Here is a 57,671-nt window from a genome sequence, read left to right as displayed (position 1 = left end):
GAAACGATTAGTGGGTTGAACAAGAATCAACGTACATACGAGAAGAACGACCCTGATGATTTCCCTTGGTAAGTAGGTTGAGATACAAGAATTTATTGTAAGGAGGAAAGAAAAAGCAGCAAACCATCTGTGTGGTTGCTGCTTTTTCTCTTTGTCTATCCCTTTGCGTTTTCACGTTAGATTGCCGTGCAACTCGTGATACCGAGCGTGGTGGCCAATGCAGTGAGTACGCTGATCGCGATTTGCAGAATTGTTTTCCAAGTTTCTTTCTTCATAGTGGTAAAAGTTTTAAAGGGTTAATATTTTAGGGTTAAGAGAGTTCAGGCGCTACTTAAGTTCATAGTCTCCATCAGAACCGCCTCCATCAGAGCCTTCTGTGCCAGTCTGGGAACCGCCTGAAGGGTTATCGCCCTTAGAGTCGCCACCTGTAGTGCTGCCTGTGCCCTGAGAATCACTGCCTGTGCCCTGAGATGGAGAATCAGGGTCGCCGTCGGTCTCCTCGGTAGTGCCGTAGGTGCCATACTCCTGCAACTTGCATTTCTTGCTGAGCTCAGAGTTGCTCCAGGAGCGGGTGTTTCTGAGGATGAGATGTACGCCCAGGATGCTCTGTGCCGTCACATCATTGCGGGTATTTTCCGCCTTTGAGGTCATGCCCATGGAGAAGAGACCGAGCTCTCCAAGTCGGACGCTCTTGCCGTCGAGTACCAGTTCCTGAAGGTGGTCGAGGGCATCCATCAGCACGCCGTGGATGCAGCCACGGGAGTAAGGGGAGCCGTGGTCGGAGATGTGACTTACAAAGTCCTCGAACGACATCTCCCGGTCGGTCACTGCGGTGGCGTACCACTTCTTCTTGCCAGCGTTCTCGCCAGTCTGAGGGGTGCGCTGAATCTTTCTGTACTTCAAAGTTCCTTTAGTGTTAGTTGCCATAATTTTAAGTGTTTAATGGTTAATGTTTAGTGTTTACTTAGTGGGGTGTTCCTTTATCGGGGAGGCCTCCCCTTGTGGTTAATTTAGCCTTAGCGGCATGGTGTCCATAAGAGCGATGCATCTTTCTCTGAATCACGATGCAAAGGTACAACAATTTTCCGACACCACCAAATTTCGACATGTGATAAGGGACGATTTTCAGCACTTCCGCCGAAATGCGTCGCTGAGGGTAGGGGAGGCACGACTTTCGGGCAGAGAAACATAGTTTTGTCGAGGAAGAAACATAGAGTTCTCATCAAGCAAGAATCAAGCAGGAGCATCTTTACCAAGTAAGGGCATCTTCATAAAGCAAGAAAGCTCCTTTTACCTTTTTACTTTTTACCTTTTTACCTTTGAAACTTTGGTGACGGTGACAGTGACAGTCCGATTTTCCGCACCCCTCCCTTCTGCGCACCCTTCGCCTTGGAGGACGAAGAGAAAAGTAAAGAATTGTTAATGTTAAATTTTTATATTTATATATAAATATAAACTTTCTCTTTCACCCTTTTTCCACTCAGAGGGGAGTTGCGGAATTTTGGACTGTCACTGTCACCTGTCACCAAGTTTCAGTCTTTTTTGACAACTATCAGAATATTCTTTCGAAAACATTTGGCGATTACAAATAAAATCTTATCTTTGCCCAATAAAAATTGCAATAACGCTATGGGAGTTGACAAAGTTACATATTGGAAAGAGTTGGCGGATTACGACGTTGACACGGCGGAAGTCATGTACAACGGCGGTCGGTGGCTGTACGTCGGCTTTATGTGTTGATGCCAATGAACATAGAGGCAAAGTATCCTTCTTACAAGGACGAGCTGGTCAAGAAACTAACGCCAGAATATTGCAGGGTATTAATAGACAAAACCAAAGAACTGAAATTAAGGATAGAGAGTCTGCTTTGATAAAAGTGCGTAGCTACAAGGAGGCAATACTTCCGTTGCTTTCCGATGCCAAGGTGTACCTGTATGGTTCTTGCAGTCGCAATGAGGCTCACAAGGACAGTGACATTGACGTGGCGGTCGTTATCCCGAAGCTTCAGGGAGATTGGCTTGCCACCACATCCTCGCTTTGGCTTGCTACCCTGGGCGTGGACACTTCGATAGAGCCTGTGGTGATAGACGAGAGCCACCCTTCTCCTCTTTACGAGGATGTCATGCGTAGTGGCATTGCGGTGTGAAAGCTAATAAAACTGTTAAAATAACTCGTGTCGCATCAAAAAACATTTGGAATATTTTGCCGTAAGCGAAAAAATACTTAATTTTGCAGCAGAGTTCATCCATCATTTGACGGAAGGAAATCAAAGGACGTTAGGCCAAGATGCTTTGCGTCCTTTGTTGTTTTTGATTGGACATAAAAAACGAATTCCGGCAAAGGCATGCCATCGGAACTCGCTGTTATCTTTTTTAGAGTGCTGGCAGGCGCATCGGGGCATCCTGCAAACACTTTCTTTTCTTGGTTGCAAAGGTAAGAAGTTTTTCTCGAATATGCAAGAGATTTCATAAGTTTTCTCCAATAACATTTGGCAATTCAAAGATAATATAGTATCTTTGCAGTACTAGAACCCGCCAAGCCTCTCCCTGATGCTCAAATGTGCGGGTTGTTTTTATATTATGGAAATATGAATAAAAAACAAACAGAGGAATATGAAGAGCAAAAGCATAAATGACATCACATTGTTTCGATACTTGTTTAATCTCGACAAAAGAGGTTTGCCGCAAAGTATTCTTAATTGGTGTAATAACCATGGTAGTGGTATCGACTCAGACAGAGAGAACGCAATAAGAGAACTCTCTGTTCTAAGGGGTAACTGTCGCAATTTGGTGGTATTCTCGAAAACTTTTGTTGACACAATGGATAAATCCTATATGAAGTTTACCCAGTTTCACATGGATATTCTCGAAGAGCTTGATAATGAGAATGGGATTGTTCGCAGTCCATATTTTATGTCAGGGTGTTATGTCGTGTATAGCATAAAGAATGGCTGTCTCACATTGTGGGTGTTTCAAGATAATCTCGACAAATATTTGTCTATACCAACATACTACATCTGTGTCTCACCAAAGGATAAGATTAAGGGAAATGGGCATCAGTTGGACTGTATGGTTTTACCACTTATAGATGGTTGTACTGAGTTAAATATCAGAGATTATATAGATATGGTCTTGGACTATTTGTGTCTAAGACAATGGGCAGAAGTTCAATTAGGCAAAGTGTCAACCACAATAAGAAAAGAGGTAAAAAAGAACAAGAAAACTCAGACTATAGTAGAGGCAGGACTTGACTACTACCGTTTTGATAGCAAGTGGTATACAGAAATATGCAATGACGAGTCTTTCAAGGTAAGTGGGCATTTCAGATTGCAACCTTATGGTGATGGCACAAGAAGGCTTATTTGGATAAATGAGTTTACAAAAAATGATTATCATAGAAAAGCCACTATTGACAAGGTTAAGGATGGAGAAGTTATTCTTACTTAGATACTTTCCAAAACGCACATGACAAAAATAATGGAAGAGATGAAAATGATTTCGTTCGATGACTTCCAAGATAAGTACACCAGTAAGATAGGCACGCTCAAGCGTGATGCCTTCGAGAAAGAGGTGGAGGAAGCTGTGCAAGCCTACAAGGTGGGCGAGGCGCACAAGCAAGCTCGTAAGACGAAATGCCAAGTGCAGGATGAAAACGGAAATGTGATTGCAGAATATGAAAGGAAGATAAGTTCTCGTCCTAGCTCGGGATTGGCACAAGTGAAGTACATGAAACTCAATGGACCTGCGCCGAAGCCGAGAGTGCTGTCGTGGGCTGAGGTGTTTGGAAATGAGTATGAACCAACAAACAGAGGAATATGAAGAAATCAAATACAGGGTCATTTCGTGTCAACGACCCGATTATTATCAAGAGTGATTCACCCAAGGCGGCAGAATGGGTGAAGAGGCTGAAGGCGCATAAGCAAATGGTGCTTGAAGATATGCACGAGAGAATACGTAAAGGCGAACTCAAAGAAATCGAGATTGAATTTTGAACGCTTGTAACTTAAAGCGGTATAATGGAGGATGGGCTATGATTTAGCTCGGCTTTTTTCGTTTTATGATGCCGTTGCTGCATGAAATCCGTTGTCTGTCCGAATCTAAAAGAACCATATTGGGATGATGATTGCTACCAATATTTTCGAGAGAATATATTGCCACAAATAGGCGAAATATGATATTTTCAGAAAATTTCTGCAAGAAAATTTGGAGGTTACAGAAAAACATCGTATCTTTGCATCGACAAATCCCGCTCGCTTCCCATAAGAACAGCGTACCCAGCGGGACATTTTTATTTTATGAGGGTATGAAATATACAAAGCAAGCCATAACTACAGCGGAACAAATCAGCATTCTCAGACAACGAGGACTGATTGTCGAAGATGAGAGTCAGGCAAGAGAAGCCTTGGATGTCATCAGCTATTTTCGCTTGGCTGATTATTGGCGATATATGGAAGCTGACCATACCACACACCAGTTCAAGGAGAATTGTCATTTCTCCGAGATTTTGGATTATTATTACTTTGACAAGGAACTCAAAGCCTTGTTGTTTTCCGCCATCCAAACCATTGAGGTTGCCATCCGCACGAAAATCATCAAGCACTTCACGCCGACCTTTGGGGCATTTTGGTTTATGGATGAAAGCCTTGCCGGCAATCCCGACTTCTTCCACTCTAACTTGGAACATATCCGTACCGAGGTGAAGCGTTCTCGTGAAGAGTTCATTACAGAGCATTTCCTGAAATATGCAGAGCCAGACCTACCTCCTGTATGGAAGACTTTGGAGGTTGTCTCGTTTGGCACGCTTTCCAAGCTGTTCGGCAATTTCAGGGATGCCACTGCCAAGCACCAAGTAGCTCGTGAGTTTGGTCTGAACCACCATAAGTTTCTGAAGAGTTGGATGGAGACATTGGTGGCGTTGCGCAATTATTGCGCCCATCACTCCAGAGTTTGGAACCGGCGATTCCCTGTCAAGCCTCAGACTCCAAGGAGAATGCCACAAGATTGGATTTCCGATTTCTCCTTTCGCCAAGAGACCATCTATCCCCAACTGTGTTGTATTACTTATTGGCTGAATAGCATCTATCCCAAGAATACCTTTGTAGCTGATTTCAAGGCTATGCTTGAAAAGCATCCTTCCGTCAGCACTCGACTGATGGGCTTTCCTGCCCATTGGGAGGAAGAGCCGCTGTGGAAGTAAGTTTTCTCCGAAAACATTTGGCGATTACTAATAAAACGTTAAAATAAAACAAGATATTTGGAGATACGGAAAGAAAAGCGTATCTTTGTCATCCAATATAGACTAAACGTTTTAACAACGAAGACTATGGATACAAACGAAAGAACAAAGCAAACCACGGAGACATACAATGCCTCCGAGAAGCAGCATAGCAAGACATGGCTCGCCATGCAGAAATACAGAGGCACCGTAACGGTATATGACAAAAGCTTGTTCTACTAAGAGAAGATGAGATATTTGATAGATACCTGCGTGGTCATGAACATGATAGCAGAGCCAGACAGACTTTGCCCCGATGTCGAGGCACTGATAGATGATTACGACAATATCCTCTGCATCAGTGCAGAGACATTGCGTGAGATGATTGTGGCGTTCAACAACAAGGTTTTGGCTTCCAAGTGCTGGAAGACGGCAAGTGATATGATTCAGTCCTTGGTCGACGAGTACAACTTGACGGTCTTGCCCTTGAAGACCGAGCACATGAAGACTTACGCCCATCTACAGCTAAACGAGGCAATGGGACACAAAGACCCATCAGACCACGTTATCATCAGCCAAGCCATCACCGAGCACTTGCCTTTGGTATCGAGCGATACTCGCTTCCCATTCTACAGGGAGCAAGGCTTGGATTTGATAGAGAATAGATAAAGTCTCTCTCTCTCGCAAGTCGATTCTTGCAAGAAGAAAATGTATAACGAATAAATCTTCAGACAAATGGCAGAGATTGAAAACTTGGAATACTTGGAGCCCAACCCTGGGGCGATGGTGGAAAGCCTTCGCTCGATAGGCTACACGCTCGAAACTGCCGTTGCCGACTTGATAGACAACAGCATCACCGCCAAGGCTTCTCGCATAGACATCGACAGCCCATTCCAAGGCTCTGACACGAAGATTTACATACTCGACAACGGCGAGGGAATGAGCGAGGTGCGACTTGTGGAGGCAATGCGACTGGGCAGCTTCTCCCCCTCGCTAAAGAGAAAGAGAAAAGACTTGGGACGATTCGGGCTTGGACTGAAGACCGCCACTTTCTCGCAGTGCAAGCGACTATCGGTCATCACGAAGCATGAAGGCAAGATTTCCGCAAGGTGCTGGGACTTGGACTTTATCATCAAGCACAACAAGTGGTGCCTGCTCAAAGATGCACCACAAGCCTATATCGACAAAGTTTCCACATTACCATCAGGTACACTTGTGGTTTGGGAGAAACTGGACAGAATCATTTCCGACAAAGACGCAAAAGCCGAGAAAAACTTCAACAACAAGAAAGGCATTCTTCGCCGTCATCTCTCCTTAGTATTCCATCGTTTCATCGAAGACGGTCGTTTGGAAATTCACATCGGCGGCGTGCCAGTAGAGCCTTGGAATCCCTTCCTACCACACATGAACAGTTCGTTAAAGAAAGAGTTGCCACCTACATCGTTGTATGGTGGCAATGTCGTAATCAAGGGATGGGTGATGCCACACCGCAACTACTTCACCGATGCCGAATACAAGGAAGCTGGTTTCAGAAGAGGATGGACGCAGATGCAAGGTTTCTACATCTATCGGGAAGACCGATTGCTGACAGCAGGAGGTTGGCTTGGGTTAAAGCCCGACGGCACAGCCATGCTCCAAGAACACCACTACGACTTGGGGCGTATCTGCGTGGACTTGACGAACAACTACGACTTCGACTGGGACATTGACATCAAAAAGTCCAAAGCCACACCGCCCGACTACTTGCGTGAGACCTTGGGGCAGATAGCCAAGAAGATACGCCGAATGGCATACGAGACCTACAGCTACCGAGGTACAAAACAGAAATTCCAACCCAAGAAAGGCAAGGCGTACATACCGCTTTGGAACAGCGTAAGCGAACGGAATGGCAAGCAATATTACTCCATCAATGAGAACTATCCCTATGTGAAGGAATTGCTCGGCGAATTGGACAAGTCGAAAGCCTCCAAGTTGAGAAAACTCCTAAAGTTGCTTGCGGAAACCATACCAGCCGAGAGCATTAGCTTCGAGGCTTCCAAGAGCGAAAGCAAGAAAATATCACCGCCTTATGAGGACACTCCCGATGAGCTGACCGCCATCAGGCAAGAACTCGTCGAGAGCTTCATGAGAAAAGGCATGAACCGTGAAGAGGCCGAAGAACAGGCTGAGTTCACACTGAATTTATAACAATGGCAGAAGAAATCGCAAACAAAATAAGTGCAATAGCCGAGCATTTATTACCCGAGCAGCCCACATACCAAGACATGGAGGATGTGGCAGAAAAATTATTGCCTCTATTCCCCGATATGCAGAAGGTGGAGATTGTAGCCATCATTTCTGCTGACCGAAAGATTTACCAGCTCCCCTCCACCATCATGCAGGACGAGGAGGAAGGTGCCGACTGGCTGACGGAGTTCCGAGCCAGAAGCGGATGTCCATTCCGCTTTTGGAACGACTACAAGAAAAGCCTGACCTTGCCAGCTCCTGCCATCTTGGAAATAGACCGTACGACCGACATCATGCTCAACAAGCTCGCCAACCCAAGTATGGAAGGCAACTGGTATCGTGCAGGATTGGTCGTGGGACACGTGCAGTCTGGTAAGACTGGCAATTTCGTGGGATTGGCTAACAAGGCTATGGACGTAGGCTACAAGATAATCTTGGTGTTGACAGGTATGTACAATGACCTCAGAAGCCAAACGCAATCACGCCTCGACAAGGGAGCTATCGGTCGTATCACCGATGTAGATGACCCAAACTTGCGAAAAGCCATCGGCGTGGGCAAGTACAAGAATCACCCCAACGTCATCAACTTGACTTCAAGCAAGCTGAAAGGCGATTTCGGTTCGCAGAAGATTAACATAGGCGGTGTACTAACCTCGCAAGACCCTACCATCATGGTCTGCAAGAAGAACTCCTCCATATTGAGCAGCATCCTTCGTATGTTCTCGCAGCATGGCGTGCCTGCCGACGATGGTTATCCTATCATACAAAACATACCGCTGTTTATCATCGACGATGAGGCAGACAGTGCCTCCATCAACACCGAATACAGCAAGGAAGACATATCCAAAATCAACTCGAAGATAAGAGCCATCCTCTCACTCTTCGAGCGTCGTTGTTATGTAGGCTATACCGCCACACCGTATGCCAACATCTTCATTGACCCAGAGTCTCCGCAGTTCAAGGAGTGCATTGAGGAAAGCGATGGGGCGAAATACCGTATCTGCCAAGACGACCTGTTCCCGAAGAATTTCATCATCAACCTCACAGCACCGAGCAACTATATCGGTCCTAACGTGTTGTTTGGCATACCTTCGTCGGTTGACGAGGAAGAAAAGCCAGAGTTGCCTATCATCGAGTACATCAAGGAGGGTGACTATTTGGAGGAGAACGTAAAAGGAAGAAAGAAGAAACTGTTGAAAGACTTGCCTCCATCGTTGATAGAAGCTATTAAGCACTTCTTCGTGAGTACTGCCTTGCGCAGGGCGAGAGGTCAGAAGGTGGCGCACAGCTCGATGCTCATCAACACCTCGCAGTACATCAAGAAGCAAGATGACGTATATCGCCTCGTCAACATCAAGGTGAATGAATATTGCGACTGCATCAGTGCCTTGGGCGACAACCCTTCTTTCGTGGCTGAACTGAAAAAGATATACACCGACAAGATAACTCCAAGCAACAAGACCATCTGCAAGGAATATCCCGACTGGGCATCAAGGCTCAAAATGGTGTCTTGGGAAGCAGTCAAGGCAGAGCTACCTACCGTGGCGGCAAAGGTGCGCAATGAGGTGAGAGTGATTCACTCCACTACCGACGAGGATGAGGACAAGAACACCACTCGCCTCGACTATGCCAAGTATGAGAACCACAAGCAAGAGATTTCCAATGGTCTCTACGTGATAGCCATCGGCGGAAACACGATGGCACGTGGAATCACTTTGGAGGGACTGGTTGTGAGCTATTTCTTCCGCACCAGCAATACCTTCGACACGTTGATGCAGATGGGCAGATGGTTTGGCTATCGTGATGGATACATAGATGCTTGTCGCCTATATATCGAGCGAGAGACGGCTGTCAACTTTCGTAATATCGCCGTAGCTACACAGCACATGCGTGATGATTTCGACGATATGAACTACCAAGGCATTAAGCCTAAGCAATACGGCATGAAGGTGATGCGATTTCCTGGAGTGCTGGAAGCCACGGCAAGAAACAAGTTTGGTGCAACGGTGCGTGGCTGGCTCTCGCTGAACAAAACCACCCTACAGGCTTACAAGTTGAAGAAAGACCCAAAGGTGGTGGAAGCCAACAAGCAAGCGTTGCTCGACTTCTTGGGAAGCCTTGGACATTCCGAGTTTTGCAAGCGTTTCGGTGTGCCATCCCATCACTACTCTTGGAAATGCACAGGCGAGCAAGTGGTAAATTTCATCAATGCATTCAAGACCTCTACCGAGCAGTTGAAGCCAGACTTGGTGACAGCCTACATGCAACGCCAGATGGCAAAGGGAAACTTGACGAACTGGACGGTGGTTTTGGCGAGTGTAAGCAGAGCCAACGCTAAATGGGCATTCGACACTGGGGTGGAAAGCTTGTTGGTAGGAGCGTCCACTCGTGGAAACAATGCCGACTCTGAGTATTACATCGCCAACAATGCTGCGGTCTCCGGTCCTACCTACGAATCGCTCGACCTGACGGACGAGGAATATCAAAAGGCATTGCAAATGTCGATAGAGAAGTGGGAAAAGGACAATGCAGAAGGAAAGACAAAGCGAAAGAAGCCTACACAACCTTACGCCAACTGCGCCAAGGCTGTGAGAAAGAGCACCAACGGCTTGCTTCTACTCTTCAACATGGACTTCAACGACAAAAAGAGTGACGTGTTCACCTATGTACTCAGTCTGCCACAAATCAAGGATGCCGACGAAGAAGCCATCCGCTATGAGTACAGAGGCAATTATAACGCTTTCAAATTAATCGAGGATGAAAAAGAATGAACTTATCAAACATATAGAACTCATTTGGGAGAACCTGAAGGATGAGGGTGTATCCACCATGATGAAGATGGATGAGAGCAAGGCTCCCATCTATCTGCGTGCCAATGACCAAACGGTTTCATTTCTATTAGCTGTAAGCATGGAGCGTGAGCTGGACATCAAGCAAAAGAAATACTACAACGTAAACATCGCCGTGGAGAAACTTTCGAGCGAGACCAAGGGGATTGTTGTCACATTGCTGAACCAAAGATTTCTCGACACTTTCTCCAAGATTGCAGCCGATGTCATCTCTGCCACCATGCCGATGGAGGCAGAATCGGAGGCTGTTTCCATCTTCACGTTGAAAATCAATAGTTGGCGCAACATCTTTAGCCGTGGACCTGTGCAGACACTCAGCACCGAGGAACAAGTGGGCCTATACGGTGAACTGGAGTTCATTAAGACCCTCCTAAACGAAAATTTCCCCACAAGCGAGGTGATTGACGCTTGGAAAGGAGCGGATGCGGAAGACAAGGATTTCCAATTCCAAAATATCGGCATCGAGGTGAAAAGTTCGCACAAGCAAGACAAACTGGTGAAGATTTCCAATATTCGCCAACTCGATGATGCTGGGTATGCGGAACTTTACTTGTACTACTATTCGTTTGCCAAGTCGAACGGAGAAACGAACACGCTACCTATGCAGATAGACGAGATTCGCTCCTTGTTGGTCGGCTCTCCCTATCTGGAGGAATTTGAGTCGAAGCTGCTCAATGTAGGATACAACGATTCAGACAAGGATTCCTACAAGGCAAGTTACGCCATGACCTACGAAGAGGCATACAAGATTGAGGACAAGTTTCCTAAGATTACGTCCATCAATGTGATGCAAGGCGTGCTTGATGCAAGCTATGTGGTGGATTTGAATATCTGCGACGATTCAGTAGTCACATATAATGATTTGATACAGAAAATAAAACTGATATAGAGAGTTTATGGCAGATTCTATAAAAAACTATTCCAAAGAGATAGCAGAAGAGGTATCGGAGCTGATGGATGAAATGGGTTCTCTACCACAGGCTTTCACTCGATACGTCATCGAAAAGATGAGCGAAAAGGCGAATCTTGGCGAGGGCGAGGCTTGCTATGCCGCCATTAGAAATGACAACAACAATAACGTGTTGGGAGAAATCAATGGTTACTCAGTCAGCCTGAGTGGTGAGACTGTGACTTTGTTTTACGCCATCTACGAACCACAAGACGATGAAATCTATGCAGTTTCAGCCGACCAATACAAGAAAGCCATCAATCGCTTGCAAGGTTATTACAACGCTGCCGTGGCAGGACGCTGCAACGAGATGGAACCATCCGCTGATGATTACAAGATTTGCAAGTATATCTACGAGAACGAAGAGGACATCACCAATGTGCGCCTTTTCGTCTTGACCAACGGCTCCATCAAACGTGGTCTCAAAACTCCAGGGCAAAGAATCAGCGACAAGCTCGTTACCTTTGACAGCTGGGACATCAACTTGCTATGTAGCAACATGCACTCGGCTATAGACCACATGTCGGTAGATATAGACCTGCTTGATGATGGAGATTTCAAATATAGCATCCCATTCATAGAGTACCAAACACCTACGGAAAACTACAAGACATACATAGCCATGCTGCCAGGCGAGTTTCTGTATCGCTTGTACGAGCGATATAATACAGACCTGTTGCAAGCCAATGTGCGTTTCTTCAAGGGGAAGAAAGGTTGCAACAAGGGCATCTTTGAGACCTTGAAGGAGTGTCCGCATCGCTTCCTTGCCTACAACAATGGATTGACAGCCACGGCAAAGGAGGTATTGACTGAGTATAACGAGGACAAAAAGACAGGCGTACTGAAATACATAGAGAACTTCCAAATACTCAATGGTGGTCAAACGACTGCCAGCATCTATTATGCCAAGAAGGAAAATCCTTCTGTAGATTTGAGCGAGGTGTATGTGCAGATGAAGCTCGTCGTTTTGCAAGACAACATTGAGGAATTTCATCCCCTCATCACCAAGTACTCAAACACGCAGACCAAGGTGACAGCCTCCGACTATGGCTCAAACAATCCTTTCAACCATAGGTTACAAGAGTTGTCTCGCACCACGAAAGCTCCTGATGCCACCCACAGCGGAAAGATTTCCTACTGGTATTACGAGCGAGTGACAGGACAGTACGACCAAGACCTCAGCCGACAAGCTACCAAGGCAGACAAGGACAAGTTCAAGATAGAAAATCCTATCCAACAGAAGTTTGACAAATGCGTGTTGGGCAAGGTTTATACGGCATGGAAGCAACGCCCTGACATCTCCATCAATGGACCTCAGAAGTGCTACCAATCCTTCATCAAGGAGAACAAGGACATACTGCCAGACAACATCTTCTTTGAGGATTTCGTGGCGATGCTCATCATCTACCGATTCATGGAGAAAAAGAACCCTGTGTTCTTGGCTTATCACCAAGTGAAGGCACAGCTCACCATCTATACATTGGCGATGCTCTACTATGTGACCAATGGCAAATTGAGCCTCTATAAGATTTGGAAGAACCAAGGATTGTCTGACAATCTGAAAAACTTCATCAACAATCTTAGTCAACAGCTCTATGCCAAGTTGAGCGAAGCCCAACCTAACGGTACTACTTTCAGGGATTATTGCAAGTCTCAGAAAACTTGGGAAGCGACCAAGAAGTTTGTGCTGACACTCGACTTAAAGTCTATCGCCAATGATATGAAGAAAGAGGGGGAGGACGAAAAACGCAAACAGGTGTCTTCCGAAAGCAAACTGGAGAGCATTGAGCAACCTTCACGAAAGGCTCAAAGCGCACTGAGCAAGGAGAAAAATTCCGCAGCCCTCTTCAAGCGCATCCAAAACATAAATGATGAAGACTGGCACAAAATCAAGTTGCTGGTGAATCGTATATGCGACAAGGAAGAGGCAAATGCCGTCAAGAAGGTTGCTATGCAGAAAGACAAGAGCAAGCTGCCATACAAAAAACTTGTCGTAGTGTGCAATGTACTCGACAGGATAAACGAAAAATTTAAGGAAACAATAGGGAGGGAATTTTAGACATGACTAAGAGAAACAAGATGTGGACGCAAAGAGAGTTCTCTCATCCTGATTGTACCATCAGACTGGGCAGTCTGTTTAGTGGCATTGGAGCCATCGAGCACGCCTTGAAGCGTCTAGGCATCAAGACACAAATACAGTTTGCAAGCGACATCGAGCCAAACTGCAAGAAAAGTTATTTTGCCAATTACGACATCACGGAAGACCGTTGGTGTTCGGATGTTCACCTATTGGATGCAAGACCTTATCGCTACCAAGTCGATTTACTCGTGGGTGGTGCTCCTTGCCAGGCTTTCTCGCTTGTGGGTAAGCGACTGGGATTCGATGACACACGAGGTACATTGTTTCGTGAGTTCGCTCGCATCGTAAAAGAGTGCAAGCCCAAAGTGTTCATCTTCGAAAACGTGAGGGGAATGCTCAACCACAACAAGGGTATCACTTGGCAGGTCATCAAGAACACCTTCGAGGAAGACTTGAAGTATGATATTCACTTTCAAGTGCTCAACAGCCGTGACTATGGCATACCACAGAACCGTGAGCGACTGTTCTGCATCGGCTTCCGTAGAAAGACAGAGTTTGATTTCCCGAAGCCTATCGAACTGAAATACAAAATGTACGACTTCTTGCAAGACACCATCGACTCCGACTATTTCCTTGGTGACAAAGGCATCAAGTTCGTCACCTCGCACAAGAACCGCCAGAAGCGATACACGCAAATCAATGGCGAGATAGCCCTCTGCCAAAAGCGAAACCAAGAGTTCAACTGGCATGGTGACTTCGTATATCACCCATTGGCGCAAGGCGATGAGGCATACGACGAGTTTATCTTTGACGTGGATGATGTCGAGGAAAAATATTATCTCTCTGACAAGGTGAAGCAATACGTATTGTCAACAGGTACGAAGAACTTCCATACCAAGGTGGAGACCGACTTGGAGGTGGCTCGTCCATTGTTGCAGTCGATGCACAAGATGCACAGGGCTGGCATAGACAACTACGTAACCCACAAGGGGCGCATCAGAAAGCTCACCCCAAGGGAATGCCTTCGCCTAATGGGATTCAAGGATTGGTTTAAAATCGTCGTGCCAGACACGGCGATGTATATGCAAGCAGGCAATAGCATCGTGGTAGATGTACTTATCGCACTTCTCAAACAATTAGACATCACGAAGTATGGAATCGAAGAAAATCAATGAGCTGATGGCAAGTCGTGGCTACACGAAGCCGATAGGTGCCATCTTTTCCGACTGGGAATTTGTCAAGGACGAAATCCTGCTGCCGAATCGAAAGAGTGGTTCGGGTAACGGAACCGTGCATGTATATCTGATGGAAGACAATATGAACATCTTCCAAGAGTGCTTTCCTGAATACATACAAGCCGTTGGGAGTGGCAAGCCTGAGGCAAAAGACTTGTGTCCTCGCATCAAGCACTTTGTACTGACTGCCAATGTGCTTACTGTGGCTGGCATGGCATACGACCATTACCAACTTGATGACAGTTTGTTTGACTATCCTAACTACGTAAACGCCTTGTTGTCGCACGATGACAAGGGGATGATAACATTCGAGTCTCTCTTCAAGCTGTCCACCGACAACAGACCATACTTCAAGCAATTTGACAGAGAGGTGTTTGGCAAAATCATCCGCTATGTATTTGTACCCAAGAAGACTGCCTACAAGCTCTATCTCTTTGGAGATACGGCATACAGTAACTTCGCAGCATTTTGGGTGATAGGTCAGATACCTGATGATTCCTTTATCGTAGATATGGGCAGCTCTTCGAAAGTTTCCTTCAAGCCTCTCGGCATGGCTACTGAGACCAATACCAGCAAGCAAGAGGTATCTTCCAAGGACTTCACTCTTACCCAAGAGGAAGAGGCGCAGAAGAATGCCTACATGGGCTATTTGCGCAAGAAAGGAAAGTCGGAGAACACGGTTACGACTTATACCAATACACTTTGGAAGAAGTTGAGCAACTTGATTAGAGACTATTACAAATCAAACTTCCGCAACATCTTTGCCGTCAAAGATTGCTCTACGCTATTGAAGGTAGAGAATGACATTTGGAAGATTACCGAGATAAATGAGGCTGACAAGAAATCAAAGGGCAAGATGAAGATGGCTTTCTCTGAATATTCAGCCTTCGTACAGAGTGAACTGAGTGACGAAGAGTTGGTCAAGTCCCTCTTCGGTGGTAATGATACAGAGAATGCGTCCTTGATAATAGAACAAGTAGGTAAGAAACAGCAATATACCTCGCACATACCAGTCTATTCACTTCGTGCCGCTTGCGGAAGGTTTGAGGACGAGGAAAATGCCGAAATTGAGGGATGGATAGACGCAGAGAAAATCAATGTCAAGGCAAGTAAGGACTTGTTTGTTATCCATGCCAAGGGAGACTCTATGGAGCCTGAGATTCATGATGGCGACTTATGTGTCTTTCGTTGGTATGATGGGGGAAATCGACAAAACAGCATCGTGCTGACACAGCTTGCCTCCATCGACCCTGATTATGACGGTCTCTATACCATCAAGAAATATCATTGCGAGAACTCGTTCAACCCATACGGTCGTTCGCAAAATGCCAAGGTGGAGTTGCGCTCCTTGAATCCCAAGTACAAGACCATCACCCTGACGGCAGCCGACGAAAACGAGTCGAAGACAATAGGAATATTCCTCAAAACCCTATAACAAAAACAAAATTGGAAAGAGAACTCTTATACACAGAAAAGACATCTCTTCAAGATTTTCTCAAAGGAAATGCACTAAATCTTGAACTGCATCATCTTTACAAGCATTACTTGGCAAACAACAAGAAAGCCAGTATGTGTAAATGCACCGAGATAAAAGTGCTAAATGAAGTCTATAGACAATATGCCCTGTTGCACGGCTCCAAACCACGTACTTACACCACGCTCAAAATGGATATGTCGTACGTGAGGTATTGGTATGCTCGTTTGCAAAAGGAATTACAGAATGACGATGCCACGGAGTTCGTGGCGTGCCTATTGATGGGCATACTTTCCGTAGTGCCGACACTCTCCTCATTTGAGCGAGTTTTCTTGCGCTCTTTGCGTGAACATATCAAAGGTTGCCACTATTACGAGAAAGTACATTCAGCTATGATGGAGTTCAAGAAATGCTATGGTACTTTTGACATTAATGCTGACACAGCTACACAAGTTACGCCAAATGCAGAACATCTTGTTTCTTCTCAAAAGGCACAAGAGCAGCATCGCCCATCAATGGTGGCAAAATCTTCTGGTACTAACTCCATCCCTCTTGATGTGATAGCCGAAAGAATACTCTCATTGCCAAGCAAGGAACGTGGACAGATGTTCAAGGATTTGAACACTTTACTCGTGGGTACAGCTTGGGATGCCAAGGCTAAAGAGGTGCTGCGCCAAATCGCAAAGGAAGAAAAGGCGCACGAGGCAGAGCAAAGACGGCAACCAGTCATTCACCAGACAAGCATCGAGCATTTCACCAACCAATCAGGAGCTTCATACCTCGACTTCTCCGACAGCAACATTGACAGCCAAGCCTTGGCGGAGGTTATCGCCAAGCAGGGACTTTCTACATCCAAACTTGCTCCAAAACTTGAACATACAAATATTCAATAAGTCATGGCACAAATCAATCAATTCACGAATGAACAGGGAGCGCAGTTTATCGACAACTCTCACTCAATTATCACCGTCAGCCCTGAGGGAACCAAGATTAGCCAAACCTTTCATAGCGAAGAAAAGAAGAAAGGCGGTGCATCAGATACTTTCACTGGGAAGCCTTTTGGTGAGGATGCTCTTGATTCGGAAAGCGAAGGTGCGAACGCTGGCCAGCTTTCCAACCGCCAGGTGGTCATCATGATGGCAGGATTGCTCGACATCTCGCTCTCGCCCGATTTCACCAACCAGAAGCAGCTTGCTCAGTTTCTGAGCCGCCTCACGGGGCGCAGCAAGGAGAGCATCCGACAGACCATCATGCAGCTCGCCAAGGACGGCATCGAGACACCTCAGGCAAGAAAGGACTCCATCGTTGCCGCCGACGTGCTGGAGCCAGTGTGCAAGAGAGTGGCTGGCAGGTTGAGGAATGATGCGGAGGAATGAATGCCAATAGCGACTAAAGCAATGATAAAGTTGAAATATTATGGAAAATATTTTGATATTCCAACTAATTAGTGTAATTTTGCAGCGCAAACAATAATAAAATGAAGAAAGAAGATGAAGTCTCGCTATTCTTGAAGCGTTTTAAGGACAAGGCCAAGGTCTTCGGCGTAGTGTTCCGTGACGACAGAGGCAAGAACCAGCAAGCCCTCTTGGACTTGGAAATCACCGCCCTCAAGCGACTGGAAATCGTCATGAACCTGGAGGTGGGGGATTTCGTGGAAGGTCCCTTGGAAGACACGCTCAACAAGGTGGCAGACATGTGGGTGTTTGGAAAGAAAGTGAAATCGCAAGATGTGTATATCAAGATTTCGATGGGGTTCACTGGCAGCAGTGCCGTGTGCATCTCTTTCCATATCGCCGAGTACAAACTAACATATCAATTCAAGTAAACAATGATGAGAAGTCCATTTACAGGAGGAGAGGCAAGGCTGCACTCCGAGAGAAGAACCGCAGTCTTCAGAAAAGAGAAGTTCGAATATACTTTTCTCAGCTATCAGTGTGTAGATACAGGCGAATTGTTTACTACCACCGAGATGGATACCGCCAATACGATGCAGGTGTACAACCAGTATCGCACCAAGTATGGCATCCCTTTCGCCGACGAAATCAGAGGCATACGCAAGAAGTACGGACTGTCCGCCACCAAGATGTCGCAGATACTTGGTTTCGGCGAGAACCAGTATCGCCTGTACGAGAACGGCGACATGCCGAGCCTCACCAACGGCAGGATATTGAAGACCATTCAGGTGCCTACGGTGTTCGCCACCTTCGTGGAGGCTACCAAGAACGTGCTGAGTACGGAGGAATACGACAAGATTATGCTGTGCGTGGAGGAAGCCGAGGAGGAGTCCGCTACCGATAAGATTATCAGGCAACTGGTGTTCACCACTGACGGTAGAACCCGATGGAACGGTTACGCCTTGCCTTCGATGAGCAAACTGAAGAATGCGATGCTCTTCTTCATCGAGAAGTTTGGCGGCGTGTTCGTCACCCAGATGAACAAGTTGCTCTTCTACGCCGACTTCCTTTCTTACCGCCGCAGGGGGATGGGCTTGACAGGCTTGGTGTTCAAGGCTGCACCATACGGACCTGTGCCTGAGCGTTGGGACAGGGTATATAGTCTGGTAGATGACATCGAGCAAGTGCCTATCGAAAGCAAGAACGGCAACAGCGGCAGCAAGTTGGTATCAACGTTGGAGTTTGACACGGCAAGCCTCAGCGAGGAAGAGCAGGGCTGTCTTGAAGCGGTGTATGAGGCTTTCAAGAACGACACGCCAAGCACCATCTCGGAAATCAGCCACAAGGAGTCGGCTTGGCTCGACAACATCGCAAGCCACGCTCGTATAGATTACGACTATGCTTTCTCGCTGAAAGCCTTGTAACCCTCTTTCGGGACTTTCGTGCCGTAATCAAAACTTTTCTACCTGTACGGTTGAAATTACCCAATACGCCCTGAAAGGGCAGAAGCTCCTAGCCCAGGGCATCACCCTGGGTAATCATGAACGAAAACCTGTCGCCCTGTAAGGGCAAAAGCTTTAAAGATCCAAACTATAACAAAGCTTTTGCCCTTACAGGGCGTATTACTGATTGCTATTATACCCAGGGCGATGCCCTGGGCTAGGAGCTTTTGGGCTTTCAGCCCGTTTCAACCGTACAGATAGAAACTTTTTGAAAATATTTCTCGGTGTAGGCCTACACACCCCCTACACCCCTTATACCTTTGCACTCGAAATCAGAAACCATCTGTGGAATGATGGTTCTTGGTTTCGGGTGCTTTTTTTGTTTTGGTGCCTAAGGAAGTTCTCTTTCCTCTATATATTTCAGCGCGCAGAGAGGGAGAAAGGAATTAGACTCCATTTTACACAGAGAGCATCCTATGAGAATGACGAAAGTCGAGGCGAGGAATCGCCAAAGGCTTTTCGGGAAAGTAAAGTTGAACAACATTTTTAATTCATAGGATTATGACAACAAAGGATTTTAAGATTCAAGTGTTCAAGCATCCTCAGTTCGGCGAAATCCGAGTGACGGGGACGAGTGATGAACCTCTCTTCTGCCTCGTGGACATCTGCAAGGTTTTGAAACTCAACAACACGAGCATGGCGAAGAGAAAGCTGAAAGCAACGGGCATCAAAATTTTTGAGGTACGTTCAGAACTCACCAACAAACATGGCAAGACCATAGCTTTCATGGACAACCTCACCTTCATCTCCGAGCAAAACCTCTATCGCTTGATTATGCGCTCCACCAAACCGATGGCTGAGCCATTCCAAGACTGGGTATGTGGAGAGGTGCTTCCTTCCATCCGCAAGCATGGTGGATACATCCTCACCCACGAGGGAGACACCGACGAGGACATCCGCCGCCGTGCCGAGGAAGTGCTGAAAGCGACCTTGGAGCAGAAGGACAAGCTCATCCGTGAGCAGAATATGCTCTTAGGACAAAAGAACAAGCAACTTGCCGAGCAAGAGACGGAAATCGACCGCCTGCTGCCGAAGGCTCTCTACGCCGACAATGTGCTGGACAGTATATCCTGCTACACCACCACGCAGATAGCCAAGGAGCTGGGCATGACGGCGCAGGAACTGAACCGACTGCTCTGCGCAGAGCGTGTGCAGTACTACCAGAGTGGACAGTACATGCTGTATGCGGAGTATGCTCACCGTGGGCTGGCGAAGAGCCGCACGCACTTCGACTTGTTTGTCGGAAGGGATACCGTCTGTACGAGGATGTATCTCGTGTGGACGGAGAAGGGGCGCAAGTTCATTCACCAAAAGGTAAAAAGGTAAAAAACATTCTGCCTTATTTTTATCCATAAGCAGTAAACACTTAACATTACTCATTTAACATTAACGAAAGATGGAAACAAAAATCATGAGAGTAGTGAAGCAGGGAGAGACCTTCCTTGTTGATTCACAGAAGAGCGAGGGCGGAAAGCTCGCTAAGTGCAACATCGTGTTGCAGGAGTTCGGAGGCAAGTATGAGAACCAGTTTGCGGCAGCGATGCTCGGCAACAACGCACAGATTAAGCTCTATGCCGATGAGTTGGTTATCGTGAAGCTCCGCTTTCAGACCCACGAGTATCAAGGACAGGTGTTCCAAGACATCTTGGTGCAGGACATTAGAAAGGTAAAAGGGTAAAAAAATAAAAAGGTAAAAGAACTTTTTAATCGAAAATACATTGAAAATGTTTGGAATATCACAGAGCGTAAGAAGCCGAGGGGTGCAGGTCTGCACCCCCGAGCTTTTCCACCAAGCTATCCAGAGTAGCCGGGTGAAGGACGTTTGCGCGCAGATTGAGGACGCACTCGAACGCAAGCGCCGTGGCGAAATCTGCCAGGAGGACTATGATGCGATGAAGACTCAGCTGAAGAGCCAGCTCCCTATCCTCACGCCCCACGCCACATTCAAGAATGGTCGCCGCCTCAACGCTGACGCCATACCGAGCGGACTGAGCATCTATGACAAAGACCATATCCCAAATCCCAAGGGATATTGGGAAGTGAAGAGTGAAGAACTAAGAGTGAAGAATCCAAGTGCTTTGGAGAGAATCCTCTTGGTGCATGTAACGCCATCCTTGGAGGGCTTGCGCCTCGTCTTCACGATTCCCGATGGCATGGACTTGGCTCAGGCGCAGAAGTGGATGTCGGAGCAACTGGAGGATGCGGACTATGACGTTTGCGTAAAGGACTTGGCGAGACCTTCCTTTATCGTGCCAGAGGAGTATATCCTCTACATCAACGAAGGCGAGCTATTCAAAGAACACAATTCATCAATCAACAATCAAAACAACAATCAAATCAACACCCAAATCAACAATGACACTAACGACAAAGACAATCGACTTTCGGGCAACAATGGCAATCCTGCTGTTTCTCTTGGCTCTCCTGCTGAGCATGCCCAACCTGCTGATACTAATCATTCTGATGATAATCATATCGGCGATAATGGAGGGAATCAAGGCAATGGCGGAATGGAGACCGAGAAAAACTTCCCGATGGAATACGACGGAATCCCATATTCGTCGATAACCTCGAAGCTGGTTGAGCTATTGGGAGGCGAGCCTCAGCATGGCTCACGCAACAGCTTCATCTTCACGCTGTCGTGTTACTTGCGCTACCTCTGCGATGACAATCGAGACTGGATAAAGGCTATCCTCCCGACCTTCGGCGAGGAGCAGCAGAGAGCCTACGCTACGGTAGATAGTGCCTGCAACCGCAAGCAAAGCCACCGAATGCCGAGCATCGTTCGCAAGGCAATCTCCCTCTGCCAGGACGAGCAAGCACGAGGCAGAGCCGCCAACTACGACACGGACGATTTCGGCGACATCGGCAACCCCGAAAGCTATTTCTATCGCATCCACGAAATGCCAAGCAAATTGCCGAAGCTGATAAAGCTGTTGGTGAGCAGAACCCCGACCATTTACCAGCCAGCCGTATCGCAAGCCGTGTTTCCAAGCCTTGCCGCCCACCTCTGCGACACACGCTTCCGCTACATCGGCAACGTGGAGCATGAGGCGACCTTAATGAGCATCCTTTGCGCACCGACTGGAAGCGGAAAGGAATCCATCACCCAGCCGATAAATCATATCATGGCTGATATAAGAGCGAGAGATGCCGAGCAACGAGAGCGTGAACGAGCTTGGAAGGACGAATGCAACCGTAAAGGCTCGAACAAGGACAAGCGAGAGCGTCCCGAAGGCTTGGTTATCCAAGAGGTGAACATCGACATGACGAACCCTGCTTTTGTATTGCGCATGAAAGAGGCGGAGAACCATTTTCTTTATGCGAAGATAAACGAGCTGAACCTCTTCGATGCCCTCAAAGGCAAGACCAACCAGCACTTCCGCATCATGGAGCTTGCCTTCGACATCGGCAATTACGGTCAAGACCGTGTGGGCGTGCAATCAGTGACCGAAACGGTAAAGGTTCGCTTCAACTGGAACGCCTGTTGCACCCCGAAGAAATGCCGTGACTACTTCCGCAGAGTGGTGACGGATGGTCCCATCTCTCGCATCAGCTTCGCCACCATCGAGCGCAGACCGTGCGGTTCGGCGATGCCCATTTATGGCACGTACGATGCCGCCTTCGACGAGGAATTGAAGCCCTACATCGACAACCTCCTAAAGGCTCGTGGATTGGTGGATTGCCCTCAGGCTATGAAACTCGCCAAGAAACTGGTGGAGGAAAACGCCGAGTTCGCAAGGCTCTCCCAGAACTACGTCTTTGAAAATCTTAGCTTCCGAGCCAATGTCATTGCCTACCTAAAGGCGTGCGTCCTCTACGTGGCTAATGGCATGAAATGGGAGAAGAGCATCGAGGACTTCATCCGCTGGAGCGAGCGTTACGACCTATGGTGCAAGCTGAAACTCTTCGGGCAGATGATATACGATGCCGACGGCGAGCAAGACAAGGTTTCTCGCACGGCCCCTAATGGCCCGAAGAACCTGCTCACCCTCTTGCCCGACAGCTTCACCGAGGACGACTACGTGAAGGTGCGCCGTTCGCAAGGCTTCGACAACGACGACCGCAAGCGCATCAAGGATGCCTTGAAGCAATGGGTGCATCGTGGGTATGTGGCAAGGATGGAAAGTGGTGACGGTGACAGTGACAGTCCGATTTTCCGCAAGTTGAAATTTTTAAAACAATAAACGACAATGGAAATCATTTTGAAACGAATAGCAAAGAAGAACACCTATACCATCGGAAGACTCTTTATAGTGAAGAGTGAAGAGGGAAGAGTGAAGAATTCATGTGCTAAGGGAGCTGATAGCAAGCCAGTGGTGCAACGAGAAATCCTCCCAGGCAAACGCTTGGGCGACAAGCGAATCATCCACTATGAGGTGGACGAGAGCCAACTCACCAAGGAGTATTACTTCTGCGACACCTTGGAGCCGACTTGGCGCAACCTTCTCGGCATCGACTTGAAGCCCGAAGAGGTGGATGCCCGATACAGCCGACAATCGGGCAAGAAGGCTCGCAAGATACCAGGCAAGACGGCTATCCCCGAAGGCTCTTACCCAGTGGTCATCACGAAGTCGCCCCGATTCAAGACGTGGCTTCCCCTCGTGCAAGGCGTGCCAAACTTCGAGGGCATCCGCATCCACGCTGGCAACTATCCCGACGACACGCAGGGCTGCATCCTCGTGGGGGAGAACAAATACAAGGGCATGGTGGTGAACTCCCGACAGTGGCTGAAACGCCTCATCGACCGCATTACTGAGGCGAGGGAGAGAGACGAGGCAATCTGGCTCACCGTCATCTAATATCTAAGGAATAAATAAAAACGGAGCGTGATTTCACAAGCACGCTCCGCTCAAACTTAAACAACCTATGTTTGCTTGAAATTTTATAATATTGTAATGTGTTAAAAATCAAGTATTATGTAGGAAATAGGTATCGCTTCTAAAGGTAAAGGAAAAAGTGGTGGTGAAGGGTGAGAACTTGATTTCTGCAGTCAAGCGTCCGTAGAGTCCTCCTTTGCTTCTTGATAGATTACTGAGAATCCAGGAAGTAGCACTACCGCAAACCACAAGCATGATATTGTCCCTACCACTACACCAGCCATTTCTGAAGTTCTCGAAGGCTGGGAGAAATCCAGAACGAGGGGTATCCATCCATGGAAGTTCGTCAATGAATATGACTTGCCGTTCGCCCTTGTCTTGGCCTTGTAGCAACTGTTCAAGCAAGAAGAACGCTTCCATCCAGGACTTTGGCATCTTATAACCTTCCAGTTTATATTCTGCCGCAATTATGCTTTTTAATACTTTATCGGCAAGATATAGACTATTAATTCTCTTTGCGAAGATTTTTTGGCAATATTGCCACATTTTTTTCGCAGCATACGAAATTTGTGGTTATTTATAGCAGCTCTCTTGCTATCCAGGCACAGGCTTCGGCATCTGCCAAGGCGTTGTGGTGCATGGTGAGGTCGTAACCGCAATAGGCGGCTACGGTCTGGAGCTGATGGTTGGGTAGGAGAGAGCCCAGCTTTCTTCGGGAGGCACGGCAGGTGCAATGGAATTCATAGCCGGGGTATTCCATCTGATACGTCTGGAATACGGCCTTCAGGCAGCCTTCGTCGAAGGAGGCATTGTGGGCTACCAGGGGCAGACCTTCTATCTTGGGCGCAATCTCTGCCCAGACTTTCGGGAAGACATCCGCATTCATCGTGTCTTCCAGAGTTAACCCGTGAACCCGCGTGTTCCAATAAGAGTAATATTCTGGTTCGGGCTTGATGAGGCTGTAGAAGCTGTCTGCAATCTCACCATCCCTCACTATCACAATGCCCACCGAGCAGACGCTTGTACGCTGCTGGTTGGCCGTTTCGAAATCTATTGCTGCAAAATCTTTCATTCCCTTATCCTCTTTTCCAATACCTTCTGCAGATTATCAGAAGGATTCATCCCCAGCTTCTTTCGGATATTGCCACGCTGGGTGGTGATATTGGATTCTGTCTTATTGAGCAGGATACCGATTTCACTCAACTTCTTATTCTGCAGAATGAGATAACAGATTTCCCTCTCAGATGAACTCAATTCCGGAAAAACACGCTCCAGATTCTGCTTGCTCAATTCCCGGGTCTGAATATACTGCAATACATTATCTATCACATTCTTCTGCGATGCCTCACCCAGCAAATCCAGCAAATGCTCGGTCAGCTTCACATCATGCCGCTCCTTGGCCAATGCCACGTATGCCTTAATCTGCTTCTTGTTGATTCTCAACACCTGGAGCAGTTCCTCCTCTTCTCGCTGCAATATTTTATTGGCATTTACCAGATACTCGCCATTCCTGGCAATGCCCAGACTCAGCACACTGATAAACAGCAGTATCAACAGCATCATAAAGAAATAATTACGCAGCGATTCATTGCCCGTAACTATCACACAGACTAGATAAACTCCCAAGGCTATGCCTACCAGCCAGCGGGTAAGACGAGCCTGATAAGCTGCCAGCGAGAAAAACATGTTGCCGGCAAGAATGAGCATGTTGATGAGAATTACCATCGTATTATCTTTCAATGTAGGCACGAAGGCACTATACAGAATATCCATGCCTATGAAAACCTGGGTTGCTACTGCAAGGAAGGTTATCCCTTTCACCACCCCTATCTTACCCAAGAGATAGGCAGCGAACGAGGACACCACAACTACCAGAAAGACGATGTTAGATGCTGTAAAAAATGGATCGAAGGCTCCCGACAACCCCAGGATATTAGACAGGATGCCTAGATAAAGCATCACGGCAAAACATACCAGAAGCCACTGGCGCTGGCGATCGAGGTAATTGGATTCCCTCTTCAGCAAGGAGAATCCCAACCTGCGTAACTTGGTTCTTATTGAGTTCTTTGCTTTCATACTCCGTAGGGATATATTCATTATTGATAGATGAATTGCTTAGCATAACCTTGCATTGCTTAGCTTTGCTTGGCATTGCTTTATTATTGTGCAAAGATAATAAAAATCTGTGATTTTGACGGTTTTTGAGGTTATTTTTTCCCGTTTTCCTAAAAAATCAGTATTTTTCAGGGTAGTTTTTCCCATATCGAACCTTATTTTCCATTACTTTTGCATCGAAAAATAAAATGAATCATTCATCTCTTAAATATCACTAATTATGAAAAGAAACAATACTTTCAACAGCAAGCACATTCAGTGGCTAATGTTTGCATGCTTAACTTTCTGCTTTACCTTCTTCATGGTTATGGTGTCTTCGTGCAGCGATGATGACCCTGAAGAAGTATACAACCAGGCTCACTATCAGGACGTACCGGCCAGTCTGCTGACCGATGCCAAGAAACTGGAGATGGTAAGGTCTATCCAGGACTTGAAAGACGGAAGATTCTTCTATCTTGACTATACGGAGGATTACAAACTCCCTACCATATCAGGATTCAATCTCACCGACAACACCCATCTGATTGGTGCCGTATTGAAAACCCTCTGCGACAAGACGCCATCCTGGCTCAAGGCAAGGGTTAAGCTGGATGCAGGCTGCAGTGCCTTTGCCGTGACGACACCCGATACGGGCGATTATCTGATGGGGCGCAACTTTGATTACTCCCATGATAACGAACCGATAGCAGCTGCCCTGGTTCGTACGGCACCCAAAGGCGGACTGAAATCCATCAGTATGGTGGATGCCTACTGGATAGGTTACCGACAGGATCTCTGGCATTACATCCTATATAACAAGGCTGAGTTTGAGAAGAATAAGACGCAAGACCTATCCTATATCATGGCATTCCCATATCTCCTGATGGACGGTATGAACGAGGCTGGCTTTGCCGTTTCCGTGCTCCATCTCGACGGCAAACCGACCCAGCAGGCTAGTACGGGAAAGAAATTGACTACAACCGTTGCCTTGCGCATGATGTTGGATCATGCCAGAACTGTGGATGAAGCTCTCAAGATTCTGGACGGATATGACCTCTGGATACCGGATAACGACGGCAACTATCATTTCTACATGGCAGATGCCACGGGCCGTTATGCCATCGTAGAATTCGTGTATGACAAGGATCATCAGAGCAAGATGTACATAGACGATGAATATACGGGTGAGGATGGCAAAACTTATTTTAAATATCCTGACATCTTACCAAACACCCGCGAGGTGATAGAAAAGCGCTATGCCAGCAACTTCTATGTATCTGAAACCATGGCATGTTCTGATAAAGGTCCGAAGCTCTCGAACCACGGCAAGACCCGCTATGACATGATGGAATTCGTCATCAAGCAGAACAACAATCAGTTGTCTGAGGAAGGAGCCATGAATCTGCTCAATGGCGTGAGTCAGGCAGAAACTCCGGGCAATCCTACGAGCCATACCCAGTGGTCGGTGGTGTATAATCTTTCTCAGCGCAAGGCTACGGTCTGTGTGAATCGAGACTATAAGAATAAATTTACGTTCAACTTAAAATAGGCAGAAAATCTTGATAAGGCTGCCAGTGAATTCTTTAATCATTTAATTCTTTAAAATATGAACTATAATATAAGAATGAAAATGAAGTTTTTTGTAAAGTCTGTGTTGTGTTTGGTAATGTTGACTTCGTTATGTTGCTCATGTTCTGATGATAGCGAATCTTGGGAAGAACTTGACGCACCAACAGGAGAAGTCCTGCCAAAGACCGATCAACTTTCCGTTAAGCTCAATTTGCCAACGGCAGTGTTGGGTAACAATTTTAAGGAAGCAGGTTCTGCTCTTGTAAACCGCCTGACAAAGAACGTGTCAATAAATGACAATAGCGTGAGGGTGGTGGTTCTCGACAACGAAACCGCCTTGACCATTGATGGCGATATGTTGGAGAAAGTGAAACAGGTTTATGACAAAGGAGGCGTAATAGCCATAACTGAACCGTCGAAGGCCACAATGGAAAGACTAAAAAAATATAAACTGGGAGATGCGCTTATGCACGACTATGACGACGATGATGGCAATGGGCACTTCAATGATATTTATGCTTTCAATAAGAAGGGAGGAGAAATGCATCTCGAAGATCTGAACGACTCAGATGAGGCTCAAATATCGTCAGTGGTAATCAAAGAGGACGGTGATACCACAAGGACAGAGCTTGCAGAAGCCAATCTTTCCCAAGAGCACACGCCTTACACATATGGTTTATTTGCAGATGCCGTAGCCACATGGATAGAAAAACAAGCTGTTGTAAGCGAGCCCAATACCAACGGTGGCTCAAACGATATTCATTCCATGACAAAGGCGCAGACAATTACGTACATATATTACCCGACGTATCCAGGGCATGACAAGGCTAAAGGTCGCTCCGCATTGTACCAAGTAACATATACCATATATGCAGTGTACTCTTTTGATCAAAACATGGATTACTATATGGTACATCAAGAAATCCTTGGAAACAATTCGACGATGATGCTTTCTGATAAATGGAAGGAAAACAAGGGTACATGCTATGGTTTTTACTTGGGAGAGATTGACAATGACCACGAAATCTTTAAACCAAACGGTGGAAGCTTCTCACCAACAGAAGTCTTTGTGCATGATCCTAGACCTGCGACTTCTGAAGGTTCGTATAGTACAACTTCGGGATATAGTGTTGATTTTGGAGGTAATATCGGGCTTGATACTTCTGGACCAAGTGCTGGATTTAGTGCAGGAGGCTCAATATCCGAAAGCTATACAATGAATGTTTCTGATGTGACTATAACAAACAAATCCTTGGATGGTGGAAGTGGAAGAGCACGGTGGAATTATGATGTGGCGGATGCTCCGGTGACATCAAACGGGTTCAAGGCTAAGATGCATGAGGCTCCATTGGTGTCTCGTAACACAATCAACCTACACAACTGTTGGTATTGGACAGTGAAGAATCCTGCTGCATATTCTGGACAATTCAGGGTTAAAGCAGTCAACAGGGTATTTTTCGAATATTCTTGGTTGCGAAATAAGGTTTTCAGTTATTCTTGGTGTCACTATCTGAGAGGTATGCGATATACTCAGAATATCTGGCTGAAAGCACCCAACAGAACGAAGAAGTGACCTCATAGAGGTCACTTCCAAACTTTCTTTTGGTTCAACTCTGTTTCTCCCATCAGCCATCTTATGGCATTGATTCTCTTGATACCGTTGTAATCGGCAGTAGGGTCTTCATCAAGTGTAAGGATATACTTAGGATATTGGTCATTGATATTTGCTGCGAAGATACTATTTTTTTTTAGGATAAACCATCCTAAAACTTTTCTCCTATCCCCATATCTAGGTATTTTCCCGAAACCATCATTTTTAGGTATTGCAGATAAAGGGAAAAGGCAGTATCTTTGCACCCGAAAATAAATGTAACTAAAAGAGATTAAGGACAAATGAAAACAACTATCGTAATTTATGGCTCTTCTACTGGCTCATGCCAGTCGATTGCCGAAACCATCGCCTCTAAGTTGGGCGTGGAAACTGTAGATGTAGCTAACATCGATGAGGCTACTATCGCAAGTCACGAGAATCTCCTTCTCGGTACTTCTACATGGGGTGCAGGCGAGATGCAGGATGACTGGTATGACGGCGTGAAGACGCTTAAGAGTGCTGGATTGGCTGGCAAGACTGTGGCTCTCTTCGGTTGTGGCGACAGCGAGTCATATTCTGACACATTCTGCGGCGGTATGAAGGAACTCTATGATGCTGCTGTGGAGGCTGGTGCTACCGTATTGCCTGGTGTTTCTACAGACGGATATACCTTTGATGATAGTGAGGCTGTGGAGGGAGACAAGTTCCTGGGACTCGCTCTTGATGATGTGAACGAGGATGATAAGACCGAGGAGCGCATCGATGCCTGGATTGAGGCTATCAAACCAGCACTTTAGTATTTAAAAATAATAATTTTTCAGGAATCATTGAAATCTCTGACTATAGAATCTTGAGTCATTTTGGTTCGTGGATTTTTAAATCATTGAAATCTCTGATTCCTGATAAAAAACTTGATAAATTCGGATAGTATGCAGCAGGAAATCGCAACACCAGTAGATCTGAAGGTTCTGATGAATCATATATATGAATATAAGAAGGGCGTGCGCCGTCTGGTGTTATATACCTTCAATAAGAAATATGAGTCTTTTGCCATAACAAGATTAGAGCGTCAGAACATTGATTATATCATTCAGCCGGTTGGTAACGACCGTTTGAATCTCTTCTTTGGTAAGAAGGAATGCCTAGATGCTATCCGTATGATTGTTACTAAACCATTGTGCCAACTTTCGCCTGAGGAGGATTTCATCCTTGGGGCGATGTTGGGATATGATATTTGTGCGCAGTGCGAGCGCTTTTGCGAGCGGAAGAAGAAAGTTTGCTAAATTAGATAAGGATTTCTCTCCCAATATCATGGGGATGTTCTCCCTCTTGATTCTTCAAGGAGATGGCTCTTTGATGGGAGAGTCTTCATATGTTATAATGTTTTATGTTAATAATGAAATAAAAGAGCGTGATTGCCCGATTGGCGACCACGCTCTTTTGAATTATATTCTTCGGAATAATTCCTGTTTTTACCCCTTGTTTTAACGGAATAATTCCTGTTTTTATCCCTTGTTTTAACAGAATAATTCCTGTTTTTAAACCTTGTTTTAACGGAATAATTCCTCTTTTTGGTACTTTTTCCGACGGAAGAAGTTCCTCTTCCTTACTTCTTCATCATTTCCTCTACGGCTCTGATGAGCTGAGTATCATGACCGGTGATGTAATCCTCTGGAGAATTATATACCTCGATGTCTGGCTGGAGAGTGGTGTTCTCGCCGAAGGTGCCACGCATGTCACGGCAACCTACCTGAGGAATACCGAATACCAGACTGCGGTCCATCAAGGTCTCCCACCATACGGCAGTCATCGTACCAGCCACTGGCGCACCAATCAGCTTGCCGATGCCCAACTCCTTATATACCCATGGGAAACCATGACCGTTGCTGTAGTCGTCCTCGCAGATCAAAACGCAGGATGGCTTGGTCCACTTGTTGAATGGATCCTTGCCCACTACCTTGCCGTGAGGTACAAATTCCTGGTACTGCTTGCCGCTGAGCAGGGTGCAGAGGTCGTCGTGCAACCAGCCGCCACCATTGTGACGCTCATCTACGATGACGGCATCCTTGGTGCGGTTCTTCTCGCTCAACAGTTCACTATATACGGTGCGGAAACTCTCGCTGTTCATCGCCTTCACGTGCACATAGGCTATTCTGCCGTGCGAAACACTGTCCACGATGGCACGGTTTCTATCCACCCATCGCTTGTAGAGCAGCTCCTGCTGGGCACCCTGCGAGATGGCCTTGATGGTGAGGTCGAAGCGCTTGCCCTTGGTGTTCTTGATGGTGAGGCGGATGTTCTTGCCAGCCTTTCCGTCGAGCAGCGCATTGTAGTCCTCGCCTGCCTTGATGTCGGTGCCGTCTATCTTCTCGATGATGCTGCCCGGAGTCACCTCGTTCTTCTTCACGGCAAAAGGACCGCGCTTGATAATCTCCTTGATCTTCAGTCCATCGCCCTCATAGGATGGGTCGAGGAATACGCCCAATGCTGCGGTAGAGAGGGTGGCTCCGCTGGCATAATAACGGCAACCGGTATGGCTGGCATTCAGCTCGCCCAGCATCTCGCTCAACATCTCAGCGAAGTCGAAGTTATTATTAATATAAGGTAAGTACTTCTCATACACTTTGCGATAGTATTCCCAGTCCACGCCCTGCATCTTAGGGTCGTAGAACTTGTCAGCCACCTGTCTCCATACGTGGTCGAAGAGATACTGACGCTCCTCGGCAGGCTTGTAGTTGAACGGAGCCTCGAAGTCGATATTCTTGGTAGATCTCGAACCGAGTTCCACCTTCTTGATATTGCTGCCGTTGCAGAGATAGAGGTTCTTCACATCCTTGTCGGCTACGAATCCGCCCTGTCCGATGCCCTTCATCATCAGCGAGGTCTTGTTCTCCTTCAGGTCGTGGCACCACAGGTCGTAGTCGCCTTCGAAAGAAGCCTGATAGTAGATCTTCTCGCCCTTGGTATCGAGGATGGCATCACCCATGTGGGATGAGTTGACGGTGAGTCGTACGATGCGGTCGCGGCAGTTGTCGATGTCCAGTTCGAGCGGTTTCACCTTGTTCACCTCTATCTTGCCAGTCTTCTCCTCTTTCTTTTTCTTGTCTTCCTTCTTCTTCTCCTCCTTCTCGTCGGCCTTCTTCTCCTTCTCGTCCTTGTTGGCCTCAGCGAGTTCGAGTTCCTCCTTGCTCATGCGGAAGCGGTCGTAGGCATCGAGGTCGAAGAACATGAGATAAGCATCGCTTTCTGCGCCCCATGAACCATGACTGCGATAACCGGCACGGTCGCTTTCGAAAAGCATCGCCTTTCCGCCGAGCACCCACTTGCCGTTGCCGTCGCTATATCCACTGTTGGTCAGGTTGTGCATCTCCTTGCCGTCGGCTTTCACCAGTGCGATATCGGTATTGTTCCATCCGCCGTTGCCTATGTAGCTGCAGAGGAGCCACTTGCTGTCCGGACTCCACTCAAACCAGATGTCGCCATCGGAGTAGGAGTAGTTGTACTTGCCGTCGAGCACGGTGCGCACATCCTTGGTCTTCAGATTGATGATGCGCAGGGTGGCACGGTCTTCATAGAAGGCCACTTCCTTGCCGTCCGGACTGTAGGCTGGATATTGCGAGGTCATATTGGTCTTGGTGAGCTGCTCCTCCTCCACATCCGTGCAGTAGGTGAAGTTCTTCTCCTTTTCGTTCTTGATCTTAGCCTGATATATTTGCCATACTCCGTTGCGCTCAGAGGCATAGACGAGACTTCTGCCGTCTGGCGAGAAGCTCACGTTGCGCTCCTGCTGCGGCGTGTCGGTGATGCGCTTGGTGGTCTTGTATTCGGTGGATGTCACATATACATCGCCGTGCATCACGAAAGCCACTTCCTTGGCGTCTGGCGAGAGGGCTATCTCTGTGGCTCCCCAGCTGCGCACCTGGCGTACGAGACTTGGCTCATCATTGTCGGCGGTGATGGAGATGTTCACCTTCTGTGGCTGTGCTCCCTCCTTCACGGTGTAGATTTCGCCGTCGTAGCCGTAGCAGAGGAGTCCGTCGGCAGAGGAGGTGAGGAATCGGATAGGATTCTTCTTCTCATGGGTGAGCTGAACGTCCTTGCCGGTAGCGATGTTGCGATGATAGATGTTGAAGGATCCCGCCTGCTCGCTCAGGTAGTAGAAACTCTCACCATCGGCAGCCCATACAGGCGTGCGGTCTTCGCCCTTGAAGGCAGTTATCTTCTGGTATTTCCCGTTGTCGAGCATCCAAATGTCGCGAGTGATAGGCGAAGTATGATGCTTGCGCCACTGGTCTTCATATCCCTTGGAGTCGTGGTAGAGCACCTGTCCCTTGCCGTTGATGCTGATGTCTTCCATCGGGATGACGGAGTAGAGTTTCGGTCTTCCGCCCTGTGTGCTTACCTCGTAAACCTGCGAGAATTCCCGGCTGGCAAAGAGGTTGCTCTCAGCGGTAGGCATGATGTTGGCAGAGAAGAGTACGTGGTCGTTGTCCTTGAAGGCAACTGGAATTTCGCGCTCACTGTTGGTGGTGATGCGTGTAGGTGCGCCTCCGTGTGCAGACATCACATATACGTCGAAACTTCCCTCGCGGTTGGAAGCGAAGGCTATTTTCTTGCCGTCAGGGCTCCAGATGGGGTAGGAGTCGTGAGCAGCATTTGTGGTGAGCTGTCTGGCTTCTCCGCCCGTGGCAGGAACGCTGTAGATGTCTCCCTTGTAGGAGAAAACGATGGTCTTGCCATCAGGCGAGATGGCAGGGTAGCGCATCCACAATGGGGCTTGCTGTGCCTGAGATGCGAGCGATGCTGCCAGAAAAGCAGCACTAAGGAATAGTTTTTTCATTATCACAAAGTCACTTTCTAATAAATTATTGTTGCAAAGTTATAGTTTTTATGTGAAATCACCAAATATTATTTTTATTTTTAAGCACGGATGTTACTTTTTTCATCGGATGTTTATTCTTTACCTTTCCTTTTTCTGTATTCTCATTTCTTGCCATCCCACTTCTCCAGTTATTGCATTGACGGGGGGCTGATTACTGATTACGATTACAGTTCGATTTTCCGCTGGTTCATCTTCGTCATTTAAAACAAGAATCAGTCATTAGGATGCAGGGGTAAGGGGGATAGGATGCATTGCGATAGCACCGCCTTAACGATATAAAAACAGATAGTTAGGGCGGCGGTATCGCTTCAGTTTTTTAATGTAGCTAAAGGAATAACCTTTACTCCATCTTCTCTTGTATAAGCCATTTCGCCCCCAGTCATGACTATCAGCAGGTCTGGTTCTCTGAGCGGCATCTGATGTTCGACCTTGTTTTTCTCACGAATCAGATTACGTAGTTGCAGGAGATGCTTGGCGCCATCGTCAATCTCCCGACTACCCAACTTGCATTCTATCAAGGCATAACGGCCATCCGCAAGATGAAGTACAATATCTGCCTCCAGGCCATAGCGGTCGTGATAGTAAGAGACTCTGCCACCCAAGGCTTGCGAATATACCTTCAAATCGCGAATGCACATACACTCGAATATGAAACCAAAGGTTCGAAGGTCTAATTCCAAACTTCTTGGCGACATACCCAAGGCCGCAACTGCTATGGAAGGATCTACAAAACAACGCTTGGCTCCCGAACGGATAGCGGCGGCAGAACGGATAGCCGGACACCATGCCTCCACATCTTCTATGACAAACAGTCTTTGCAATGCAGAAAGATAATCATCAAACGTGGGCATCGATGTTTTCTCCATTTCTACTGTGATATCTGCCAACATCTTGGATTTCTTGACAAGGGTGCAGATGTTTCGGGCATAAGAACGCATGATGAGTCGTGCTAATGCAGGCTGTCTCCTTACTCCATCCACCCTTGATATGTCTTCATCGCAAATCACATTTACATAATCCTGTGCTATCAGCAATTGTGCCTCCTGCGAAGTGACGTCCAATGATGCAGGCCAACCGCCTCGGCAAGCGGCATAAATCAGTTGCTCCACACTCATGTCTGACTGCAATCCATCAATATCGTAAGAAGGGTCATCAAACAATGAACGTAAAGATATGGAGCCTGTTGATTCTTTTGACTCATAAAGGCTCATGGGATACATGGGCATTTTGGAGATACGCCCTGTACCCGTATGCATGATTTCTCCGTTATGGTCTTCAACGACAGTAGAACCGGTTAAGATAAATTGGCCTTTCAGATTTCGCTCATCTACGGTATTTCGAACGGCATCCCACAATACCGGTGCTACCTGCCATTCGTCTATCAGTCGTGGTGTTTCACCTCTGAGCAGCAAGGAGGGTTTGGTGCGTGCCGTCGCCAGATAACCTTCACGCTTATCTGGGTCTTGCATCTTGATTACACTTTTTGACTGCTGCATGGCCGTAGTGGTTTTGCCGCACCATTTAGGACCTACAATCTGCACTGCTCCAAAGGCTTCCAGACGAAGCAGGAGCATTCTGTCTGCTATTCTGTCTAAATACTTCATATTCAGTGCTTTTTGTTTGCAAAGATAATGATAAATAATGGATTCTACAAGCGATTTTGCATTTTTGTGGCGTTTTACTTTGTATTTTAACGCTATTTTACTTTGTATTTTTGTGGCACTTTACTTTGTGTTTTTGTGATAAAGCGCTTTTGGCCCTTTTCTACCCCTTCGTCATTTCACTGGCGTGAGTTGATTACTGATTACGATTACAGTTCGATTTTCCGCTGGTTCACCTTCGTTATTTAGAATATGAATCAGTCCTTATGATGCAGGGTAAGGGGATAGATGCATTGCGATAGCACCTTGTAAGATGTACTTTAAATTTAGTTAAAAGTGGGGCGTTCCCTCATAAAATGTGTGGAAACATGATTAGATTCCCTCATGAAATGTGACGGAAGTATAGATTATTCCCTCATGAAATGTGATTTTAAGATACGGATTATGGAAAGATTGATTTCCTGCTCCAGATGAGGAGGATGAGATTGTTCCACGAAGGCCTACTGCCCCTATGAATATTTAGATGTGGCGCATGATGTTGTATGCCCATATCATGATTTCGAATGTGCAGAAGGGGATAAGAAACAGCTTGCAATTTAGTAAAGAGTTGATTCTCCCCATATAATCCCTATTGGTAAACCATTGGCTGAAAAGCAGGAAAGGGGCTAAGACAATGCCGACTAAGGCTATCACGATGTTGGGATTCATGGTGACGGCAGCCACCATGTCGCCCTTGAGCAAAAGGCTCAAGGCCCTTGTCATCCCGCATCCAGGACAAGGTATTCCCAATGCCCATTTGGTGGGGCATAGGAGAATATTTACCTTGTAGTGGGTGTAGATGAACATCCATGCGATGCCCAATAGGTAAAGCGCCGACAATATAATCGTTTCTCGTTTGCCCATTAGGTTTAGATGAGAGACATCAATTTCTCAAAGTTCTTTTCTTTGGTTCTCTTCATAATCAGAAAATAATCGACGATGGTCCAGATGCCACATCCGCCGCATGTCAGCAACTTGGCTATTCCGAGTCCTGTGTCGCCAATGTAGAAACGGTCAATACCTAAGCTACCCACCAACAGTGACAGGATGAGTGTTGTGACAGGGTCTTTGAACTGGAGAGAATACATCAATGATTTCTTCGATTCGTCCATCTGATCGAATTTCTGCTTGAGCATCATGATGCTTTCATCTGGAAAGTATTTGCTGTATGTCATTAATAGCATGTTGGTTTGTTCGCTCATAGTGATATATTTTTATGGGATAATGATATTGTATTGATGATAAACGAGGAAGAACCAGAAGGCTCTTCCTCAAATGACTTGTTTAAAAATACGTCATAAACTTTTTATAGTTGTATTCACGTGTTCTCTTACCTACGGTGAACAGGTCGATGAGCCCCCAAATACCTGCTCCTGAACAAGTAATGATTTTGACTATACCCAGACCTGTTTCGCCAAGCCAGAAGCGGTCAACACCTAAACCACCAAGGAAGAATGCGAAAAGTAATCCTACTGTAGGATTCTTCCAGTCTGTTGACATCAACATGGTCTCTTTGTCCTCATCGAGTGTGGCTAACTTTTCCTTGATCTGACCTACCATCATTGGAGGAAAGAACTTGGCATTTGCCATCATGAACTGATCAATTTTTTCTTTTTCCATAATCTTTATTTTTGTTATTAAGTTAAGAATGTTAAGATCTATTAGGTATATTTACTTTTACTTTCTAACACTGCAAATATAATGAAATAAATGAATATATCCTAATTCTATGTCGATTTTTTTTCAAAAAAGTTATTTTTTCCTTTTTTTTGACCATTCCGTTTATTCCATTTGTAGTGTAACCTTTGTTACACCTTATTATATATAGGTAACGAGTAGAGCCTAAAGTATGTGCTAACTTATCAACGACCTTGGTGGCTTTCCTTATTATGCCTAAAACCATCTCTTCTTCATTTCAGACTTCTCTATCTGTTCATAGTTTTTACAATCCTTAATACTATCTGAAAATGTCAAAGAACTCACTTTTTTATAATCTTCCGTCGTGATAAACATGTTCAACCACTCCGTTGAGACACCAAACAGTAATATTGTTACCCAAGCTGCGTAACAATCCACAGAGCTGGTATTTGTTCCATACTGAATGATACACTCTTTCAAACAATTTTACTTTAATACCTTTTATTGTACCAATATAATCATTCAAGATTCCTTCTGGCATTCCAACATAAGGCTCTATTTTTATCATCGCATCTACAGGTTTGTCTCCATATTTCTTTCTGAGCTGAGTTACCTCCTTATACATATACTCATTGTCAGCCTTGTTTATCTCTTCTTGTCTCTTATACTCAGAAGCCTGAGCACCAAGACTGACTAGATCTTCATAACCCATGAGAGGCTTTTTGAGTTCTTCAGACAATTGCTGCTTTGACATTCCTATATACGACTCTCCAATAACATCTCCTGCACTATTGAGCTTATAACCAGCCACTAATTCGAACTGCTCACTGGACAAACGTTTTGTATTTGCACTCCATAGCGTAGGTTTTACTGGTTTTAACTTCAGATAGCATCCTCCTTTTTCCTGTAAAAATCCATAAAGATTTTCTCCATTTGGATTATATAGGAACGTGTACTCTTGACCTTTGTATGCAGACAGACAATCCGTCTCTTGTTGTACAGAATAAAGAGTGGCTATAGGTATATTTGCATTAGTACGGCGCATAATAACTCTTCCGTCTAAATAAAGATTTATACCAGAGAGGCAACCTCCATATTCATCCTTGTAATTTATAGGCTCAATTTTATCCAATGCAGAGGTCATAATGGTGGCATCTTCTCTAAACGAATCATCGCCACTACCATTATAGAATTTAGAAGGTTTGGGAACTTGTTTGATAATAGCCACCCATTGCTTAGGGTCACTATTGGTTCTGCAAAGCATAAAAGCAAGACAAGTACCAGTCTTCTTATTTTTAGCAATAACTTCCTTCAATGCTCCATTAAGATCATCCCATGCAGTAGGCTCTTGCTGCATAGCATAGAAGACAAAACTCTTCATATAAGACACATAACTCTTTTGGTCTTCTGCATTTTTCAGTTTATCAATACATTCTTTAAGAGTTATCTCCTTGTTTTGATATTTAGCCAGAACATATTCTGCAGTACCGTGAGCATAACAACGTTTTGCAAAAAAGTTCTTCCATTCTGAAAAGTAATTGGCAGGAGTTTCCACTCCAAGTTTGTCTTTATAGTCTGCCTTCAGATCATTGTCTACTTCTTCAGGAAGAACCAATTTCTTCTGGCCGTTGACTTCTTTATAAAAAACAATTTCTTTGCTCTTAAGCCATGTATTGAAAGATGCGTCAACCATTGAGATGTTATATGGAATAAATCCCGCAATATCAGAGATTGTCCATTTCTTTGTTTTCAGCAAAGCATTGAGCTCAGCAGTCTTGGCAGACTTGACAGAAGAAGCGTTCTGCGCTTTTATAGTCATACAACTAAAAAGCGCAAAACAGATTATTAGGATATTATAATGTATTCTTTTCATATTGTTTTTATTCTGGTAGTTCTATTTCATCTTGTTCTGTATCCTCAGTACTTTCTGTTTTCGGACTATTAAAAACTGGACGCACTAGAAGGCCAACGATCGCTTGATCACTATTCTGAACGGTTGCGTTTTTTAGGGACGGATTAACCTTCCCGTTTTTTTCAACGGATATTATTGCTAATATCTGAGCATTGGATTCCTTGTTGGCAGTTCTATATAGAGCCTCCGTCGCTTTTACGGTTATTCCATTATATTGGGCAAGTTGTGACAAATTAACGAAAGTCTCATTTTCTGTTATAACTGACATAAGTCTAGCCGAAACTTGTTTAGATAATTCCATGTTACCAATCCTAGCATATATATCATTAGGCGGGAAGTAAAGATAAATGGATTTGCCATTTGGTCCTGTAAATTTCGCAACATATCGTTTGTTGATTACCATATAGTCAAGGGTACAGCTCTCAAACAGTTCTTTCCACTGTTCGGCGGTAGGAATGCTCCATCCCTTGCCATATTTTTTTGTTGCAACATCATACTCTGTTCCTGCAATATTTGTAATGTCAGACTTGAATGTGTATGTATCTGACGTATAAATCTGTTTGGTTGCAGTTTCACCATACGAATAATAGCCACCAACAGAAGTAACGCTTGTTGCACCAATATTTCTATCAGCCCATTTTGTACCGCTTGGCAAACCTAAGTCCACCAATATCGGCTTAGAAGTTGTTTGTTGTGCAGGTCTTTTTGACGCAGTAGTTGGTCTCTTGGCTGTAGTACCTTTTCTTGTCTGTGCTGACAATGATAATGTAAACATCATTGCACAAGCAATGATAAATAAACTCTTGATTTTCATAATCTTTTTGTTTTTTTATTTGTTATATTCGATGTTTATAAAGCAATATGCAGTCAAGTCCGCTTATATATGCCGGACAATGTTATAAATCCATATGCTTCCTTCAGCAATTAGAATAATAAAGAGGTAAACCTTCTTGTCTAAACAGGCATTTATCCTTGCTATATAATCTTTATTTGTTGCTAATTGTGTTATTAAGATGAAAGGGGCAATGGGAAGAACTATCCAAACAAGTATGATATTGGGATTCAACCGTACTGCTGTTAATAACTTACCTTCAAGACAAAGCTTTACGGCTCTAGTCATTCCGCAACCCGGGCAAGGAATACCAAAGAGAATTTTAGTAGGGCATAGCACTAAACTTATATCATAGATGTTGTTCAGTATAATCCACACCATTCCCAATATATAAACTCCCAATAGGGTGAAAGCTTCTTGCCTAGTCATTACATGACTGTTATGAATTTTTCTAAGTTCTTCTCCTTTGTTACTTTCATGATTAAAAAGTAATCTATAATCGTCCAGATTCCACAACCTCCACAAGTAAGCAGTTTTGCTATTCCAAGACCTGTGTCACCGATATAAAATCTGTCAATTCCTAATCCGCCAGCAACAATGGAAAGTATTAATGCCATTGTTGGATCTTTTAAGCCTAATGTATACAGCATAGATGTCTTGGATTCATCCATAGCTTCGAATCTGTCCTGGATCATCATCATACTTTCATCAGGAAAATACTTGCTATATGTCATTAATAGCATATTGATTTTGTCATTCATTGTTGTCTTGCTTTTCGTTTTTGAGGAAGAGCTATTTTGCTCTTCCTCAAATCTAATGTTTAAAAATACATCATCAATTTGTTGTAATTGTACATCTTTGCACGGTTCATTACTGTAAACAAATCGATAAGTCCCCAAATTCCAGCTCCTGCACAAGTAATGAGTTTAACAACACCTAGACCTGTTTCGCCAAGCCAAAAACGGTCGACACCCAAACCGCCAAGGAAGAAAGCGAATAGGAAGGCAACAGTAGGATTCTTCCATTCAGTAGCCATCAGCATGCTCTCTTTGCTCTCGTCAAGTGACTCAAGCTTCTTTTTTACATCTTCAATCATCATTTCAGGGAAATATTTTCCATTTACCATGATGAACTGGTTAATCTTTTCTTTTTCCATAGTTTTTAAATGTTGAAAATATAATTTGTTTTTATTTTCGCAAATACAACAAGCAAGTGCGAATTTTACTAAATGTTTTGTTTATAACGCTGTTAATATACTATGTCTTTTATAAGTATTTCTTACAGCCTTTGTAATAACTAGGAGCGTATATTCTCTTAAAATAATCTTCTCCGCGATACAAGCCGTCGTTCAGGAAAGTGATGCTGGCGGAACCACTCTTGCTTTTGACTTGCAAGTCACCATTGTCTGCAAGTTTGTAGGTGAACTTTTCTTTTAGACCATTAAAGTTATTAATAAATACACCTTTTCCGCAGCCATTAACATCGGGAGCACTAAATACCCAAGCTACACTAACTGTTTCATTATCACCCAAATTAAAGATATAGTCGACGACATTGTCTTTAAATTCTTTGTATTTTGCTTGTTTTTCTGTTAGGAGCTCCAACTCCTCTTGTGCTTTCTGCTCTTTGAGCTCTAACTCTTCCTTGGCCTTTTTGTCCTTGGCAAGCATATTGCTTATCTCCGTTTTATGGTTGCCGCCATCCTTGAACTTTTCCATGTATTCATTCTCCAAAGAAATCTTGGTGGCAAGATCTTTGGTCTTGCAGATATTGGCATAGGCGGTAGAATCGTCTACCCATACTCTTAAGTTCTTGCGAATCTTGACAAGGTGTTCTGGAGATGCCTCCTCGAAGTAATTGTCAAGGTAAGCTCTCATCTCCTGAGGATTGTTCGAGGTTGATACTCGGGCAAAGGCCTTGTCCTCTTTTTCTTTAGAGTTACAGCTGGTCAAAATAGTTATGGCCAGCATGGATAAATATAAAAGTTTTTTCATATCTTATGTATTGATGTGAGATGTTGTATGAATGGGTAATGTCGTAATATTCCTATAGTCGGATATTATTTCATTGCCTCGGTCAACTTTTTGGTAATCTCGACATAGCGTTGCAATTGCTCACTGGTAAAGTTGCCTTTGGCATCCTTGCATTTTTCGAGCAAATCCTGATAGCTGCCTTCCAGCTCCTGTGCTTCGCCGAGAGTAGACATGTACTCTTCAGAACCAGGTTCCATATCCTTCAATTTAGCATAGAAGTCTGAGAGTTTGTTGACATATTCCTCGTAGGAGTCGAGCATCTCGTCGATGTCGGTGTCTGAAGATGACGAAGAGAGGTCGTTAGAGGTGTCTTCACTTTCTTTGGTCTCCTCGGTCTTCTTCGACGCCCCCTTTCCGGTAATTTGCTCGATGGCATTAGGGATGTTGCAGTATGTCATAAACATGTAATGGTTGTCGGTGGTGGCACTTTCTAGGGTATTGTTCCAAGTTTCGTATGCCTTGGTGACCTTTTTGACATTTTCGCTGTCTTCACCCTCTTTTTGGATGATCTCTTCCCAATCAGGATAGTCCTGTGAAATCTTGTACAACTTTTCCATCAGCTCGTCATGTATTCTGTCACAGTCGTCGTTGCTGGATGCAGAAGCGAGTTCTTTGGTCGAACTTTCGTATGCCTCTACCAGTTTGTCGAACATTGAAGAAGAACATGCAGAGAATAGCAATGTCAGCATGAATGCAAAAAAAACAGGAATCTTTTTCATAATTAATGATATTTAAAATTAATAATATTGTTTTTAAAAGTAATCCATAATCATCAACCTCCCATTGCAAATGTGATGAATGCAAGTTTTATCGCCAGTGAATTGTGGCAATTCAGTCAGATTATCTTTCGTGAATATCTTGTCGGGATTAATTTCATTTTATTCTATAGCTCCCGATGCTATCGCAAAGAAGAGCATAATGATAAAAGATTTTTTTCATATCCTTGTGAATTATTTATTGTTCTTATTTTTGAATACATCGACAAAAGCAGTTATTGCCTTTTCTCGATCCTCTTTTTTCATGTAGGAATTCCCAATGTAAGGAACATAAATGGGTTTACAGTTTATAGAAGCACCTATTTTGCTAAGAATTGCGTTAGCAGTTCTTCCGTGAGCAATGATGCAACTTGGCTTTATCAATTCTATCTCTTTCTGGAGAATTTCTTGATATTTATGAGTGTCAGTTTTCTGAATGCCTCTCTTGTCTTTTGTAAACAGTTTGTTGCAATCAGTCATATAAATTGCAGTTCCTGGAGCTGCTTCGAGAGCCTGAAGTATGACTGGTGTCATGAATCCCTTGCGAGTATTGGTACGATAGCTTTTGTCATGAAAGCCAAAAGGAGAGGATAAAGATAACTTTCCTTTATAGCGTTCTGTGCGTCTTGGGTCTTGGCTTACTACCATGACAATATTTGAGATTGGCTTGTCAGGGTCTGTTTGTATAAGTGTCGGTATGTCAAATCCCAAGATGCTATAGTCTTGGTAATCTTGTGGGGCATCAATATATTTAACGGCACATCCATTATCTGACGGACCATCAGGATATTCCCAATTACATTGTTCTTTCATTTCCTGGTATCTTTTCAGAAGAATATCATCGTATTTCTTCTCACTGAAGATAACACTGCTGATGCTGGATAATACTTTTTGCATTACCTGTTCGTCGGTATCTGAAATATAAATGTTAGTTCTTTCCATGATGTTTATCATTTACTTTTTGGTTATTTCATTCTAAGGCACAAAAAAAGGTGCGAACCAATTTCATTCTGTTCTGAAGGTTCTGGACTACCTGTACACAAAGAATGAAAATCAGCTCACACCAATGGGTATATGTTGATACCCATCCCGCCGAAGCGGAATGGATACAATAATATACGGTTGGGTGAACAACTTCTGTCTTCGTTCTTGTGTACAATGAATTGTCCAGATTCTCAGTACGAACCAAGCATGGTTGTTTCCTTAACATGTCTGCTGTTTTTTTAGAACAGCACTGCAAATATACCATATTTTTTTTAATGTCGTTCATCGTGAGCTGATTTTTTGCAAAAATAGCTGATTTTTTTGCTTTTTCAGCGTTCCATTCTATTCCAAGTTCGAAATATGAGGCTTTTTTTGTGGAAATATCTTATTGGTTGGATTTGTTTTACTATCTTTGCAGCATGGAACAGATATTACGTGAAATGATAGAAAAGATGGCGGGGCGTAAGATGGTTGTGCCTCGCGACTTCGTATGGTTGAGCGAAAAGGTGGAGGAACGTACTCAGCAAAGGGTGAGTGCCTCTACGCTGCGACGATTCTGGGGATATGTGAGCGAAGGGGTTTCTGCCAGTAAGTTTACCAAGGATGTCCTGGCGAAATTTCTTGGTTATGCTGACTTTCAGGAATTTGGCTTTTCGCAGGGGGCTGGTCAGCAACAGAGCCAAATGGTTATGGGCAAGGAAATCTCTTGTGATGATCTTTATGAGGGACAGATGCTCAAACTTTCCTGGCTGCCCGACAGGACCTGCATCATCAGGTATCTGGGTAATGGATATTTCAAGGTCTTGTCATCGGAAAATACCAGATTGTCGAAAGATGATACTTTTGAGTGCCGTCATTTCATCAACCATGAACCTGCTTATCTTCATGGCTGGAAACATGGAGATAGGGAGCCGGTCACTTATGCCATAGGTAAGAAGAATGGTATCATCGTAGAGCATTACTTAGAAGATTGAAAACTCGACAGGGTGGGTCTTATATATCTCTCAGCGTTATAGGAGGATAGCTCATAGATGATATCTGCCTTGCCGGCGATGTCTTTAGAGAATGTCTGCGGATAAGTCGTTGAGATGAATTCATTACTCTTATTTACAAACTGATAGAATGCCTCGCTCTTTTTCACAACAGACTGGATGGTGTCTATGCCGGATTCCTTCCACATCTTGTCGATAGTCTTCTTTCCCTTGGATATGAGTTCGGCGCTTTGTAAATGGGATGCAGAAGATGGTTCGGTAGCTGTTGGCTGCAGGGATTTCCGGCCATTGGAAAGTGGGGCAGGCTTCTTGGTTTGCTGGCGGATGACTGTATCCTTCTTGGCTTCGTGATGTGCCGGGGTGATGCTAATGCTCTTTTCCTGCTGATACAGTAAAGGATAACTGATGAAACCTAATAAGATGATACAGACCAAAGCTGCGATTCCGATACGCTTGATACCGGATAGATGCCTGTTTCTGTGAGCCATGAAATCGGCTTTGAGTTCATCCACATTGGCATATCGCTGGGTTATGGGAGCCTTGCAACGCTTGATGATTGCTGTATAGGGCTTGCCTGGAAGTATTTTTTCCAGGATGCAGCCGATGCTGAAGATGTCGTTGCGGATGTCTGCCTGTCGGGAGATGATCTGTTCTGGAGAGATGTAGCCCGGTGTGCCGGCTGGCTGTTTGAGGATGGCAAAGTCATCGGTATCTGAAAGCCCGAAATCGATGAGTTTTACATGATTGCCGTTATGGGTAATAATGATATTGGAAGGTTTTAAGTCTCTGTGTACTATCTGCTTGGCATGGATGTAATGCACTGCATCAAGCAGCTGGAGGAAGATGCCTTCTCCCTCAGTCTTCTTGCCACTCCAGTGTTCCAGCGTGATACCATCTATCCATTCCATCACGATACAGGTACCCATTTCTGGTATTTCTTCCATGCTGTAGGCTGATACGATGTAGGGATGCTGCAGGGATATGAGGATATCGAACTCTTTGTGCAGCAGGTTCTTGTAGTTTTCGTCTTGACGGTATTGCTCCTTCAATCCTTTGAGCACCCACCATCTGCCATAGCGCTTAGCCTTGCAAAGAAGGTTGAATCCTTTGCAAGGTATGGGAGTAAAGTCTGAAAATTGCTCAGACCTTCTACTTTCTTCTATGATGATTCCAGAATATGAATCCATGTTATGCAGATTGGGTTGATAACTCGATTGCAAAGTTAGCTAAAAGTTTCGAGAAAATTCTCTTTAGGGAGATTTTATTTTGAAATAGTAATCTATTTCTATAGTGATTCTGCTTCAGATATCGTAGGCTTGTGGGATGATTACTGATTACGATTACAGTTCGATTTTCCGCTCTATATAAATACAATAACCCCCAACCCGCTATAGCGAAAAGCAGGTTGGGGGAATTATAATGATTTCGCTTTCTTTATGGAAATCTTCTCTGTGTTTCTGCATCTCAGCGAATGAGAGGCGATTTACAAAGGATACTCCTCGAAAGCATAGAGTACAGTGCTCAAGTAACGCTCACCTGTATCTGGCAAGAGGGCTACGATCTTCTTGCCCTTGTTCTCAGGACGCTTCGCAATCTCGGTGGCTGCAAAAGCTGCAGCTCCTGATGAGATTCCTACCAGCAAACCCTCGGTCTGAGCCAGGTCACGACCTGCCTTGATGGCATCATCGTTCTGGATATCCAATACCTCATCGATGTATTCAGAAGAGTAAGTCTTTGGAATGAAACCGGCTCCGATGCCCTGAATCTTGTGAGGACCGCTCTGTCCGCCGTTCAATACAGGCGATGTGGCTGGCTCTACGGCAATCACCTTCACGTTAGGATTCTGCTCCTTCAAGTACTTGGCAATACCCGAAATGGTGCCGCCTGTTCCTACACCGGCTACGAAGATATCAATCTCGCCATCAGTATCAGCCCAGATTTCAGGACCCGTTGTAGCATAGTGCTTGGCTGGGTTGGCTGGGTTGGTGAACTGTCCTAAAATCACAGAACCAGGGATGGAATCTCTCAACTCCTCGGCAGCCTTGATGGCACCCGGCATACCGTCTTTGCCGCTGGTCAATTTCACCTGTGCGCCGTAAGCCTTCACCAAGTTTCTGCGCTCGATACTCATCGTCTCAGGCATGGTGAGGATGAGGTGGTAGCCCTTCACGGCTGATACCAAAGCCAATCCTACACCTGTATTGCCACTGGTAGGTTCAATGATGGTAGCTCCCGGTTTGAGGAGTCCCTTCTGCTCTGCATCCTCGATCATGGCGAGGGCTACGCGGTCTTTTACGCTTCCGCCTGGATTGAAGAATTCTACCTTAGCAATTACAGGAGTCTCCAAACCCTTGGATGCTGAATACTTACCCAATTCTACCAATGGGGTCTTACCGATTAAATCAGTAATCTGTTTATATATCTTTGCCATAATTTTTCATTTCTATTTTGTTATTAATAAATCAATAAGAATGTAACCATAAAGTAAAAGAATTAGCAAGTCTCTTTCTGTTTTAAGTCGTCTAATCTGCTTATTCTTTTCTTTCCTGTTTGTGAATAGTATACTGTATAATTCACTTAGAACACCAAAACTAAAAATTATTATATATACTATATGTGCCATGTTAAACTTTACTTAACATACGTAAATGCCTCGTCGAGTGCCTCGATCAGGTCGTCGATGTTCTCGATACCGATGCTCAATCGAACAGTAGAAGGATAGATGTGCTGCTCCTCCAACTCCTCTGGGCTCAACTGAGAGTGGGTGGTTGTTGCTGGGTGGATAACCAGTGACTTCACATCGGCAACGTTAGCCAACAATGAGAAGATGCGCAGGTGGTCGATGAATTCCCATGCCTCTTTCTCGCCGCCCTTGATATCGAAGGTGAAGATAGAGCCTGCACCGTTAGGGAAGAGCTTCTTGTAGAGCTCGTGGTCTGGATGAGAAGGAACGGCTGGGTGATTAACCTTAGCCACCTTAGGATTGTTCTCCAGATATTCTACCACCTTCAATGCATTCTGAACGTGACGCTCTACACGGAGGCTCAATGTCTCCAAGCCCTGAAGAAGAATCCAGGCATTGAATGGAGAGATGGTAGCACCGGTATCACGAAGGATGACCGCACGGATACGGGTTACGAAGGCTGCTGCTCCTGCTACATCTGCGAATACTGCACCGTGATAAGATGGGTCTGGCTTAGCGAGGGTAGGGAACTTGTCGGCATTTGCCTTCCAGTCGAACTTACCGCCATCTACGATGACACCACCGAGAGAAGAACCATGACCGCCGATGAACTTGGTAGCAGAGTGAACCACGATGTCGGCTCCGTGCTCGATAGGACGGATGAGATATGGAGTGCCGAAGGTATTATCGATAATCAATGGGATGTTGTGGCGATGAGCAATCTCTGCCAACTTATCGATATCAGTTACATCAGAGTTAGGATTTCCGAAGGTCTCTGCATAGAGAGCTTTGGTATTGTCCTGAATGGCTGCCTCTACCTGCTCGAAGTTGCGAGGATCTACGATGGTGTAGCTTACACCCTGTGTGGATAATGTATGAGTGATGAGGTTATAAGTACCACCATAGATGTTGTCGGCAGCTACGATGTGGTCGCCATTCTGAAGGATGTTCTGCAGAGCGTAGGTTACTGCGGCTGCACCAGAAGCAACTGCCAAACCGGCTACACCACCTTCGAGGGCAGCTACACGGTCTTCGAATACGTCCTGTGTAGAGTTGGTCAAGCGACCATAGATATTACCTGCGTCACGGAGTCCGAAGCGGTCGGCAGCGTGCTGAGAGTTGCGGAACACATAACTTGTGGTCTGGTAGATAGGCACCGCACGAGCGTCGGTAGCTGGATCTGGATTTTCCTGACCTACATGCAACTGAAGTGTCTCAAAGCGAAGTTTCTTTTCTGTACTCATAATCTATGTCCTTTCTTTTTTAAATTTTACGTCAATATGTTCTTATTCATTTATATAAATTTGTCGCCCAGAAATCAGATTGATGTTCTCTCTGAAAGACATTCTGATGTCTGTCTGAAAGTCATCATGCTGTTTGTTCTGATTGACGTTGCAAAGGTACGACGATTTTTTGAGTTTAGAAATCGCACATGAGTAGTATTCCTGCTACCATGTTTGTGGTATTCGGGCATTTTTTAGTAGAAAAATGGGCAAAATTACCTAATTTGGCCGTGTTTTGTTACCTAATTTGGCCATTTTAAATTCCCTAATTTGGCCGAACAAAAAAATGTCCTCATCTGAAAGGGGGTATCAGATGGGGACAGTTTCTGTTATATTTTGCTACATTATAGTCTAAATCCTAAGCCGATGGTCATCGGGTAGCACTCGGGAGCCTTGGTCTTGTTGAGCAACGGGGTTATTCCGGCACGGGCGTAGAGCATCACTCCTGAGTAGCCGGCACGGGCCTCGAGGTTCACGCCGATAGGGTTGAGGTTGATATCGCCCGTTTCGGTATGCTTGTGCTTTCCGATAAAGTAGCGGGAATGCTCGTGCCAGCGGTATTCTACCGATGGACCTAACGCCAGGAATGCATCATGGCATCCTATGCGCTTCTGCCACTCCAGCATGATAGGCAGGCGGAGCACATTGTAGCTGATATAGCTTTTCTTCAGCGTCTCGCCTTCTATTGGAGTCATTGCCGATACCCCGTTTTCGGTACTTAATACATAATTTTCCTTGAAATGGTGGTGCACCTGTCCGATGGAGAGAGAGGAGGTGAGCGCCATTTCGTAGGAAAGGCGGAAGCAGAGACTGGTGAGGGTGATGCCCCATTCCCACGACTTGGAGTCGCGACTGTGCATCTCGTTGTTGCCTCCCATGCTTCCCCTGCTGCCTGGCAACTGGCTGCAGCCGAAGAAGAAGGTTGGATAATGACTCTCCAGACTGCGCTTGCGCTTGCTCAAGGTCTGAGGGATGAAAGGCGAGGTGATAAATACCTTTTCTACTTCCTGACCATCTACGAATTGGGTTTCGGAAATCTTGGTCATCTCGTTGCCGTTCATCTTATATATCTTCACAGAAGTCTGTTCACCATCCTGCTTGATGACGATGTTCTGGTCGTTCACTCTGATTGTGGTGTCGTTAGCCTCTACAGAGGCTGGTGCACAGTTGCTGTTGGTTTCAGCAAGGGCGAAGGCTGGCATCATGGCAGCCATCATCATTACGTTTTTGATATTCATAATACTATATTTTATGTTGTTTCTTATTCTTATTGAGAGGATTCCTGTAGGAAGATGTTGCTTCTATCTTCTGGAATAGCAGAGTTTCATGATATCTTCGGGCGACAGGTTGCCTTCTATATAAATCACGGTTCCCTTGCTTTTACTCGGGTTACTGAAGAGGATGAAGCGGTTGTCGCCATTACTCAAGGGTGCCATCATGTAATAGCCGCTCACCATCTTGCCATTCTCCACCACCTCTCTGATTTTTTTCGCAGCCTTGCGGTCGGACTTCAGATAGTGGGCTATTTCCGTGGCATGGTACTTATATACCAGGCTCTTGTATATCCTGAGCTTGTAACCTTTGAGTTGCGTATTCTGCATCGTAACCATCTTGCATCCCTTGGCGTGTCCGAAGCGTTGGAATATACTTTTTACGTACAGCCCCTCCTGGGCATTAGCCGAAATCGAGGCTACCACGATAAGAAGCAGTCCGATGAAGAAGCGTTTTATCAAGTTGCATCGTTTCATATTCTATACCTTATTATATATATTATACTATAGTTTGATTGATTGTTTCATCTAAAAGATGAATTTATTGTTTCATCATATTCAGGGCACTGAATGGATCTTCGGAATCTGCCGAAACATCTTCCAGGGCATCCAGGGCTTCGTTATGAACGAACTCCTGGTCGGTATAAACCTTTCCATCGATAACCGCATAACATTCAGGCTGAGGCTGGGCTATCTTCTGGATGCCCACAATCAGAAATGCGATGATAGCGGCTGCTGCCACAGATGTGCCGAAATATTTGAGCCATCTGCTGCGAGAAGCTTCCTTCTTTGTAAAAGTTTCCTTATTTGGAGAAGTTTCCTCTTCCTTTCTTTCTTTCTTTGGGATATTCTTTTCTTCATCTTCTAGAATATCCTCCTTTGCTATTTCCTTCTTTTCTTCTTCTTTTAGAATTTGAGAAAGATTCATCTGTTCGAATCCGATATAGCAGAAAAGGGCGCGATAGGATTCCCATTCTTCAGGAATATCATTGCCATGCTCTTCGAAATATTTTCTGAGCGTTGCCTCTTCCTCATTGGATGTGGCACCATCCATATACTTGTCGAGCAAGTCCTGTATTGTCTTGAATTCATTGATACCCTTGAATTCATCGATTCTTTTTATTTTATCGTTCATCTTCTTTCCTCCTTCTTTATTTTGTTCTGTTCTGTTTCACGATATTCATATAGGTCTCTCTGATTTTGAGTCGGGCTCTGGAGAGATTCTTTCGGAGATTATCGGCAGTACATCCCGTTATCTGCATGATTTCATCGGCAGTATAGCCTTCTATCTCCTTTAGGCGGAATATCTGCTGCTGTAAGGGCGGGAGCTGTGCCACTATCTGCTTGATGAGGTTTACCTCGTCCCGTTGCTCTGCCCGCCGGTCTTCTATGGGTACATCCATCACCTTGTCTGTGGTGAAGTTCCGCTCCTCATGTCGGCACTGGTCATAAAACTTGTTGCGCATGATGGTAATGGCGAGCGCCTTGAGGTTATCTTCTGCCTTGATGTTCTGGTGCATGTCCCACAGCCTGAGCATGACTTCCTGCACGAGGTCTTCGGCATTGTCGTCACTCTCAGTCAACCTTAGTGCATACGCTTTCAAGTTGCTGCGCATCGGTAGGATGATATGGTTGAATTCTTCTGTTCTCATAACCTTTACATTCTATAGACGTATGAAATTGAAAAATCGGACATCTTATAAAAGATTTTTTCAAAAAATGCTTTCTTTTTTCAAAGAAAAATGTTATTTTTGCAGGCATACATATAAAATCTTACAATCGAAAACATTAAAAACTGAATGGTTTATGGCATCAATAGTTTCTATTATTCCCATCGTGTTGCTGTTCATCCTGATGCTCGGCTTCAAGATGGCAGGTCATAAGAGCGCCTTGCTGACGCTCGTGGTTACCATGTTGCTTGCTCTCTTCGCAGCTTCGCCGCTGGGCATGATAGCTCCGGAACATGCGGAGGATAGCGTTATCGCCCTGACGGGATGGGCGGTGGTGGAAGGCATCCTGAAGGCGGTGTTCCCGATTCTCATCATCATCCTGATGGCTATTTATAGCTATAATATCCTTGTGGAAAGCAAGCAGATTGAGGTAATCAAGAAACAGTTTACGTCGATTACCGATGATAAGGGACTGCTCGTACTGCTCCTCGTATGGGGCTTCGGCGGACTGCTCGAAGGTATGGCGGGTTTCGGAACAGCGGTGGCGATACCTGCTGCCATCCTCATCGGACTCGGATTCAAACCGATGTTCTCGGCTCTGGTGTCCTTGATCGGTAATACCGTGGCTACGGGATTTGGTGCCGTGGGCGTACCGGTTACTACGCTCTGCAATGAGGTGGCTGAAAGCGGATCGGCTTCGGCAGCACAGATTTGCGAGACTTCGGCCTTCGCCATTATCCAGCTGGCACCTCTCTTTATCATCCTGCCTTTCATCATCCTGACGCTTACCGATAAGCACAATCTTATCAAGAATCTCATCATCGCCCTTTTGGTGGGCGGAATTTCCGTGGTAGTGCAGTTTGTATGCGGCTATTATCTCGGTTCGGAGACTCCAGCCATCATCGGTTCGTTGGCTGCCATTATTGCCATCATCGCATACGCCAAGGTGTTTGCCAGAAAGAGCAAGGTGCAGGATAAGGAAACCTTCACTCTCAGCGAGAGCCTGAAGGCATGGAGTGTTTACCTCTTTATATTGATATTCATCCTGGTTTCCGGAGCGCTCTGTCCTCCGGTCAATGCTTTCCTCAAGAGTCATCTGGTAAGTGCGGTTCATCTGCCTGTGCTCGGCAGCACCTTTAAGTTTGGCTGGATTTCCAATGCGGGCTTGATGCTCTTCCTGGGTGCTACGATCGGTGGATTGATACAAGGGTTGAGCCTCAAGAGACTGATGGTGATTCTTGCCCGTACTACGGTGAATCTGCGCAAGACGGTGGTGACCATTTGTTCGCTGATAGCCCTGGCGAGCGTGATGAACTATTCGGGAATGATTACTTCCATCGCCTCTGGATTGGTAGCTGTGACGGGTGATTTCTATCCTTTGTTTGCTCCGATGATTGGTGCCATCGGAACTTTCGTAACGGGTTCTGATACCTCTTCGAATATTCTCTTTGCCAAGCTCCAGGCTCATGTTGCCAACCAGTTGGGCATGACGGGACAGAGTACATTCTTCGGTATGGAGGGCGGTCAGGAGAACTGGCTGGTTGCCGCCAATACCACGGGAGCTACGGGTGGCAAGATGATCAGTCCGCAGAGCATCGCCATCGCTACTGCAGCCTGCGATATGGAGGGAAAGGATGGAGAGATTCTCCGTTCGGCTATTCCATACGCCCTGTTGTATATCGTATTGGGCGGACTGATGGTTTACTTCGGTTGCTGATATTCTTTTCCTTATAAAACAAAACTGTCCTCATCTGTTATCTCAGATGGGGACAGTTTCTGTTTATAAATTGACATTAAAGCCTTAAATCATTTAAGCTTTCCATCATTTACGCATGTCTCTTTTCGAAAGCGAGACTGTGGTCGTGACGGTCGATATCATGCTTAGACTTGCTCTTCACTACGAGCCATACACCCGAGAAAACGAGCAGGGCTGCTATTGCCTGCATACCCTTGAACACGGCGAGACCCACGATGACACTCACGCTCACCGATACCAAAGGCTGCACATAATTATATACACTCACCACGGTAGGGCGCAGCGTTTTCTGTCCGATCATCATGCAGATGTAGGCCACGAAGGTGCCAAAGAATATCACATAGCCCGTCTCCCACCAAGTGCTCATCGGAACTTCAGCGAATGGAATGGCTGATACATGACCGATGGTGAATGGCCAGATGAAGAGCGTGGCCCAGAGAAACATCCACTTGTTGATGGTGAAGAGGGAATACTTCGACAGTAGATTCTTGAAGAGCGAGAGGTAGAGCGCAAAAGAGAGCTGAGCCGACATACAGAGCAGATCGCCCCAGATGTTGCCCACCTTCGCATTGCCCGCCGTGGCACTTGTCAGGATGATGATGCAGGCACCCGCACAGCCCATCAGCACACCGAGCGCTTTCTTCCAGGTGATAGGTTCCTTCAGGATGAAGAAGGAGAGAATCATCGCAAAGATAGGCATTGAAGTAGTCATGATGCTGGAGTTGCTCGGAGAGGTCATATTCAGTCCGATGGTATAGGAACACTGGTTGAAAACGAGGGCGAAAAGTCCTGCTGCAGCAAACATGAAGATATCTTTTACCGGTACGTGCTCCTTCTTGGTGAAGAGAGAAGCGAGCCAGAAGAGAATGGCACCGCCCAATACACGGAAGCTCACGAGGTCGATGCCGTCGATGCCGTGGAGCATGGCATCCTTGCCTACGGGAGCCATCAATCCCCAGAATGCACCGGAGCAGAAAAGACACAGGTGGGCGATGAGAGGTCGTTTGTTATCCATTTTTCTTTATTTATATTAAATTAGTCGATATTTATCGTTAAAATCGGGTGCAAAGGTACTAATTTTCAAGGAATTTTGCTATATTTGCGGTAGAAAATTTAAAAATAGGAGATATTCTTATGCAGAAATACGCTGATTATATCAAACAGATTGAGATAGACTCTCTTTGGAGTGGTACCAAACATATTCTTTGGAACCTCGACCGCCGTGTCAATATCCTGAGTGGTGTAAACGGCGTGGGCAAGAGTACTATATTAAATAAGGTGGTGAAGGGCCTCGCTGCCGGTGGGGAATTCCCGAGCCACATGATCAAGGGGGTGCATCTCAAGGTGGAGCCTGAGGAAGCCAAGTGGATACGCTACGATGTGATTCGCTCGGTGGATAGGCCGCTGATGAATGCCGAGATGCTCAACAAGATAGACCTCACGCTGGTCACCGAGCTCGACTGGCAACTGTTCCAATTGCAGCGCAAGTATCTCGACTATCAGGTGAACATCGGCAATCGCATCATCGCCGTGCTGCAGAGTGGTGATTCTGATGCAGCCGCCAAGGCACAGAAACTGAGTGAACCGAAGAGGATGTTCCAGGATATAGTGGACAGTCTCTTCAAGGATACGGGCAAGACCATCGTGCGCACAGCCAACGAGATCCGCTTCGATCAGATAGGCGAACAGCTCATGCCTTACCAGCTCTCTGCCGGCGAAAAGCAGATACTTGCCATCCTCCTCACCGTGCTGGTGGAGGACAACCTGCCTTACGTGCTCTTCATGGACGAGCCTGAGATCAGTCTCCACTTCGAATGGCAGAAGCAGCTCATCGGACTGGTGCTCCAACTGAACCCAAACATCCAAATCATCATGACTACCCACAGTCCTGCCGTGGTCATGGATGGATGGACGGATAAAGTCACCGAAGTGAATGATATCACCATCAAGTGAATTCTTCACTCATCACTCTTCACTTAAATTATGGCTAAACGTTTAACCGATAATATCAATTCCCTATACTTCGAGGCTGCCAACAGGATGACCTCGAAGAAGGCGAGACGTAAGATAGTGGCTTACGTCGAGAGCTATGATGACGTATTCTTCTGGCGGTCTGTACTTGGTAAGTTTGAGGATGAAACCCGCTATTTCGACATCATGCTGCCTTCACGCAACCAGCATCTGGACCGTGGCAAGAAGGCTGCGGTATCGAGCATGCTCAAGGGAGTGGGCAAGGATATGATAGCCTGCGTGGATGCCGACTACGATTATCTCCGACAGGGCACTACCGAGGCTTCGCAGATGATGCTCGAAAATCCATACATCTTCCATACCTATGCCTATGCCATTGAAAACTACCAGTGCTATGCCAAGGGACTGCACGAAACCTGCGTGATGGTGACGCTCAACGACCATCGCATCTTCGACTTCGAGCATTTCCTGGAAGCTTATTCCCGTACGATATGGCCCCTCTTCGTTTGGCACATGCTTTTCTACATCCGTTTTCGCAAGATGTCGATGCATTTGGATATGGCTGAGTTTGACAAGGTGATTGTGCTGCCATCCGTACGAATCAGAGACCCTCAATGGGCGATAGACTATCTCGCCAAGAAGGTGAGGGCAAAGCTCTTCCAACTGGAGCGTCATTTCCCGAAGCACAAGACCTACCTTCCCGAAATGGAAACTTATCTTCGCAACCTCGGGGTAACTGAGACCAATACCTATTTATATATACAGGGTCATCATCTCTTCGACCTGGTGGTGAGTCCTATCGTGCAGAGTGTATGTGATGCCCTGCGCAACGACCGCGAGAATGAAATCCGTGACCGTGCCATCCATTCCGAGCAGGCTCGCACCGAAATGGCATGCTATGAGAATAGTCTGGGCAAGGTAAAAATGATGATGAAGAAGAATACCTTCTACCAGTTTTCTCCGGAATTCCAGAAGATACAGGCGGATATCGAGGAGTATTTGAAAAGGTAAAAAGGATTTTTAAAGGTAAAAAGGTAAAAAAGTAAAAGGGTAAAAGGGTAAAAGGAGCCTGGCGGGATGTCATCTGCCTGCTTCCTTTTTACCTTTTTTACTTTTTACCCTTTTACCTTTTTACTTTTTTACCTTTAAACTATACGTATGTCTCCAGGAACTTCAGTGTTCCTTCTACCTTCAATGTCTGGGTAGAGGCAGGAACTACAATACTTTCACCGCCCTGGAGCGTAATCTCATTACCCTCGTTGTCGGTTATCTTAGCCTTGCCCTTCAGACCAATCAGAATCACGAAACTGTCCAGTTCGGAATAGTCGAGCGTCATAGGCTCATCGAGATCATAAACGGCTGTGGTGAAGTATGGACACTCTACCATGCCTACACCCTCGTTCTTCTTCGGTGTATAGTGCTGGCGATAGTCTGGCAGCACGGTATAGTCGATGCACTCAGATGCTTCCTTGGTGTGGAGCTGGCGATAGTTGCCGTCCTTGTCCTTGCGCTTGAAGTCGTAGATGCGGTAGGTCACATCGCTGGTCTGCTGGATTTCAGCCACGAAACAACCGGTGCCGATGGCATGAATTCTGCCTGCAGGAATAAAGAAGCAGTCGCCTTCCTTCACGTCATACTGAGCCAGTGCATCCGTGATGGTATCATTTTCCACCATCTCCTTGTACTGCTCCGGTGTAATCTGCATCTTCAAGCCGTTGTAGAGCTTGGCATCCGGTTCGCTTGGCAGCGCATACCACATCTCGGTCTTGCCACGCTCCTTGCCCTGCCTATGGGCAATCTCATCATTAGGATGCACCTGGATAGAGAGGTCGCTGTTGGCGTCAATAAACTTGATGAGCAATGGAAATTCATTTCCGAAACGCTTGTAGTTCTCCTCCCCAAGGAAACTTCCCTTGAGTTCTTTCACTACCTCATTGAGGCTCTTGCCCTGCATCTCGCCATCAGCTACGATGCTTTCATTGCCTGGTACTCCAGAGATTTCCCAACTTTCTCCCACCTTCTCCTGCTTTACGTCGAGATGTTTGAAAGCGATAATCTTACTGCCACCCCAGATGGTGGATTTTAATAGCGGTTGAAATTTTAATGGTTTCATGTTGTATGAAATTTATTTAGTTGATAAAAATGTGCATGTGCACTGAATTCTCCCAAGGCAATCCGTCGTGTCAGGATATCCGCTCTGATGGGGAAATGCCTTTCCGACTTTATACCTTATTATATATATAACGCTTTTCTTCAGAAAACTACTTAGTTAAAATATTGTTATTCTTCAGAAAACCACTTAGTTTAGTAAGCACTTTTGTTTCCTTTATCCGACACTCATTCCGTATCTTAGTTCTCCTTCCAGAACGCCG

59 protein-coding genes (2 of these 59 only partly in view) are annotated in these 57,671 nt (G+C 45.6%); 31 read left to right on the top strand and 28 right to left on the bottom strand.

Translation table 11 applies throughout. The features are described 5' to 3' along the window. Positions 1–72, top strand: partial view of a hypothetical protein gene (locus tag KUA50_RS09300; protein WP_413777422.1) — the final stretch only. 99 nt of this gene lie to the left of the window's left edge; only the last 72 of its 171 coding nucleotides appear in the window; its start codon lies beyond the left edge, outside the window; the stop codon is at positions 70–72. 104 nt (positions 73–176) lie between these two features. Here the strand turns inward: KUA50_RS09300 and KUA50_RS09295 are convergent, their stop codons facing one another. Both KUA50_RS09295 and KUA50_RS09290 read right to left on the bottom strand, forming a co-directional pair. Further along, a complete protein-coding gene (locus KUA50_RS09295; RefSeq protein ID WP_218457684.1) occupies positions 177–275 on the bottom strand; it encodes a smalltalk protein in 99 nt (32 codons plus the stop codon). 52 nt (positions 276–327) lie between these two features. Next, a complete protein-coding gene (locus KUA50_RS09290; RefSeq protein WP_218457683.1) occupies positions 328–927 on the bottom strand; it encodes an HU family DNA-binding protein in 600 nt (199 codons plus the stop codon). Between the two features lie 949 nt (positions 928–1,876). Between KUA50_RS09290 and KUA50_RS09285 the strand changes: the two genes are divergently transcribed. The 22 genes from KUA50_RS09285 (at position 1,877) to KUA50_RS09180 (ending at position 23,725) form a co-directional block, all read left to right on the top strand. Further along, on the top strand, positions 1,877–2,146 hold the full coding sequence (locus KUA50_RS09285) for a nucleotidyltransferase domain-containing protein (RefSeq protein WP_318346086.1): 270 nt from the start codon (positions 1,877–1,879) through the stop codon (positions 2,144–2,146). A 46-nt stretch (positions 2,147–2,192) separates the two neighbouring features. After that, positions 2,193–2,471 (top strand): hypothetical protein, encoded by a 279-nt coding sequence (locus KUA50_RS09280; protein WP_218457681.1) that lies wholly within the window; start codon positions 2,193–2,195, stop codon positions 2,469–2,471. Between the two features lie 348 nt (positions 2,472–2,819). Further along, on the top strand, positions 2,820–3,446 hold the full coding sequence (locus tag KUA50_RS09275; protein ID WP_256624328.1) for a hypothetical protein: 627 nt from the start codon (positions 2,820–2,822) through the stop codon (positions 3,444–3,446). A gap of 30 nt (positions 3,447–3,476) precedes the next feature. After that, a complete protein-coding gene (locus tag KUA50_RS09270; protein WP_302687466.1) occupies positions 3,477–3,818 on the top strand; it encodes a hypothetical protein in 342 nt (113 codons plus the stop codon). Beyond that, a complete protein-coding gene (locus KUA50_RS09265) occupies positions 3,815–3,991 on the top strand; it encodes a hypothetical protein (protein WP_218457678.1) in 177 nt (58 codons plus the stop codon). Before KUA50_RS09270 ends, KUA50_RS09265 begins: the two co-directional genes overlap by 4 nt. Before the next feature lie 311 nt (positions 3,992–4,302). Beyond that, positions 4,303–5,196 carry an Abi family protein gene (locus KUA50_RS09260; RefSeq protein WP_256624327.1) on the top strand — a complete coding sequence of 298 codons (894 nt, stop codon included), beginning with the start codon at positions 4,303–4,305 and terminating at the stop codon, positions 5,194–5,196. A gap of 126 nt (positions 5,197–5,322) precedes the next feature. Continuing rightward, positions 5,323–5,457 (top strand): hypothetical protein, encoded by a 135-nt coding sequence (locus KUA50_RS09255; protein ID WP_256624326.1) that lies wholly within the window; start codon positions 5,323–5,325, stop codon positions 5,455–5,457. Between the two features lie 6 nt (positions 5,458–5,463). Further along, positions 5,464–5,883 (top strand): type II toxin-antitoxin system VapC family toxin, encoded by a 420-nt coding sequence (locus KUA50_RS09250; RefSeq protein ID WP_218457676.1) that lies wholly within the window; start codon positions 5,464–5,466, stop codon positions 5,881–5,883. A gap of 66 nt (positions 5,884–5,949) precedes the next feature. Beyond that, a complete protein-coding gene (locus tag KUA50_RS09245; RefSeq protein ID WP_218457675.1) occupies positions 5,950–7,401 on the top strand; it encodes an ATP-binding protein in 1,452 nt (483 codons plus the stop codon). A gap of 2 nt (positions 7,402–7,403) precedes the next feature. Further along, on the top strand, positions 7,404–10,211 hold the full coding sequence (locus tag KUA50_RS09240; RefSeq protein WP_218457674.1) for a Z1 domain-containing protein: 2,808 nt from the start codon (positions 7,404–7,406) through the stop codon (positions 10,209–10,211). Continuing rightward, positions 10,198–11,178 carry a PD-(D/E)XK motif protein gene (locus tag KUA50_RS09235; protein WP_218457673.1) on the top strand — a complete coding sequence of 327 codons (981 nt, stop codon included), beginning with the start codon at positions 10,198–10,200 and terminating at the stop codon, positions 11,176–11,178. The genes KUA50_RS09240 and KUA50_RS09235 overlap by 14 nt, the downstream gene beginning before the upstream one ends. 7 nt (positions 11,179–11,185) lie before the next feature. Further along, positions 11,186–13,297, top strand: a complete 2,112-nt coding sequence (locus KUA50_RS09230; protein ID WP_218457672.1) for an AIPR family protein — start codon at positions 11,186–11,188, stop codon at positions 13,295–13,297. A 2-nt stretch (positions 13,298–13,299) separates the two neighbouring features. Further along, positions 13,300–14,493: a DNA cytosine methyltransferase gene (locus KUA50_RS09225; RefSeq protein ID WP_218457671.1), complete on the top strand. Its 1,194-nt coding sequence runs from the start codon at positions 13,300–13,302 to the stop codon at positions 14,491–14,493. Beyond that, positions 14,471–15,988 (top strand): helix-turn-helix transcriptional regulator, encoded by a 1,518-nt coding sequence (locus tag KUA50_RS09220; protein WP_218457670.1) that lies wholly within the window; start codon positions 14,471–14,473, stop codon positions 15,986–15,988. The genes KUA50_RS09225 and KUA50_RS09220 overlap by 23 nt, the downstream gene beginning before the upstream one ends. A gap of 11 nt (positions 15,989–15,999) precedes the next feature. Continuing rightward, entirely contained in the window at positions 16,000–16,920 is a 921-nt protein-coding gene (locus KUA50_RS09215) for a hypothetical protein (protein ID WP_218457669.1), read from the top strand. 3 nt (positions 16,921–16,923) lie between these two features. After that, a complete protein-coding gene (locus KUA50_RS09210; protein ID WP_218457668.1) occupies positions 16,924–17,403 on the top strand; it encodes a hypothetical protein in 480 nt (159 codons plus the stop codon). A gap of 101 nt (positions 17,404–17,504) precedes the next feature. Continuing rightward, positions 17,505–17,852 carry a toxin gene (locus tag KUA50_RS09205; RefSeq protein WP_218457667.1) on the top strand — a complete coding sequence of 116 codons (348 nt, stop codon included), beginning with the start codon at positions 17,505–17,507 and terminating at the stop codon, positions 17,850–17,852. A 3-nt stretch (positions 17,853–17,855) separates the two neighbouring features. After that, on the top strand, positions 17,856–18,845 hold the full coding sequence (locus tag KUA50_RS09200) for a type II toxin-antitoxin system antitoxin SocA domain-containing protein (RefSeq protein WP_218457666.1): 990 nt from the start codon (positions 17,856–17,858) through the stop codon (positions 18,843–18,845). 579 nt (positions 18,846–19,424) lie between these two features. Then, a complete protein-coding gene (locus tag KUA50_RS09195) occupies positions 19,425–20,249 on the top strand; it encodes a phage antirepressor (RefSeq protein ID WP_218457665.1) in 825 nt (274 codons plus the stop codon). 70 nt (positions 20,250–20,319) lie between these two features. Further along, a complete protein-coding gene (locus KUA50_RS09190) occupies positions 20,320–20,601 on the top strand; it encodes a hypothetical protein (RefSeq protein ID WP_218457664.1) in 282 nt (93 codons plus the stop codon). Positions 20,602–20,647: 46 nt separating this feature from the next. Beyond that, on the top strand, positions 20,648–23,110 hold the full coding sequence (locus KUA50_RS09185) for a BT4734/BF3469 family protein (RefSeq protein ID WP_218457663.1): 2,463 nt from the start codon (positions 20,648–20,650) through the stop codon (positions 23,108–23,110). Positions 23,111–23,116: 6 nt separating this feature from the next. Then, positions 23,117–23,725, top strand: coding sequence for a DUF5675 family protein (locus KUA50_RS09180; protein ID WP_218457662.1), 609 nt, complete (start codon positions 23,117–23,119; stop codon positions 23,723–23,725). 108 nt (positions 23,726–23,833) lie between these two features. On the opposite strand, the gene KUA50_RS09175 is transcribed toward KUA50_RS09180, so the two are convergent. From KUA50_RS09175 to KUA50_RS09165, 3 genes are all read right to left on the bottom strand, one after another. Further along, a complete protein-coding gene (locus tag KUA50_RS09175; RefSeq protein ID WP_218457661.1) occupies positions 23,834–24,178 on the bottom strand; it encodes a hypothetical protein in 345 nt (114 codons plus the stop codon). 142 nt (positions 24,179–24,320) lie between these two features. After that, entirely contained in the window at positions 24,321–24,815 is a 495-nt protein-coding gene (locus KUA50_RS09170) for a 3'-5' exonuclease (protein WP_218457660.1), read from the bottom strand. Then, on the bottom strand, positions 24,812–25,819 hold the full coding sequence (locus tag KUA50_RS09165; protein ID WP_218457659.1) for a helix-turn-helix transcriptional regulator: 1,008 nt from the start codon (positions 25,817–25,819) through the stop codon (positions 24,812–24,814). The genes KUA50_RS09170 and KUA50_RS09165 overlap by 4 nt, the downstream gene beginning before the upstream one ends. 259 nt (positions 25,820–26,078) lie before the next feature. On the opposite strand from KUA50_RS09165, the gene KUA50_RS09160 reads away from it, so the two are divergent. From KUA50_RS09160 to KUA50_RS09145, 4 genes are all read left to right on the top strand, one after another. Beyond that, a complete protein-coding gene (locus tag KUA50_RS09160; protein WP_218457658.1) occupies positions 26,079–27,386 on the top strand; it encodes a carcinine hydrolase/isopenicillin-N N-acyltransferase family protein in 1,308 nt (435 codons plus the stop codon). Positions 27,387–27,467: 81 nt separating this feature from the next. Then, a complete protein-coding gene (locus tag KUA50_RS09155; RefSeq protein ID WP_218457657.1) occupies positions 27,468–28,979 on the top strand; it encodes a hypothetical protein in 1,512 nt (503 codons plus the stop codon). 320 nt (positions 28,980–29,299) lie between these two features. Further along, positions 29,300–29,794 (top strand): flavodoxin FldA, encoded by a 495-nt coding sequence (fldA, locus tag KUA50_RS09150; protein WP_218457656.1) that lies wholly within the window; start codon positions 29,300–29,302, stop codon positions 29,792–29,794. 132 nt (positions 29,795–29,926) lie between these two features. Continuing rightward, positions 29,927–30,280: a DUF2023 family protein gene (locus KUA50_RS09145; protein WP_218457685.1), complete on the top strand. Its 354-nt coding sequence runs from the start codon at positions 29,927–29,929 to the stop codon at positions 30,278–30,280. A 323-nt stretch (positions 30,281–30,603) separates the two neighbouring features. Here the strand turns inward: KUA50_RS09145 and KUA50_RS09140 are convergent, their stop codons facing one another. The 13 genes from KUA50_RS09140 to KUA50_RS09085 form a co-directional block, all read right to left on the bottom strand. Continuing rightward, complete coding sequence (locus tag KUA50_RS09140) at positions 30,604–33,837, bottom strand: S41 family peptidase (protein ID WP_218457655.1); 3,234 nt, start codon at positions 33,835–33,837, stop codon at positions 30,604–30,606. Positions 33,838–34,187: 350 nt separating this feature from the next. Further along, the gene (locus KUA50_RS09135; RefSeq protein WP_218457654.1) at positions 34,188–35,483 is read right to left on the bottom strand and encodes an ATP-binding protein; all 1,296 of its coding nucleotides are present in this window, start codon (positions 35,481–35,483) and stop codon (positions 34,188–34,190) included. A gap of 516 nt (positions 35,484–35,999) precedes the next feature. Continuing rightward, positions 36,000–36,383 carry a DUF2752 domain-containing protein gene (locus tag KUA50_RS09130; protein ID WP_218457653.1) on the bottom strand — a complete coding sequence of 128 codons (384 nt, stop codon included), beginning with the start codon at positions 36,381–36,383 and terminating at the stop codon, positions 36,000–36,002. A gap of 5 nt (positions 36,384–36,388) precedes the next feature. Further along, positions 36,389–36,721 carry a TM2 domain-containing protein gene (locus tag KUA50_RS09125; RefSeq protein ID WP_218457652.1) on the bottom strand — a complete coding sequence of 111 codons (333 nt, stop codon included), beginning with the start codon at positions 36,719–36,721 and terminating at the stop codon, positions 36,389–36,391. An 82-nt stretch (positions 36,722–36,803) separates the two neighbouring features. Continuing rightward, positions 36,804–37,139, bottom strand: coding sequence for a TM2 domain-containing protein (locus tag KUA50_RS09120; RefSeq protein WP_218457651.1), 336 nt, complete (start codon positions 37,137–37,139; stop codon positions 36,804–36,806). A 367-nt stretch (positions 37,140–37,506) separates the two neighbouring features. Beyond that, complete coding sequence (locus KUA50_RS09115; RefSeq protein WP_218457650.1) at positions 37,507–39,030, bottom strand: hypothetical protein; 1,524 nt, start codon at positions 39,028–39,030, stop codon at positions 37,507–37,509. Positions 39,031–39,037: 7 nt separating this feature from the next. Then, positions 39,038–39,883, bottom strand: a complete 846-nt coding sequence (locus KUA50_RS09110; protein ID WP_218457649.1) for a hypothetical protein — start codon at positions 39,881–39,883, stop codon at positions 39,038–39,040. Between the two features lie 63 nt (positions 39,884–39,946). Then, on the bottom strand, positions 39,947–40,189 hold the full coding sequence (locus KUA50_RS16890) for a hypothetical protein (RefSeq protein WP_413777459.1): 243 nt from the start codon (positions 40,187–40,189) through the stop codon (positions 39,947–39,949). A 140-nt stretch (positions 40,190–40,329) separates the two neighbouring features. Then, on the bottom strand, positions 40,330–40,662 hold the full coding sequence (locus KUA50_RS09105; protein WP_218457647.1) for a TM2 domain-containing protein: 333 nt from the start codon (positions 40,660–40,662) through the stop codon (positions 40,330–40,332). A 59-nt stretch (positions 40,663–40,721) separates the two neighbouring features. Then, the gene (locus KUA50_RS09100; protein WP_218457646.1) at positions 40,722–41,057 is read right to left on the bottom strand and encodes a TM2 domain-containing protein; all 336 of its coding nucleotides are present in this window, start codon (positions 41,055–41,057) and stop codon (positions 40,722–40,724) included. A 109-nt stretch (positions 41,058–41,166) separates the two neighbouring features. Next, complete coding sequence (locus KUA50_RS09095; protein WP_218457645.1) at positions 41,167–41,895, bottom strand: hypothetical protein; 729 nt, start codon at positions 41,893–41,895, stop codon at positions 41,167–41,169. A 65-nt stretch (positions 41,896–41,960) separates the two neighbouring features. Next, positions 41,961–42,653 carry a hypothetical protein gene (locus KUA50_RS09090; RefSeq protein ID WP_218457644.1) on the bottom strand — a complete coding sequence of 231 codons (693 nt, stop codon included), beginning with the start codon at positions 42,651–42,653 and terminating at the stop codon, positions 41,961–41,963. Between the two features lie 231 nt (positions 42,654–42,884). Continuing rightward, entirely contained in the window at positions 42,885–43,631 is a 747-nt protein-coding gene (locus KUA50_RS09085; protein ID WP_218457643.1) for a uracil-DNA glycosylase family protein, read from the bottom strand. 461 nt (positions 43,632–44,092) lie between these two features. Here KUA50_RS09085 and KUA50_RS09080 point away from each other — a divergent pair, with 461 nt between their 5' ends. Continuing rightward, positions 44,093–44,647 (top strand): hypothetical protein, encoded by a 555-nt coding sequence (locus KUA50_RS09080; RefSeq protein WP_218457642.1) that lies wholly within the window; start codon positions 44,093–44,095, stop codon positions 44,645–44,647. Here the strand turns inward: KUA50_RS09080 and KUA50_RS09075 are convergent. The 7 genes from KUA50_RS09075 to KUA50_RS09045 all read right to left on the bottom strand — a co-directional run bounded on the left by KUA50_RS09075 (position 44,632) and on the right by KUA50_RS09045 (position 51,554). Further along, entirely contained in the window at positions 44,632–45,852 is a 1,221-nt protein-coding gene (locus KUA50_RS09075) for a serine/threonine-protein kinase (protein WP_218457641.1), read from the bottom strand. The two genes, KUA50_RS09080 and KUA50_RS09075, sit on opposite strands and share 16 nt — an antisense overlap. A 296-nt stretch (positions 45,853–46,148) precedes the next feature. Next, positions 46,149–47,096 (bottom strand): cysteine synthase A, encoded by a 948-nt coding sequence (cysK, locus tag KUA50_RS09070; RefSeq protein ID WP_218457640.1) that lies wholly within the window; start codon positions 47,094–47,096, stop codon positions 46,149–46,151. A 200-nt stretch (positions 47,097–47,296) separates the two neighbouring features. Then, on the bottom strand, positions 47,297–48,592 hold the full coding sequence (locus KUA50_RS09065; RefSeq protein WP_218457639.1) for an O-acetylhomoserine aminocarboxypropyltransferase/cysteine synthase family protein: 1,296 nt from the start codon (positions 48,590–48,592) through the stop codon (positions 47,297–47,299). A 383-nt stretch (positions 48,593–48,975) separates the two neighbouring features. Next, a complete protein-coding gene (locus tag KUA50_RS09060) occupies positions 48,976–49,869 on the bottom strand; it encodes a hypothetical protein (RefSeq protein ID WP_218457638.1) in 894 nt (297 codons plus the stop codon). A 63-nt stretch (positions 49,870–49,932) separates the two neighbouring features. Next, on the bottom strand, positions 49,933–50,379 hold the full coding sequence (locus KUA50_RS09055; protein ID WP_218457637.1) for a DUF6108 family protein: 447 nt from the start codon (positions 50,377–50,379) through the stop codon (positions 49,933–49,935). A gap of 64 nt (positions 50,380–50,443) precedes the next feature. Next, positions 50,444–51,037, bottom strand: a complete 594-nt coding sequence (locus tag KUA50_RS09050) for a hypothetical protein (RefSeq protein WP_218457636.1) — start codon at positions 51,035–51,037, stop codon at positions 50,444–50,446. 16 nt (positions 51,038–51,053) lie between these two features. After that, positions 51,054–51,554, bottom strand: coding sequence for an RNA polymerase sigma factor (locus KUA50_RS09045; protein ID WP_218457635.1), 501 nt, complete (start codon positions 51,552–51,554; stop codon positions 51,054–51,056). A gap of 154 nt (positions 51,555–51,708) precedes the next feature. Between KUA50_RS09045 and KUA50_RS09040 the strand changes: the two genes are divergently transcribed. After that, positions 51,709–53,289 carry an L-lactate permease gene (locus tag KUA50_RS09040; protein ID WP_218457634.1) on the top strand — a complete coding sequence of 527 codons (1,581 nt, stop codon included), beginning with the start codon at positions 51,709–51,711 and terminating at the stop codon, positions 53,287–53,289. Positions 53,290–53,398: 109 nt separating this feature from the next. Here the strand turns inward: KUA50_RS09040 and KUA50_RS09035 are convergent, their stop codons facing one another. After that, a complete protein-coding gene (locus tag KUA50_RS09035) occupies positions 53,399–54,343 on the bottom strand; it encodes a DMT family transporter (protein ID WP_022111285.1) in 945 nt (314 codons plus the stop codon). 119 nt (positions 54,344–54,462) lie between these two features. On the opposite strand from KUA50_RS09035, the gene KUA50_RS09030 reads away from it, so the two are divergent. Both KUA50_RS09030 and KUA50_RS09025 read left to right on the top strand, forming a co-directional pair. Then, positions 54,463–55,281 (top strand): AAA family ATPase, encoded by an 819-nt coding sequence (locus KUA50_RS09030; RefSeq protein WP_218457633.1) that lies wholly within the window; start codon positions 54,463–54,465, stop codon positions 55,279–55,281. Positions 55,282–55,311: 30 nt separating this feature from the next. Continuing rightward, entirely contained in the window at positions 55,312–56,310 is a 999-nt protein-coding gene (locus tag KUA50_RS09025; RefSeq protein WP_218457632.1) for a DUF4435 domain-containing protein, read from the top strand. 139 nt (positions 56,311–56,449) lie between these two features. On the opposite strand, the gene KUA50_RS09020 is transcribed toward KUA50_RS09025, so the two are convergent. Both KUA50_RS09020 and KUA50_RS09015 read right to left on the bottom strand, forming a co-directional pair. After that, entirely contained in the window at positions 56,450–57,412 is a 963-nt protein-coding gene (locus KUA50_RS09020; RefSeq protein ID WP_218457631.1) for a type I phosphomannose isomerase catalytic subunit, read from the bottom strand. A gap of 236 nt (positions 57,413–57,648) precedes the next feature. Beyond that, positions 57,649–57,671, bottom strand: the end of a protein-coding gene (locus KUA50_RS09015; RefSeq protein ID WP_218457630.1) for a TrkH family potassium uptake protein. Its footprint extends 1,435 nt past the window's final position; the window shows 23 of its 1,458 coding nt (coding positions 1,436–1,458); its start codon lies off the right edge, out of view; the stop codon is at positions 57,649–57,651.

The sequence above is a fragment of the Segatella hominis genome, from assembly GCF_019249725.2.
GTDB lineage: Bacteria > Bacteroidota > Bacteroidia > Bacteroidales > Bacteroidaceae > Prevotella.
The sequence above is the reverse complement of the archived record's forward strand: the minus strand, read 5'-3'. Positions and strand labels throughout refer to the sequence as shown.

Excerpts from the sequence above, each read along its gene's own strand:
- KUA50_RS09295 (WP_218457684.1), bottom strand. The coding sequence starts at position 275 with ATGAAGAAAGAAACTTGGAAAACAATTCTGCAAATCGCGATCAGCGTA.
- KUA50_RS09290 (WP_218457683.1), bottom strand. The coding sequence starts at position 927 with ATGGCAACTAACACTAAAGGAACTTTGAAGTACAGAAAGATTCAGCGC.
- KUA50_RS09275 (WP_256624328.1), top strand. The coding sequence starts at position 2,820 with ATGGATAAATCCTATATGAAGTTTACCCAGTTTCACATGGATATTCTC.
- KUA50_RS09270 (WP_302687466.1), top strand. The coding sequence starts at position 3,477 with ATGGAAGAGATGAAAATGATTTCGTTCGATGACTTCCAAGATAAGTAC.
- KUA50_RS09265 (WP_218457678.1), top strand. The coding sequence starts at position 3,815 with ATGAAGAAATCAAATACAGGGTCATTTCGTGTCAACGACCCGATTATT.
- KUA50_RS09260 (WP_256624327.1), top strand. The coding sequence starts at position 4,303 with ATGAAATATACAAAGCAAGCCATAACTACAGCGGAACAAATCAGCATT.
- KUA50_RS09255 (WP_256624326.1), top strand. The coding sequence starts at position 5,323 with ATGGATACAAACGAAAGAACAAAGCAAACCACGGAGACATACAATGCC.
- KUA50_RS09250 (WP_218457676.1), top strand. The coding sequence starts at position 5,464 with ATGAGATATTTGATAGATACCTGCGTGGTCATGAACATGATAGCAGAG.
- KUA50_RS09245 (WP_218457675.1), top strand. The coding sequence starts at position 5,950 with ATGGCAGAGATTGAAAACTTGGAATACTTGGAGCCCAACCCTGGGGCG.
- KUA50_RS09240 (WP_218457674.1), top strand. The coding sequence starts at position 7,404 with ATGGCAGAAGAAATCGCAAACAAAATAAGTGCAATAGCCGAGCATTTA.
- KUA50_RS09235 (WP_218457673.1), top strand. The coding sequence starts at position 10,198 with ATGAAAAAGAATGAACTTATCAAACATATAGAACTCATTTGGGAGAAC.
- KUA50_RS09230 (WP_218457672.1), top strand. The coding sequence starts at position 11,186 with ATGGCAGATTCTATAAAAAACTATTCCAAAGAGATAGCAGAAGAGGTA.
- KUA50_RS09225 (WP_218457671.1), top strand. The coding sequence starts at position 13,300 with ATGACTAAGAGAAACAAGATGTGGACGCAAAGAGAGTTCTCTCATCCT.
- KUA50_RS09220 (WP_218457670.1), top strand. The coding sequence starts at position 14,471 with ATGGAATCGAAGAAAATCAATGAGCTGATGGCAAGTCGTGGCTACACG.
- KUA50_RS09210 (WP_218457668.1), top strand. The coding sequence starts at position 16,924 with ATGGCACAAATCAATCAATTCACGAATGAACAGGGAGCGCAGTTTATC.
- KUA50_RS09205 (WP_218457667.1), top strand. The coding sequence starts at position 17,505 with ATGAAGAAAGAAGATGAAGTCTCGCTATTCTTGAAGCGTTTTAAGGAC.
- KUA50_RS09200 (WP_218457666.1), top strand. The coding sequence starts at position 17,856 with ATGATGAGAAGTCCATTTACAGGAGGAGAGGCAAGGCTGCACTCCGAG.
- KUA50_RS09195 (WP_218457665.1), top strand. The coding sequence starts at position 19,425 with ATGACAACAAAGGATTTTAAGATTCAAGTGTTCAAGCATCCTCAGTTC.
- KUA50_RS09190 (WP_218457664.1), top strand. The coding sequence starts at position 20,320 with ATGGAAACAAAAATCATGAGAGTAGTGAAGCAGGGAGAGACCTTCCTT.
- KUA50_RS09185 (WP_218457663.1), top strand. The coding sequence starts at position 20,648 with ATGTTTGGAATATCACAGAGCGTAAGAAGCCGAGGGGTGCAGGTCTGC.
- KUA50_RS09180 (WP_218457662.1), top strand. The coding sequence starts at position 23,117 with ATGGAAATCATTTTGAAACGAATAGCAAAGAAGAACACCTATACCATC.
- KUA50_RS09175 (WP_218457661.1), bottom strand. The coding sequence starts at position 24,178 with ATGCCAAAGTCCTGGATGGAAGCGTTCTTCTTGCTTGAACAGTTGCTA.
- KUA50_RS09170 (WP_218457660.1), bottom strand. The coding sequence starts at position 24,815 with ATGAAAGATTTTGCAGCAATAGATTTCGAAACGGCCAACCAGCAGCGT.
- KUA50_RS09165 (WP_218457659.1), bottom strand. The coding sequence starts at position 25,819 with ATGAAAGCAAAGAACTCAATAAGAACCAAGTTACGCAGGTTGGGATTC.
- KUA50_RS09160 (WP_218457658.1), top strand. The coding sequence starts at position 26,079 with ATGAAAAGAAACAATACTTTCAACAGCAAGCACATTCAGTGGCTAATG.
- KUA50_RS09155 (WP_218457657.1), top strand. The coding sequence starts at position 27,468 with ATGAAGTTTTTTGTAAAGTCTGTGTTGTGTTTGGTAATGTTGACTTCG.
- fldA (WP_218457656.1), top strand. The coding sequence starts at position 29,300 with ATGAAAACAACTATCGTAATTTATGGCTCTTCTACTGGCTCATGCCAG.
- KUA50_RS09145 (WP_218457685.1), top strand. The coding sequence starts at position 29,927 with ATGCAGCAGGAAATCGCAACACCAGTAGATCTGAAGGTTCTGATGAAT.
- KUA50_RS09140 (WP_218457655.1), bottom strand. The coding sequence starts at position 33,837 with ATGAAAAAACTATTCCTTAGTGCTGCTTTTCTGGCAGCATCGCTCGCA.
- KUA50_RS09135 (WP_218457654.1), bottom strand. The coding sequence starts at position 35,483 with ATGAAGTATTTAGACAGAATAGCAGACAGAATGCTCCTGCTTCGTCTG.
- KUA50_RS09130 (WP_218457653.1), bottom strand. The coding sequence starts at position 36,383 with ATGGGCAAACGAGAAACGATTATATTGTCGGCGCTTTACCTATTGGGC.
- KUA50_RS09125 (WP_218457652.1), bottom strand. The coding sequence starts at position 36,721 with ATGAGCGAACAAACCAACATGCTATTAATGACATACAGCAAATACTTT.
- KUA50_RS09120 (WP_218457651.1), bottom strand. The coding sequence starts at position 37,139 with ATGGAAAAAGAAAAAATTGATCAGTTCATGATGGCAAATGCCAAGTTC.
- KUA50_RS09115 (WP_218457650.1), bottom strand. The coding sequence starts at position 39,030 with ATGAAAAGAATACATTATAATATCCTAATAATCTGTTTTGCGCTTTTT.
- KUA50_RS09110 (WP_218457649.1), bottom strand. The coding sequence starts at position 39,883 with ATGAAAATCAAGAGTTTATTTATCATTGCTTGTGCAATGATGTTTACA.
- KUA50_RS16890 (WP_413777459.1), bottom strand. The coding sequence starts at position 40,189 with ATGACTAGAGCCGTAAAGCTTTGTCTTGAAGGTAAGTTATTAACAGCA.
- KUA50_RS09105 (WP_218457647.1), bottom strand. The coding sequence starts at position 40,662 with ATGAATGACAAAATCAATATGCTATTAATGACATATAGCAAGTATTTT.
- KUA50_RS09100 (WP_218457646.1), bottom strand. The coding sequence starts at position 41,057 with ATGGAAAAAGAAAAGATTAACCAGTTCATCATGGTAAATGGAAAATAT.
- KUA50_RS09095 (WP_218457645.1), bottom strand. The coding sequence starts at position 41,895 with ATGAAAAAACTTTTATATTTATCCATGCTGGCCATAACTATTTTGACC.
- KUA50_RS09090 (WP_218457644.1), bottom strand. The coding sequence starts at position 42,653 with ATGAAAAAGATTCCTGTTTTTTTTGCATTCATGCTGACATTGCTATTC.
- KUA50_RS09085 (WP_218457643.1), bottom strand. The coding sequence starts at position 43,631 with ATGGAAAGAACTAACATTTATATTTCAGATACCGACGAACAGGTAATG.
- KUA50_RS09080 (WP_218457642.1), top strand. The coding sequence starts at position 44,093 with ATGGAACAGATATTACGTGAAATGATAGAAAAGATGGCGGGGCGTAAG.
- KUA50_RS09075 (WP_218457641.1), bottom strand. The coding sequence starts at position 45,852 with ATGGATTCATATTCTGGAATCATCATAGAAGAAAGTAGAAGGTCTGAG.
- cysK (WP_218457640.1), bottom strand. The coding sequence starts at position 47,096 with ATGGCAAAGATATATAAACAGATTACTGATTTAATCGGTAAGACCCCA.
- KUA50_RS09065 (WP_218457639.1), bottom strand. The coding sequence starts at position 48,592 with ATGAGTACAGAAAAGAAACTTCGCTTTGAGACACTTCAGTTGCATGTA.
- KUA50_RS09060 (WP_218457638.1), bottom strand. The coding sequence starts at position 49,869 with ATGAATATCAAAAACGTAATGATGATGGCTGCCATGATGCCAGCCTTC.
- KUA50_RS09055 (WP_218457637.1), bottom strand. The coding sequence starts at position 50,379 with ATGAAACGATGCAACTTGATAAAACGCTTCTTCATCGGACTGCTTCTT.
- KUA50_RS09050 (WP_218457636.1), bottom strand. The coding sequence starts at position 51,037 with ATGAACGATAAAATAAAAAGAATCGATGAATTCAAGGGTATCAATGAA.
- KUA50_RS09045 (WP_218457635.1), bottom strand. The coding sequence starts at position 51,554 with ATGAGAACAGAAGAATTCAACCATATCATCCTACCGATGCGCAGCAAC.
- KUA50_RS09040 (WP_218457634.1), top strand. The coding sequence starts at position 51,709 with ATGGCATCAATAGTTTCTATTATTCCCATCGTGTTGCTGTTCATCCTG.
- KUA50_RS09035 (WP_022111285.1), bottom strand. The coding sequence starts at position 54,343 with ATGGATAACAAACGACCTCTCATCGCCCACCTGTGTCTTTTCTGCTCC.
- KUA50_RS09030 (WP_218457633.1), top strand. The coding sequence starts at position 54,463 with ATGCAGAAATACGCTGATTATATCAAACAGATTGAGATAGACTCTCTT.
- KUA50_RS09025 (WP_218457632.1), top strand. The coding sequence starts at position 55,312 with ATGGCTAAACGTTTAACCGATAATATCAATTCCCTATACTTCGAGGCT.
- KUA50_RS09020 (WP_218457631.1), bottom strand. The coding sequence starts at position 57,412 with ATGAAACCATTAAAATTTCAACCGCTATTAAAATCCACCATCTGGGGT.